This is a genomic window from Bacteroides sp. 519 (assembly GCF_010500955.1).
In the GTDB taxonomy this organism is placed as follows: Bacteria; Bacteroidota; Bacteroidia; order Bacteroidales; family Bacteroidaceae; genus Bacteroides.
Window position 1 is genome coordinate 418556 of the sequence record NZ_QVMJ01000003.1, and the last position, 45709, is coordinate 464264.

The 45709-nt window shown below is 41.4% G+C and carries 21 protein-coding genes and 1 pseudogene (1 of these 22 only partly in view); 11 read left to right on the plus strand and 11 right to left on the minus strand.

All coding sequences use genetic code 11. The annotated features are described in order from the left end of the window. From D0T85_RS04675 to D0T85_RS04685, 3 genes are all read left to right on the plus strand, one after another. Nucleotides 1-316: the end of a phosphotransferase enzyme family protein gene (locus D0T85_RS04675; RefSeq protein ID WP_163210719.1), read on the plus strand. Its footprint begins 767 nt before the window's first position; the window shows 316 of its 1083 coding nt (coding positions 768-1083); its start codon lies off the left edge, out of view; its stop codon occupies nucleotides 314-316. A 101-nt stretch (nucleotides 317-417) separates the two neighbouring features. Next, nucleotides 418-1068, plus strand: coding sequence for a carbohydrate-binding family 9-like protein (locus D0T85_RS04680; RefSeq protein WP_163210785.1), 651 nt, complete (start codon nucleotides 418-420; stop codon nucleotides 1066-1068). A gap of 122 nt (nucleotides 1069-1190) precedes the next feature. Next, complete coding sequence (locus D0T85_RS04685; protein WP_163210721.1) at nucleotides 1191-3104, plus strand: Ig-like domain-containing protein; 1914 nt, start codon at nucleotides 1191-1193, stop codon at nucleotides 3102-3104. Between the two features lie 126 nt (nucleotides 3105-3230). On the opposite strand, the gene D0T85_RS04690 is transcribed toward D0T85_RS04685, so the two are convergent. The 10 genes and pseudogenes from D0T85_RS04690 to D0T85_RS04735 form a co-directional block, all read right to left on the minus strand. Continuing rightward, nucleotides 3231-3635 (minus strand): PaaI family thioesterase, encoded by a 405-nt coding sequence (locus tag D0T85_RS04690; RefSeq protein ID WP_163210723.1) that lies wholly within the window; start codon nucleotides 3633-3635, stop codon nucleotides 3231-3233. Between the two features lie 96 nt (nucleotides 3636-3731). Further along, nucleotides 3732-5210 (minus strand): cysteine--tRNA ligase, encoded by a 1479-nt coding sequence (gene cysS, locus D0T85_RS04695; RefSeq protein WP_163210725.1) that lies wholly within the window; start codon nucleotides 5208-5210, stop codon nucleotides 3732-3734. A gap of 180 nt (nucleotides 5211-5390) precedes the next feature. Then, nucleotides 5391-8288, minus strand: a complete 2898-nt coding sequence (locus tag D0T85_RS04700) for a DEAD/DEAH box helicase (RefSeq protein ID WP_163210727.1) — start codon at nucleotides 8286-8288, stop codon at nucleotides 5391-5393. A 509-nt stretch (nucleotides 8289-8797) separates the two neighbouring features. Next, on the minus strand, nucleotides 8798-10942 hold the full coding sequence (locus D0T85_RS04705; RefSeq protein ID WP_163210729.1) for an alpha-galactosidase: 2145 nt from the start codon (nucleotides 10940-10942) through the stop codon (nucleotides 8798-8800). A gap of 12 nt (nucleotides 10943-10954) precedes the next feature. Next, nucleotides 10955-13848, minus strand: a pseudogene (locus tag D0T85_RS04710) (discoidin domain-containing protein). Between the two features lie 24 nt (nucleotides 13849-13872). After that, nucleotides 13873-16149, minus strand: coding sequence for a glycoside hydrolase family 3 N-terminal domain-containing protein (locus D0T85_RS04715; protein ID WP_163210731.1), 2277 nt, complete (start codon nucleotides 16147-16149; stop codon nucleotides 13873-13875). Between the two features lie 130 nt (nucleotides 16150-16279). After that, nucleotides 16280-17827, minus strand: coding sequence for a RagB/SusD family nutrient uptake outer membrane protein (locus tag D0T85_RS04720; RefSeq protein WP_163210733.1), 1548 nt, complete (start codon nucleotides 17825-17827; stop codon nucleotides 16280-16282). A gap of 59 nt (nucleotides 17828-17886) precedes the next feature. Continuing rightward, nucleotides 17887-20928: a TonB-dependent receptor gene (locus D0T85_RS04725; protein WP_163210735.1), complete on the minus strand. Its 3042-nt coding sequence runs from the start codon at nucleotides 20926-20928 to the stop codon at nucleotides 17887-17889. A 271-nt stretch (nucleotides 20929-21199) separates the two neighbouring features. Next, on the minus strand, nucleotides 21200-23227 hold the full coding sequence (locus tag D0T85_RS04730) for an alpha-galactosidase (protein ID WP_163210737.1): 2028 nt from the start codon (nucleotides 23225-23227) through the stop codon (nucleotides 21200-21202). Between the two features lie 252 nt (nucleotides 23228-23479). Further along, the gene (locus tag D0T85_RS04735) at nucleotides 23480-27484 is read right to left on the minus strand and encodes a two-component regulator propeller domain-containing protein (RefSeq protein WP_163210739.1); all 4005 of its coding nucleotides are present in this window, start codon (nucleotides 27482-27484) and stop codon (nucleotides 23480-23482) included. A gap of 96 nt (nucleotides 27485-27580) precedes the next feature. Here D0T85_RS04735 and D0T85_RS04740 point away from each other — a divergent pair, with 96 nt between their 5' ends. The 3 genes from D0T85_RS04740 (at nucleotide 27581) to D0T85_RS04750 (ending at nucleotide 34108) form a co-directional block, all read left to right on the plus strand. After that, nucleotides 27581-27784 (plus strand): hypothetical protein, encoded by a 204-nt coding sequence (locus D0T85_RS04740; RefSeq protein ID WP_163210741.1) that lies wholly within the window; start codon nucleotides 27581-27583, stop codon nucleotides 27782-27784. Further along, nucleotides 27781-28194 carry a putative toxin-antitoxin system toxin component, PIN family gene (locus D0T85_RS04745; protein WP_163210743.1) on the plus strand — a complete coding sequence of 138 codons (414 nt, stop codon included), beginning with the start codon at nucleotides 27781-27783 and terminating at the stop codon, nucleotides 28192-28194. The genes D0T85_RS04740 and D0T85_RS04745 overlap by 4 nt, the downstream gene beginning before the upstream one ends. Before the next feature lie 112 nt (nucleotides 28195-28306). Beyond that, nucleotides 28307-34108 (plus strand): DUF3320 domain-containing protein, encoded by a 5802-nt coding sequence (locus D0T85_RS04750; protein ID WP_163210745.1) that lies wholly within the window; start codon nucleotides 28307-28309, stop codon nucleotides 34106-34108. A 12-nt stretch (nucleotides 34109-34120) separates the two neighbouring features. Here D0T85_RS04750 and D0T85_RS04755 read toward each other — a convergent pair whose 3' ends face one another. Further along, on the minus strand, nucleotides 34121-34687 hold the full coding sequence (locus D0T85_RS04755; protein WP_163210748.1) for a hypothetical protein: 567 nt from the start codon (nucleotides 34685-34687) through the stop codon (nucleotides 34121-34123). Between the two features lie 1220 nt (nucleotides 34688-35907). On the opposite strand from D0T85_RS04755, the gene D0T85_RS04760 reads away from it, so the two are divergent. From D0T85_RS04760 to D0T85_RS04780, 5 genes are all read left to right on the plus strand, one after another. Further along, nucleotides 35908-38883 (plus strand): TonB-dependent receptor, encoded by a 2976-nt coding sequence (locus D0T85_RS04760; RefSeq protein ID WP_163210750.1) that lies wholly within the window; start codon nucleotides 35908-35910, stop codon nucleotides 38881-38883. A gap of 14 nt (nucleotides 38884-38897) precedes the next feature. Further along, on the plus strand, nucleotides 38898-40430 hold the full coding sequence (locus tag D0T85_RS04765; RefSeq protein ID WP_163210752.1) for a RagB/SusD family nutrient uptake outer membrane protein: 1533 nt from the start codon (nucleotides 38898-38900) through the stop codon (nucleotides 40428-40430). 91 nt (nucleotides 40431-40521) lie between these two features. Beyond that, entirely contained in the window at nucleotides 40522-41997 is a 1476-nt protein-coding gene (locus tag D0T85_RS04770) for a glycoside hydrolase family 30 beta sandwich domain-containing protein (protein ID WP_163210753.1), read from the plus strand. 91 nt (nucleotides 41998-42088) lie between these two features. Continuing rightward, complete coding sequence (locus D0T85_RS04775; RefSeq protein WP_163210755.1) at nucleotides 42089-44092, plus strand: DUF5125 domain-containing protein; 2004 nt, start codon at nucleotides 42089-42091, stop codon at nucleotides 44090-44092. Nucleotides 44093-44335: 243 nt separating this feature from the next. Further along, entirely contained in the window at nucleotides 44336-45538 is a 1203-nt protein-coding gene (locus D0T85_RS04780; protein ID WP_239060643.1) for a glycoside hydrolase family 5 protein, read from the plus strand. The last annotated feature ends 171 nt before the right edge of the window (nucleotides 45539-45709 follow it).

Here is a 45709-nt window from a genome sequence, read left to right on the forward strand (position 1 = left end):
AGGCGACGAAGATGATAAAGACCTTAACCGCGTAACCTTCAACATGGAAATTTTCAAGGCATTTGCCAAAGGTTATCTGGAATCGGCTAAATCATTCCTTACCCCAATCGAAATTGAAAACCTGCCTTACGCAGCCACCCTATTCCCTTATATGCAGACAGTTCGCTTCCTGGCCGATTATCTGAATGGTGATACATATTACAAAACTAAATATCCGGAACATAACCTTGTACGCTCTAAAGCACAATTCAAACTGCTTCAGAGTGCCGAGGAAAATATTCCGGCAATGAGTGAATTTGTAATATCATGCTTGTAACCAATTACAATAAAAGAAGAAGGCTGGAGCAAGGCATCCGGCTTTCTTTATTCGTTTTTATCGGAAGTTTTTTATTAAGTGCATGTAATTCATCAAGTGATATGAAAGAATTAAAAGTAAAAAAGATTAGTGAAACCATAACAGATGCTGCCACTGTGCCAGCGCTGCTCGATAAAGAAAATGTAGCATTCCAAGCTCTTGACGTTGTAAACTGGGAAGCTTATCCTTATAAACCGGATGTAAAATTCCGCATAGCCCACACAGAAAACGCTATTTTGTTGCAATATCGTGTTAAAGAATCTAGCGTACGCGCTAAGTACGGAAACGATAACGGATCTGTATGGACAGACTCTTGTGTTGAGTTCTTCCTGATTCCAGGAAAAGATGATGTATATTATAACCTGGAGTGTAACTGTATTGGTACTGTATTACTGGGTGCAGGCAGCGGCAGAAACGACCGCGAGCATGCCGGTACCGAAGTAATGGAAACCATTCAAAGATGGTCGAGCCTTGGACGCGAACCTTTCGAAGAACGTATTGGAGATACAGAATGGGAAGTGGCTCTTATTATTCCTTACAGTGCATTCTTCAAACATCAGATAACATCACTCGATGGCCGCGACATCCGCGCAAACTTCTACAAATGTGGAGATGAACTGAAAACACCACATTTTGTTTCATGGAATCCTATAGGGGTTGAGAATCCCAATTTCCATTTGCCGGAGTATTTCGGGATGATACATTTTGAATAATGTGCCAATAGGATAATATGCCAATGTGCTAATTACCATGCGGATAATTAATACACTGGCATATTTTCTTATTTTCACATTGGCACATTGGCACATTGACACATTATTACTACTTTTGCACCATGTTAAAATGGAGAAATCATACCGTTAAGCGATTGGTTCGCAACGCTTTTTATATTTCCTCGGTTGCGGGATTAGTATATTCGTGTGCCAGTATTGGCCATCCGGATGGTGGTGCATATGATGAAACACCTCCACGTTTCATTGGTAGTACACCCGTAGCAGGGGCAACCAATAATACCCGTACAAGGATTGTACTTGAATTCGACGAGTACATTAAGCTGGAAAATCCCGGCGAAAAGGTGGTTTTTGCACCGCCCCAGCTTTTGCAACCGGAAATAAAACCCAGCGGAAAACGGATAACGATTAACCTGAAAGACTCGCTAAAGCCCAATACTACCTACACCATAGACTTTGGCGATGCCATTACCGATAACAACGAAGGTAACCCGCTCGGTGATTTCAGCTTTACTTTCTCTACCGGCGAAGCGATCGACACACTCGAAGTAGCCGGTACATTGCTCAATGCATCCAATCTGGAACCAATTAAAGGTATGCTTGTTGGGCTCCATGCCAATCAGGCCGATTCTGCCTTCACTACACTTCCACTCGACCGTATTGGAAGAACCGATAGTCGCGGACGCTTCAGGATTCGTGGTATTGGTGCAGGCTCTTATCGTATATTTGCGTTACAGGATGTTGACCAAAACTATCGTTTCAGTCAGAAGAGTGAAGCCATAGCGTTCTATGATTCAATAGTTATCCCTCACTTCGAAGAACGTCTTCGCCAGGATACTGTATGGAAAGATTCCTTAACTATCGATACCGTTATTGAACGTAACTATTCGCATTACCTACCCGATGATATTTTATTGCGTTCGTTCAAAGAGGCAACAGACTACCAGTACCTAAAAAGAAGCGAACGCCTTGTACCTCATAAATTCACCTTGGTTTTCAATACTAAAGCCGATACACTACCTACAATCCGGGGATTTAACTTTGATGAGAAAGATGCTTTTATTATTGAGAAAACTTTCCGCAATGATAGTATAACGTATTGGCTAAAAGACTCACTGGTTTACAAACTTGATACATTAAAATTCCAACTGGATTATCTGTACACCGACACATTAAACATGTTAGTGGCCAAAACGGATACATTAAAATTGCCTGTAAGAAGACCGAAGAGTTCGAAAAAAGAAGAGGAAGAAGATAGCAAATCACGTTCGAAAAAGAAAAAAGGCAAGGATAATGAAGAAGAAACACCTGCCACAGTATTCCTGAATCTTAATTTACAGGCTCCCTCTTCAATGGATGTATTTGGAAATATTACATTAACTTTCGAAGAACCCACAGCTTATATAGATACCAATGCCATTCACCTGAAACAAAAGGTAGATACCTTGTGGAATGATATTGATTTTATTTTCCAACGAGATTCGGTCGACATTAAAACATATCATGTGTACCGTGAATGGGAACCCGAAACCGAATATGAGTTCTCTATGGACTCCTTAGCTATCGTTGGACTCTATGGATTGCATACCGATAAGAAAAAGAATTCCTTTAAGGTGAAGTCTATGGAAGATTATGGAGCAATTATGTTCAACATTACTGGTGCAGGCCCCAATGCTTTTGTAGAACTTCTCGATACTTCGGACAAAGTAATACGAAAAGTGAAAGTCACTAACAACCAAGCCGACTTCTATTTCCTTCCTGCCGGAAAGTATGCTGCACGCTTAATAGAAGATACAAACGGCAATGGTGTATGGGACACCGGAAACTACGAGCAGAAACTACAGCCCGAAATGGTTTACTATTATTGGCAGGTACTGGAGTTAAAAGTGAGATTTGAACTGGAACAAGATTGGAACTTAACCTCACGCCCATTGGATAAACAAAAACCAGATGAGCTTAAAAAACAAAAGCCTGACGAAGATAAAAAGAAGAAGCAAAACAGAGAGCGCAGGCGTTGAGTTTTGAGTGGTGAGTTTTGAGTAGTGAGTGGTGAGTTATGAGTATTGAGTTAACGATGCCGCATGAAACTCACCACTCATTACTCATAACTCACTACTCAAAACTCATTACTCAAAACTCATTACTCATAACTCAATACTCAAAGCCTGGTCTTTTCTGTAAACAGTGGCTTCGAATGTGGCAATCAGTTCGTTGTTCTGGTTGGTTACATCTACCTGATAATGTCCTGTTTTGCGGCCCATATATCTTTCTTTAGCTTCGGCAAAGAGAGTATCTCCGGGTCCGCTTCCCCGCAAGAAAGTAATATTTGAAGTGGTAGATAATGCTAATGTTCCGTGCGAATTAGCTGCGGCCGCCAGTGCTAAATCGGCAAGAGTAAAGATGGCACCACCTTGCGTAGTGTTTCCTGCGTTTAGGTGGCGAGGTTCAACAATCATCTGGGCTTTGCCATAACCCGGTTTAATGTCGATTAGTTCAATACCCGCTTCGGTGGCAAATCGGTCTAGTTTGAAGAATTCTTTTGCATCCATGATGGTATCCTTATTGAAACGCAGATTAACGCGGATTAACGCAGATAATTAATAAACCAATCTGCGTTAATCCGCGTTAATCTGCGTTTCAAAAAATTATTTAGTAAGTTTCCACTCAAAACCATCCTTGGTATCCTTTATTTCAAAACCAAGAGCAGTAAGTTCATTTCTTATTTTATCGGATGTAGCCCAATCTTTATTCGCTTTGGCCTGCATACGTTGTTCAAGAAGCATATCAACAACCTTTCCGTAAGCCTCTTCACGGTTGTTTGATGATCCGCCACTTTCTGCTTTCATACCAAGGATATCAAATAAAAACAGGTTAAACGTTTCTTTTAAGGTATTCAGATCTTCTGCATTGATCTTATTATTACCCGAGATAATGTTATTGATAATTTTTGCACCTTCAAACAAATGCGATATAACGATTGGAGTATTCAAATCATCGTTCATGGCAGCATAACATTTCTCACGAAGTCCTTTCACATCTACATCCGATTCGGAAGAGGGTGCGATTTTATTCAGATGGTCTACAGCTTCCATCAACCGGGCGAGTCCTTTTTCGGATGCTTGCAATGCCTCGTTGCTAAAATCAACAGTGCTACGGTAATGAGCCATCAGGATAAAGAAACGAATGGTCATAGAACTATAGGCCTGTGTAAGCATCGGATGCGTACCAGTGAAAAATTCGTCCAGTGTAATAAAGTTACCTAGCGACTTACCCATTTTGGTGCCATTCACAGTAATCATGTTATTGTGCATCCAGTAGCGCACCATATCATCACCCTGCGAAGCAACCGATTGTGCAATTTCACATTCGTGGTGAGGGAATATAAGGTCCATACCACCACCATGAATATCGAAATGTTCACCAAGATACTTGCGCCCCATAGCAGTACATTCGCAGTGCCATCCGGGGAAACCGTCTCCCCAGGGAGAAGGCCAGCGCATAATATGCTCGGGCGATGCTTTCTTCCAGAGGGCGAAATCGCTGGGGTTACGTTTCTCGCTCTGCCCATCAAGATCGCGGGTGGTGTTAAGTAAATCGTCTATATTTCTTCCGGAGAGTTTTCCGTAATGATGTTCTTTGTTGTATTTAGGCACATCGAAATAAACCGATCCCTGACTTTCGTAAGCATAACCATGCTTTACTATTTCTTCAACCAGCTTTATCTGCTCAATGATATGTCCCGAAGCATGTGGTTCTATACTTGGCGGCAATACATTTAAAGCATTCATTGCATTGCGATATCTGTTGAGGTAGTATTGTACTACTTCCATTGGTTCTAATTCTTCGAGCCGGGCTTTCTTGGCAATCTTATCTTCGCCTTCGTCGGCATCATGTTCCAGGTGACCTACATCGGTAATATTACGAACATAACGAACCTTGTATCCTATATGTGTGAGGTAACGGAAAACGATATCAAAAGTAATAGCGGGGCGTGCATGTCCTAAATGAGCATCGCCGTATACTGTTGGCCCACAAACATACATTCCCACATTGGGGGCATGCAGGGGTTCAAATACTTCTTTCTTTCTACTTAGCGTGTTGTAAATAGTTAGTTGCTGTTCCATAACATTTTGGTTATTATTGAGTGATCAAAATTTATGTAGGAAGTTTCTGGGAGATGCCTTATAGTTGGCTATTACTCTGTTTATTAGTCCATTATTCACTTCTCGACAAATCTAAAATTGTGGTTTATAATTGTCAAAAGTAGCTATATTTATTTGATTTACAAATAAAAAAAAGAATATCTACAACAACTCCATCCACTCTTTATCCGTAAGTGTATCAAACGGATTAGAATCTACAATGAATGTTTCCGATAATTTCCGTTTACCTTCTTGCAAACGGATAATTTTTTCTTCAATACTGTTTTGGGTAATAAAACGGTATGCAAATACATTCTTATCCTGCCCTATGCGGTGTGCCCGACTGATTGCTTGCATTTCCGAAGCTGGGTTCCACCAAGGATCTATAATAAAAACATAGTCGGCTTGTGTTAGGTTCAGTCCTACCCCTCCGGCTTTCAGCGAAATAAAAAAGGCGCCAATATCATTGTTGTTAATGAATCTGCTGATCTCCTGTTCACGGTTTGAAGTGGCACCAGTTAATATCGCATATTTCCATCCCTGTTTATTAAACGCTTCGGCAATGATTTCCAGATGTTTTACAAACGAAGAAAAAATAAGCACTTTATGGCCCTCACTATGTAAGGTTGCATACATAGTTATAATTTCTTCCAGTTTACCCGACGAACCGGTAAAGTCTTGCTGAACCATTCGGGGATGGGAAGCCAACTGGCGCAGTTGCATTATACCATTCAATACAATGAGGTTGTTGTGATTTACCTTTTCTGTTTGTTGCTGTAGAAGCAGGTTTCTCAAGCCATTCTTCTCTTTCTGGTAAATCTCGTTTTGTTGTTCTGTCATATCGCAATAAATCACCTCCTCTGTTAGCGAAGGTAATTCAGGCGCTACTTCCTGTTTGCTTCGGCGCAGAATAAAAGGAGAGATTAGTTTTTGCAGTTTATTCTCTACCTGTTGGTTATTCTGCTTTATCGGATTGATATATTGCTTGTTATAATCACTTTCCGAGCCAAACAAATCCGGCTGAATGAAATGGAATTGCGACCATAAATCTTTCAATGAGTTTTCGATAGGAGTACCTGTAAGAACCAGTTTGTGATTTCCCCGAAGCCTGATTGCTGCTTTAAATGTTTGCGAATCGCTGTTTTTAATATTCTGGCTCTCGTCCAAAACAATATATTCGAAAGAATACTTTGCCAATTCTTCAATATTGTTGCGCATAATGCCGTAGCTGGTCAGTATCAGATTGGAACGATTAAATAATTGTTCCATAGAAGTTCCTTTCAGCTGATTGGAACCAGTGTATTCATAAACAGTGAGTTTGGTAAACTTGGCTGCCTCCCTCCGCCAGTTATGAATAAGCGAGGTAGGAACTACAATTAAAGATGCATTTAATCTTGATACAAGTTCATTGTTACCAAACAAAGATAGTTGCCCCGGCTCACTGCTTCTAAAGTCCGGAATGTTCTGTCCCGAATAAACATGTTGCAATACAGTCAGGGTTTGTATGGTTTTCCCAAGTCCCATATCATCGGCAAGGCATCCTCCAAGGCGATTTCTGTTTAGGTGGAGCATCCAGTTAAATCCTTCTTCTTGATACCTACGCAATTGGGTTTTCAATTCTTTGGGAGGATTTACCTTTTCCTTTTCCTGATAACCGGTTTTCTTACGCTGATCTTTTTTGAAGATGTTTTGAATCACCCCAACATAAGAACGTTTCAGCTTAATGGCAGAAGTATCTTCTTCGCTTAATTCCAGCATGTCGGTATATTCTCTGAACCATTCTTCCGGAAGAAGAACAATCTTTCCATCGGGCAATGTATATTCTCTGTTACCTTGAAGAATGTTTTTCCTGAAACGGATAAACGGAATGTGGTAATTACCGATTACTACTGTAATATGCAGTTCAAACCAGTCGTTGGTTTCTGTAACACTCTGTTCAATGGTTGCTTCATCCAAACAGTAATTGGCTCCTTTATCTATATTCATTAACCGGATATCATCTCCAAAAAGATTTTTATTATTGCTTATCCACTCAGTAATATCACGGAAGGGTGTTTCCTCGGAGAGTTTATAAAACGAATCATTCAATAACTGTAGCCCATTATTCTTTAGTTTATTGGCTATTATTTCTTCCTTTTGCCGATCTCGGTAGAAGTATCGGATCACCTTTCTGCCATCTTCATCACAGAGAAATGTATATTTAGGTGTAAACTTCTTCCCCGGATAAAAATGTTTATTGCCATAAGCAAAGACCAATTGTAATGTGGCACCATAAATGCTGCTTTCTACACTTATAATGGCTTCGCACTCCCTGTGTTCCTCAATGATAGGCAAGCCTTTAGATTCTACTTCGTGATGACACATTATAGGGTATACAATATTCTCTATATACTTATCTAACTGAGCAACACTTACACTAACAACAGGTTTGTTGGTGAAAGGTAATATACGCGATGCTTGGATATCATGAAAAACATGCATCTCATTCCCTGCAAGTATTATAGCAGGCGAAAATACAATTGTTGTTACCGGTTTTTTATCAAGGAGGGATACCTCTTCCCCACCCCGTTTACAATTCAGTTTGTATCTGAAACATTCTTCATCTGCCTCAAAATAGAAAGAAGACTCTGTTAAGTTGGAAGATATTTTATAGGCACTGTGTGGATAGAGTATTTTGTTTCCGGGACTATTTTGGTAAAGAGGAAGATTGTGGTTTCGAATAAGATCAACCATTTCGGCCAGTTTTTTTTCAATAAAAGGGCGGATGGTTTTCTTTAGTGTTTCTTCTGTTAGTTTTTTCAGAAAAGTATTCACATTCTTTTCGCGCGAATAAACAGTCATCAGGTGCTTCTCGGAATAGCGTGAAGCTATTTCTATAGCTGTTTTAGCAACCTCGTTGAGCTGTTGCTTTAGTTCTGCTGATAAATGAAATGCCTGTTCAAGTAGCTGTACTGTACCATCTGGCATATCCTGAGCTGTATATGGTATTAGTAGCGGACCAAAAACCGGATGCTGAACAAGTACTATAACTATTTTAGTTTGAGGAGATATATCTTTCATCTAAATTTCTTTTAACCTGCAAACTTAACTAAAAACAAGGCAAAATCCTTTATGAAACTGGTGCAATTCGTTATTTTTTTCTACGTTTGTAGATAAATATGTGTATCTGATACTTCAGTGCAGAAGAAAGAAATATAAATGAATATCTTATTGAGTGAGATTTTAAACATCTGATTAGTGAAAAGAGTTTCCAGATGTTAATACGTATTTGCATATATCACCGTTTTTTTGTATCTTCGGCATAGCTAAGATAGCAAATATAATACGGGAATGTTAGTAGTTTGAAATTACTCTCATTCCCGTATTTTGTTTTTGTAAAACTACAGAGTTTTCTTTGGCGAACTACAGAGTTTTCCAAAGAAAGCTACAGAGCTTTCCGAAGAGAACTACAGACTTTTCTGAGGAGAACTACAGAGAAGTATGCTGATAGGGCTGAAAAAACAGTTGCAGTGAATGGTTATAAGAAAACCAAGAGTTAATAATATACAAAAGTTAACAGCCTTTTAGTTCTAATCAGCAACCACCTGAATCACACGACTATTCAATATCTGCGTTGAAAACAGTTCCAGTCCTACACTCATCAAGTATTCGCCGGAATAAACCTTATCGTTTCCATTCAGTGACGAACCTGCACCGGGCATCAGATTTATCTCCTTTACACGGTACTTTTTATCTTTATCCAATCCTTGCAAACGCACCGGAAGTAATTTCTCACCATAGCGTGGATAAATATCAAAAGCAAACACTACTGCGTTTCCGTCTTTAGCAACATACATGGAAGAAGTATGATTACCATCATAAGGAGAAACGAGACGGTAGAGATCACCTTCCAGAACAGCAGGTTTTAACCGGTTGTAGTTATCCACGGCCTGGTGGCAGAACTTCTGTTCATTCTCATTCATTTCTGCTAGTTTGATGTCGAAACCCAACTTACCCATCATGGCAACATCTGTGCGAAACTTTATGCTTGCGTTTTTGTTCCAGGTAGTAACATGTGCACACAAGGTTTTGGCCGGAAATATCTGCGAATAGCCCCACTGAATAAACAAACGTTCAATTGGGTCGGTATTGTCACTAGGCCAGAACTCAGTGAAGTACTTTAATGCCTCATAGTCCGAACGGCCTCCCCCACCCGAGCAAAGCATCATAGGAAGATCTGGGTATTTTTGCTTTATCCGGTCGAGCACTTTGTACAATCCACGAACGTAATCAATATAGAGATGAGACTGTTTACCTTTCAGGTAAGGAGAATAAATATTGGTAATCGGGCTGTTGCAATCCCATTTAAAGAAAGCAATTCCGGGATATTTGGTCATCAGGTTATCTACTACACCAAACACAAAATCCTGCACAGCCGGATTGCTCAAATCGAGCACTAACTGATTACGGAAATAATATTCGTCGCGATTAGACAGATGGATTACCCAGTCTTTATGCTTTTCGTAGAGTTCGCTTTTGGGATTTACCATTTCGGGCTCAATCCAAATGCCAAATTTAATACCTTTCTTCTGGGCTTCACTTACCAGATGTCCAACACCATGTGGAAGTTTATCAGCTGTTTCGTCCCAGTCGCCCAATCCCTGATGGTCACTGCTGCGGGGATATTTATTGGCAAACCAGCCATCATCCAGCAAGAACATATCTACACCTAGTTTTACTGCGTCATCCATTAAGCCAACTAATCGCTCTTCATCAAAGTCGAAATAAGTAGCTTCCCAGTTATTCAGTAAAGTCATTCGGGTTTTATCTCCATCTTTTAGCTGATGGTTACGAGCCCAGTTGTGGAAGTTACGGCTAGCCTGTCCTTTTCCTGTAAGACTGTAGGTAAAGTAAAAATCGGGAGTACGGAAAATTTCATTCGGCTGCAATTGATACTCGGAAGCATACGGATTAATACCGGATAGTATACGCAAATCGTTTTTATTGTCTATCTCGAAAGTGAAATAAAAGTTACCTGTCCATCCCAATGTACCTACCAATATTTCACCTGTATTCTCTGCCGACTTATCATCCAGCGAAAGTTGAAAGAAAGGAGAACAGAACATATTGGCACGGCTGCCCAGCTTAGAGTCCAGTGTTTTCTTTCCAAACTCTAAAGGTAATTCGGTTACATTGGCTTCATGGGCCCAGTCGCCTGCAAACTCCGTGAGGAAGTATTTACCCCGATTAAGGTGCAACATCGACGAAGCATATTTATGCATTGTTACTGCCTTCTTTTCTTTATGGCTTATCTCGGTATAGGTTTTAATGATATTCTCTTTTGTATAGGCCACATAGAATAGCTTTACTGTTACAGGGTATTTATCGTCCTGCAAAGTAATAACGGTTTCTTCTACTCCCGGTGATAACAGTTTGGTGTTATGCGATACGTATTTGAGTAATAAAGACGAGTTGCCGTCGTTGTGCAATATATGGATGGCTGGTTCAAAGTAATCTTCCATGCCGTGGGTAATGTACGCTTCGCCACCTGTTGGTAACAAGGCGATATCGCTATCCATGTTCAGGCGTTTTCCCAAATAGCTTTGGTATAGGCGGCCGTTATCGGCTACTTTGTAGATAAGGGATACCTCGCCGGTATTTATTTTAATAATGGGGTTATTTGCTTGTATTATACAAGTAAATAACAGGAAGAGGAATAAGGGTATTTTTCTCATTTGTTTTTGGTTTTAGTTATAAGGCGTTACCACCAACTTATACGACCCACCATTCAGCAAAGCTTCATCAAAAGAAATAGAAACATTTTTGCTTTCACCTGGCATCAGGGTAAAATAGTCATCATTCACTATAGCAGGCAGAATACGTTCGCCATCGCTGGTGCGCACGGCTTGAACATGTATTGCAAAAGCTACCCCTTTAGCTGTTTTGGGATGAGTAATGGTTGCCTGTATCTCTGCTTTACCTGCATTCTTCACTAGTTTGGATGATACTTTAAGATCGGCTTTGGGCAAAGAATTTAATGCGGTGAAATCTAAACGGTCGTTACCCCGCCAGTAGTTATTCTCTGAAATTACTTTTCCTGTACTGTCTTTCAGTTTCAGGCGGATGAAGTGAACATCAGATAGTTCTTTGCTTGGTTGAGTACCGCTAAGTACATCAAAGCTCCATAACGAATAGCCGAACCACCAACCGCGCTCAATTCCGAACATACGTACATAACGGGCATCTACTTCGGGAAAGGTTATTTCTTCCGGACCGCCAATGCCTTCGTCTGTTTTATACACTTCTTTCCAGTTTTGGGCATCATTAGATATCTGTATCTTATATGCTTTGCCATAAGATGCTTCCCAATCCAAACGTACACCGCCTACAGGTTGAACACTACCCAAATCAACATATACCCATTCATTATCGGCAACAGCGGCTGCCCAACGTGTATCACTCTTGCCATCGGTCACTAACGAGGCATCGCCGTGGGTGGTAGATGATGCATAAGCGGGTTTATTCAAAGATAGGTTTTTGCGTTCTTTATTAAAGTCAATCGCAAAGCAATCTGTTATACTGTTAGAAGGCGAATCCATGCTTACAGTTTTACTGTAAGCCGGAACAATCTTGCCATCAAGATTATAAATAGTTACTTCGGCTTGCAAACCACTCAGGTTTGTTGCAGTTGTATTTGCCACCTTTACAACGTCTGTTACCGGATTCCAAAGAATGTGTACAGGTTCGCAGGCCGATTTAACTCCCCAGTATGCACCGGTAAGATCGTAATAGTAATCATACGTTTGCCATACCATAGAAGGATAAGCCGATTGTCCCATCCAGGTCATTATTCCGGAAGCATCTTCCCACATACGATCCAGCCAACCTTCGTACATTGCTTTGTTGGATTCGATGTTGATGAATTGTGCTTTCCGGCAGAAGTCCTCAGCATTGGTTGGTTCACCGTAGCCTTTAGTTATAGAAGCTGCATACCGATCGGGGGCAGCATTGAATGCGGAAGGACCAAAGTAGTGTAGGTTCCACATATCATCACGGGGCCACCAGTTTTCCTGTGGCATAAACTTCCTGAAACTTTCGAAAGTACTACTGCGGTACCTATCTCGGTACGGAAGCCCCAACCGCGAGCCGGATCACCTTCCAGTCCGTCGGGGTATTTAGTGAAATAATGGCGGGCTTCAAAAGCTCCCCAAGGGCCACTGCCTGTTAGTCCGTCGGCATGTGAGTTTGCCTGAAAGTAACGGTCGCCTCCATCAAAGGTTTTGATATTTTCGGCCATCCAGCCTTCCAGCGGTGGTTGCGGGTTCGATTCGTTATCGCCGCACCATACTGCAATACTTGGGTGGTTGCGCACTCGCTTAATCTTTTCCATCATGTTATTGTTAAATACATTCAGGTCGTATGGAAGGTTGGGGTTAGAGTTAATCCAGAAATCATCCCACACCATAATACCGTACTTGTCGCAGGCTTCGTAAAACTCATCATCGGTAGTTGAACCCAGCCAATTGCGGATCATATTGAGGTTCATTTCTTTATGAAGACGAATTTTAGTATCGTACTCTTGTCCACGGCAACGTAACATATACTCGGACATTCCCCAGTTGGCACCTTTAATAAATACAGGTACTCCGTTAATATGTATGTGGAAGGTATTGCCTTCTTTGTCGTACGTGTACTTTTTGATACCGAACTTTACATCGCGGGTTTCGGATACCTGACCGTTAACTGTTACTTCGAAGGTACAAGTATAAAGGTTAGGGTCACCATAGCCGTTAGGCCACCAAAGCTTGGGAGAATTGATACCCAATTGCGGAAAGAAGCGTTTATCGAACTTTACAAGTTTGGTAGAGTTGCCATCAATATCTACTTCCTGAGTAAATGTAATGTTACCGGGCATAACTGTACCTTTCACTATTGCCTTACCGGATTGAGGTGCATTGTTTTTTACCTCTAACTGCACAGACAGATCGGCACGGGCATGCGAGGGAAGGTCGGTACGTATCCATGGATCAATCATGGTTACCTGTCCGGTATTGGAGAGATACACTTTATCGGTAATACCACTGTTGAGTCCGGGTACATACGGCATCCAGTCCCAGCCTCCACTTGATAGATAATTGGGACTTCCCTGATTGGCTAGAGGCTTTTGTGGTATATGTACTAATACAGTCAGGATGTTCTTTCCCGTTTTTTTAATGATGTTGGTTACATTAAAGCGTCCGCGGTGCATAAATCCGTCCAATGTGCCGAGTGGCTGGTCATTGAGGTAAATATCTGCTTTGCGGTTTACACCATTGAAGTTGAGCCAGATTAATTCTTTGTTGAAGTTATCAGGCACAGCAAACTCTGCCCGATACCAGAAGCTGCGGTCGTATTTACTGCGGTCTACCTGATGAATATTATCACCGAAGTTAGGGTCTTTCTCAAGTCCGGCTACTACGTAAGAGTTAAATACGGTTCCCGGTACAACTGCACTTATCCATGAGGATGTGTCGGACTGAGGAGCAACCTCCCATTTTACTGCCGGGTTATCACTGTGCAGATATACATAATCTGTTTCGGTGGCCGTTGCATAGCCTGTTACAGCTAAGGCAGCAAGAAAAAGTTTAAGTTTTTTGTTCATTGATGAATGTTTAATTTATGCGAATTATTTATTTACCGTAATCGTCTTCTTGAAAGCAATCCGATCCGATGAACTTCCGATTTGTATTTCAAATTCACCCGGTTCCACTACCCTATTCATTCGTGCATCATAAAGGGCTAGTTCGGCTATAGGCACTTCAAGTTGTATTTCAACTTGTTTGCCTGCTTTGATCAATTCCTTTTTAAATGCTTTCAGTTGTTGAACGGGAGTAGCTACCGAACTGATTTTATCTTTCACATAGAGTTGTATAACTTCCTTTCCATCCATGTTACCTGTATTCTCTACTTTAACGGTAGCAATAATCTTGTCATTTTCATGAAATACCGAATCATTAAGTCTACAATCTACATAGTTGTAATTGGTGTAGCTGAGGCCATAACCAAAGTTCCACAAGGCGTAAGGTTTTTCGAAGATGTAGTGTCCTTTAGGGTCTTCTAACGAGCCGCCACTATCGAATTGTTGCTCGCGGTCAGTTGGATAATAGTTGTAGAAGCATGGAGTATTACCGGTGCTCCGTGGAAATGATACATTCAACCGTCCGGAAGGGTTTACTTTCCCGGTAAGAATATCGGCTACAGAGTTTCCTTGTTGTTCGCCTGCATACCATTGTAACAATATGGCATCTGCATTCTCTTTTGCCCACGACAGAACCATTGGTTTACCGGAAATCAAGACAACAATAAGTGGTTTGCCTGTTGCTTTAATGGCTTCTAATAGTTGTTGTTGCTTGCCGGGTAAGTCGAGCGATGAGAGGTCGAAACCTTCGCCTGCTGTTGATTTATTGGGCGAACGGCCAAGATAAGTACTTCGTGTTCCTACGGCAACAATGGCCACATCACTTTTCTTAACCAGATTTACCGCTTCCTCAATACCGCTACTGTCCTGACTCCACCAGTCGCAACCTTCGGCATGAAGTAACGAAGCTTTGTTACCAATAGCATTATGAAGTCCTTGTAACAAGGTAACCCCTTCTTTGGTATCGCTTGTGGTCCACGCATAATCTCCGAAAACTGTTTGATTACTGTTGGGGCCCACTACCGCAATTGTTTTGTATTTAGAGAGATTCAAAGGCAGTATATTGTTTTTATTCTCCAATAAAACGGCACTCTCGTCTGCTATTTCTTTTGCCAGAGCTACCTTTTCTGCATTACGAACCACTTTATCCACCTTCTCAGGTTTGGCATCAGAGGGATTATCGAACAGGCCAAGGGCAAACTTAACTGTTAGTATCCTGCGTACTGCCTGATCAATATATTTAATATCCATCTTTCCGTTTTTCACTTGTTCGGGTAGAAGGCTGTACGACCAACCTACATTTAGATCAACTCCTGCTTCAACCGACATTTGCGCCGCTCCGGCATCTGTGTCTGTGGCATAATGGAATGATTTCAGGCGTTCAACAGAACCCCAATCGGAATATACATATCCGTTAAAGCCCAGTTCTCCCCGCAATATATCGGTCATGTAATAAGATGAGCCCGCAGTTGCCACTCCATCGTAGGCACTGTAGGCACTCATTAAAGCTTGTGGGTTTGTTTCTTTGATAACCCGTCTGAATGGATACAGGTAAAGACTTTGCAATTCTCTTTCTCCACCACTTACATGGGCACAGTTTAATCCGCCAACAGGGGTTCCATGTGCCACAAAGTGCTTGGGCATACAGGCAACGCCTTGTTTGTGATATCCTTTTACGAAATGAATACCCATTTCGGCTATCAGGAAAGGATCTTCACCAAAAGTTTCTTCTACACGTCCCCAACGAAGTTCGCGCGTAATATCCAGTACGGGAGAAAGTACCTGACGTATTCCAATAACGCGGGCTTCTTCTCCGGCAGCCTCCGTCATTCGTTGTATCAGTGCAAGATTGAATGTACTTCCTTGTGCTATAGCATGAGGAAAAAGGGTGCATTCATTTTGCAAAACACCCTGAATACCTTCGGCAGCGGTTATAAGAGGAATACCCAGACGGGTATTATTGAGCATATACTTCTGAAGGTTGTAGTACATTTCGGCACATTCCCGGGCAGTCATTCCCATCTCATGGGTACAGCCGTAGCTATTGCCTTGGAATATCTTTTCTATTTCATCCTTTTTTCCTGCCGGCTTGTTTTCCATTTGATATACCTTCTCTTCAAGCGTCATTCGGCTCAACAGATCGTCTACCCGCTTTTCGATGGGTGCGTTTTTATCTTTGTATAAGGGGATATTGCTTTTTTGAGCAAAAGCCGGGCTAGCGATTAGGGGTAGTCCGGTTATTATTAATAGAGAGAGTGTTTTCATTATGGTAATTGTTTTCCTATTTAGAAGGCCAACGGCCTTTACCCAATAGCGTAGGGCAAAGCCCTGCATAACATATTTGGAAACGTAGGGCTTTGCCCTACGCTATTGCAATGAGGCCGTTGGCCTCTCTTTACTTATTGTACCCCGGATTCTGATCCTCTGCCGATATATCCGGATTCTCTTTTATCTCTGTATCGGGTATCGGGTATCTTACATGATAATCCTGAATAGCATTGGCTTTTTTAACCGATGGGTTACGTTCCTTGGCATACTCAATAAGCTTGCCTGTACGAATAAGGTCTATCCGTCGCCAGCCTTCAAAGCAAAGTTCGCGTACGCGTTCGGTCAGAATATTGGTGCGGAACTCATCTTGCGACATGCTTGTACTCCACTTCATTTCTTCGGGTAGTGTTCCTCCCCATGCACGGGTTCTGATTTTGTCATTAACTTCGTTAACTGCTTCGGATGTGTGGCCTAACTCGTTCAAACATTCGGCATGACAAAGAATTGCATCGGCCAAACGTAGATAAGCAAAATGCTTACCCGATTCCCAAGGCTGACTATCTTCTACATTGGTACGAATATCTTCGAACTTCTTTATGTGTGGCAACAGTTCATCGCCCGATCCGCCTTCCATCGGTTTTGCCGGTTCTCCTTCGTATGTAAAATCGTAACGGATGCTCTCCTCTTTTCGTTGGTCACCCTCTTCCCAAACGCCACCATCTTTTATATCCGAATAAGCATAAGGTGTAGGTACAATCATGTCCCAGCCAGCAAACCAGCAGATTGATCCAAAGCTTCTGAATGCTGCTCCCGAACCAAGGTCATTCATCCAGTGGTTACAGTTGGGCCAGCCTTTACGGAACTGGAACTCAAATATTGACTCGGCACAATTAGGTTGGTCAACATCCCAAAGGTCGGAGAAAGAAGGCATCAATGAGAATTTAGGCATTACTTTCTCAAAGCACTCTCTTGCTTTGTCAAAGTCGCGAAGGCCGGTTTCTACCGGAGCCGACATATACGCTTTTCCCAACATCACCCATCCGGCCCAACAGGTAGCACGCTTTTTGTCGCTTTGTGTTTCGGGCATATTATTAGCAGCCACTTCCAAATCATTGATAATAAACTCCCAAACATCTTTCAGTGGTTGGCGGCCATAACCCAGCTCGTTGGCTCTTGCCATATCAATAATGGGTACTTCGCCCCAAAGCAATGCCAGTTCGTACGTAAATGTACCACGAATAAAGCTGGCCTCACCCAACAGGTTCTTTGCTTTGGCCGGTTCTTCTTCCGTCATGCTTAGGGCATAGATTGCTTTAGCGGCTGCTGTTACTACAGGCCATCTGTTAGACCACTGCTCGGCTAGTTTTTCGTTTCCGGCCATCAAACCGTTATAGCTGTCCATGTATAGGAATGGTGGATTTTCCCAAAGTTGGCGTTCGCCCCCTTTGGTTTCGTCGATACCAAAATTAAACATCAGGCTACCACGTCCTTTTTTTACTTCAATCAGTGAGTTATAAAGCCCGATAACAAGAGGTTCTATGTTTTCGATCTTTGCAAAAACCGCTTCTTCGGTCATTGCTGTTTTTGATTCCTGATCCAGAAAGTCTGAACAAGAAGTACCTGCAATGGAGAAAGCCAGTGCACAGGCAATTGTTTTTATAGTATATCTTTTCATAATAATATTAAGTAAGTGTTCATTAAGTTAAGTTGCCACTTCGTGGCGAATGGATACAATTAGAAACTTAGGTTAATACCAAAAGTGTACATGCGTGTAGGTGGATACCAGTCGCCTGTTTCAGGATCGTAGCCGCCATAGTTGGTAATGCAGAACAAGTTCGATCCAGTAGCATATATCCGTACACGGTCAAGGAATAGCTTATCTGCAACCTTTTTGGGTAAAGTGTAGGCAAGTGTTAATGACGATAAACGAAGGAACGAAGCATTCTGTACACTATAATCCGAATCGCCTACTCCGAAGCGTGGATAACTGTAGCCACCAATCACCTTGGGAATATTGGTGTTTGTGTTTTCTGGTGTCCAGGCATTGAGCAGGTCTTTGCCGGCAATACCTGTACCTACACTACTCATCAGCGTTTCATAGTACGAACTCAGTTTTTTGGCTCCATAAGAGTAATTGAAAACAGCGTTGAATTCAAAACCTTTGTAAGAAAGATCGGTAGAGAAACCTCCATAGAACTTCGGATCGGTAGAGCCTACCACATATTTATCGGCCTCGGTAATCGTTTTGCTACCATCGGCATCTATAACATACAGGTCGCCCGGATTCACATTGCGGCCATTAAAGTTGATTTTGCTTAACCATTCCATATCGGCAAGTTGTGCCACACCACCCGATTTATATGTATAAATGGTATTACGGGATTTGCCAATAAACAAGTTTCCTTCTTTCTCTACATCCTGATTACTGTTTACATTATACAACACATCCGATTCTCCAAACAGTTTGGTTACCTTGTTTCTATCGGCCGAGATGTTTCCGGAGAAGTTCCATTGCAGGTCTTTTGTTTGGATAATAGCAGCGTTTAACGACAGTTCAATACCTTTATTTTCAATTGCTCCGATATTCTCGAAAGCTTCTCTGTAGCCCGATGTTGTAGGTAACGAACGTTTCATTAACAAATCGTCGTTCTTAATATAGAATGCATCGATAGAAGCACGAAGCCGGTTATTCAGGAATGCCATATCAACACCCACATTCAACTGTTTCTGTTTTTCCCAGGTAATATCAATGGTTCCGCGGCGACCGTTAGAGGTATAGGCTACCTGATTGTCTTTGATAGATGGATAATAAAGGCTGCGGTAAGCAAAATTATCAATATTCTGATTCCCTACAATACCGTATCCAACACGTAGTTTGAGGATATCAAACACTTTTTGATCTTGCATAAAGCTTTCGCCGGTAACATTCCACGCAGCCGAGAACGAAGGGAAAATACCCCATTGATGCCCCCGTGCAAATTTAGATGAGCCATCGTAACGTGCTGTTGCTGTAAGGTAATACCTTTGTGCATAGTTGTAGTTAACACGCAACAAGTAAGCAGCAAGTGTTTCGGTAATAAAGTCCGATCCCATACCTAACTGTTCCTTATCCGATCCACTACCAATGTTATGGTACGAGAAATCGTCGGTTGCAAAACCACGGGTATCCAGGTATGTATATGCGCGGCTTGTTTTGCTCATACTGGTACCAACCAATCCGGTTATGCTGTGGTTGTTTATTTGGGTATCGTAACTAATGGTATTGTCCCATTGCCAGTTAGTACGGCCGTCTTTGTTGTGTTTGGCTTCACCACCCATTCCATAACGAGTTGATTCGTAAATAGCTTTCGGAGTGTATTTATATGTTGCCTGCTCCACATAATCAAGCGAGAAGGTTGAACGGATATTCAATCCTTTCAGAGGGTTAATGTTGATGAAGTTTGAAGACAATAAGCGGTTCCTTATACGGTCGTTATCAACCTTCAACGAATTGATAGGATTAAAGAATTCTTCATTTACTTTACTTCCATACGACAATAAAGCCAAATCAGAATCAATTGGTTGCAAGGGGTTACCGTTACGGGCGTTAGAGAATACATAATCATCGACCATAGCATCTTCTGTACGGGTAAAAGATGTATTGGTACCTACTTTAAGCCACGATTTTATTTGATGATCGGCATTGATACGACCTGTATAGCGGGTTTGACTTACATTCTTTACTACTCCTTTCAGATCGAAATATCCAAAACTCAGATAATACGAACCTTTATCGGTTCCATTCGAGAAGCTCACCGAATGACTTTGCTGTATACCAGTGCGGGTTACCTGATCCAACCAGTTATAGTTCTTTCCATTTTTGTACGACTCGCGTTCAAAGTCAACAAATACATCGTTCGATCCGTTTAATACATCTGTTTCAAACTCATTCCAGTTGCTGTTTGGGTTTTGAATCATGTATCCGTTGAAGTAGGCGGTTTGTCGGAGTTCATAAAGTTGTTTCCCGTTAAGTGTTTCGGGTGTATTGGCAAACTCCTGAAAACCTACCCAACCATCGTATGTTATCTTACCTTCTCCTCTTTGTCCTTTCTTAGTGGTTATCAATACAACACCATTCGATCCGCGCGATCCGTATAAGGCTGTTGCCGAAGCATCTTTCATTACCTCAATAGAAGCTACGTCATTGATGTTAAGACTATTAAACCCGGCGTAGTTGTTATCCATAACCAAACCATCTACAACATAAATCGGGTCTGTGCCTGTATTAATGGTATTGATACCACGTATACGGATGGAGGTATCGTCGCCCGGACGGGTTCCGCTTTGCACTAGTACACCGGCTACACGTCCTTGCAATGCTTGTGTTACATTGGTTACAGGGCGTTCGGTAAGTGTTTTTGCATTTACGCTACCTACAGCTCCGGTAAGATCGCTCTTTTTAAAGGAGGCTCCCACCACTACTACTTCTTCCAGAAGCTCCGAATCGGGTTTCATGGTTACGTTAATTACCCGTTGTCCGTTTACCTTTATCTCTTGAGGTATGTAGCCAAGATAGCTGAATACAAGAATTGCATCCGGACTCACCGTAATGGAGTATTGCCCGTTAAGATCGGTTATGGTTCCGTTAGATGTACCTTTCACCTGCACATTACCTCCAATCATCGTTTCGGATGTGGCTGCATCGGTTAGTGTACCTGTTACTGTTATATTCTGGGCGGAGAGGCCGTAACTCCAGAATATAAGCATCATTAAAGTTAAAAGCTTTACTTTTTTCATACTACATTATATTAAAGTTAAAGTGAGTTATTCTATCTAAAGGCCAACGGCCTTTGCTCAATAGTGTAGGGCAAAGCCCTACGTAAACGGATCATCATGTATTGTGACCCCAACGGGGTCAACTCATTTAAACAATTTGCGTTGACCCCGTTGGGGTCACAATACACTACTAATACCTACGTAGGGCTTTGCCCTACGCTATTGTGATGAGGCCGTTGGCCTCTTTGCGTATCAAAATATATCAGAACTCATTGTTCTTTTTTAAAAGCATTTATTCCTCAATTTTCAAAAGCATTACATCCTGCGCCGGCACAACAATATCCATTTGCCGCTTTGCGGATGTTTCCGTACGCCGCCACAACTCTTTTATCTGGTATTTCTGTTCCCCATCAAGCCCCAGGCGTTCCATTACAATAGTTACTTTCTGTTCTTTATCTGTATAATTAAATACTGCGCAATAGCATGTACCATCTTCTTCAATCCGCACAAACTTATTTTCGGACTCTTCGCCGCTACCTTCTACAGGACGGAAAGATTTTCCGTTGGCAATGGAGTTTATAGCTTTGTTGGTAAGGAACTTCTCCGACCGGGCTTTGCCTTCCCCACTCCCTGCGTTGCTGTAATCATCTCCCAGAATATAAAGTCCGGTTATGATGGCCGAAGTAATACGTGCGCGGTTCTCGCCCTCGGTGGCGTCTTTCAAAACAATATGATCGGCATCATTATACGAATAGATGTAATTTTGCCACCAGCCATAAGATAAAGCATTCAAGGTGTATTCGGTATCTTTAATCTTATTCCAGGCATCGCAAGCTATGCGGCGCGAATGTGCATATTGAGCAGGAAACACCGGCGAAATGGACAGGTTAATATACATACCGGCAAAGTATTTGTTAAGTAGTTGCATGCCATAGTTATAAGCTTGCATGCCTGTAGTTATGGCGGGGTTGTACCATTTATCGGCTTCCATGGCGCCATGCGTCATAAAGTCCATCTTAATGTATTCAAATCCCAGGTTACGGAGGTAGATGGACACCCGGCGCATTCTTTCTTCAATGGCCGGATGTGTTGGGTCTATGGAGTATGCTCCGTCCAGTTCCTGTGGTTTGCCGTTGGCATAGAGGTATATATCTTTGTTGTGGTATCCGGGGGCGTCATCTACTTGGCGTTCGGGATCGCGGCTCCAATCGGTAAAAGGTGTCCAGTATGCACCGGGAACCTGCCCGTTGGTGCGACAGGTGTTTACGAAGGTACGCAACTCATCTTCAGTAAAGCTGTTCCAGCCCGAGTCAAGACCTATATAGAGTGTATTATCGGCATTTACAAAATCTTTATTTTGCAGGTGTTCTTTTATGTAATTAGATACCTCAACGGCTTTGGTTCCGGTAAGTCCGAACTGCAATACCCCCCAACTATTCCAGCCGAAAGGTACTGCTTTTGTCCAGACTTTAGGTGGTGCTATCGCAGCATTCACCCGGCCATATTCCTCCATACCGTTACACCAGTTACCGAAAAACCCAATTAATATTTTCGGCGACTTAATACTGATGCCAGTAAGAGTACCATGAGATTTGTTATCGCGTGTTTGTTCGTCGGCAGCACCACCAAAGCATACCAATGAACCGATATTATATCTATCACCTTTACCTATTGTTACGGCGGTTTTCCAGTTATCGTGTTCAACCGAGCCAACCACAAGTCCGCGATGGTCGTTATTGTTGAATACAGCTGTTACTTCATAACTAACCAGTTTATCGAAGTTAAGGGGATTCGAACTGTATCTTATCCACTTATCGTTATCAAAAGGAATAAACAGGGCGCGGTTACTCTTGCTCTTATCCAGTATAACGGGCATCTTATCTATATTAACCGGAGCCATATAGTTAGATGATATTCCACCGGCGCTTTCCAGTGTAAACTCGGTTAGGATATATTCTTTTTGAGGATAGGTATAGATATACTGTGTAAGGGTGGGGAGTTCCTGGTCTGTATAGGTTATCTTCATACAGGTTCCTTTACCGATGGAATCGACCATTTTCTCGATGTTTATTTCATGGTGCAGATAGTCCAGACTTGTTATGGTTTTACCTGATGATTTGTATGAGGCATACATATTATTGCAGATGAGTTTTTCTCCTTTTTTAATATCTATACCTTTTGTTTCGTTGTTATAAAAGATATGCCATTCATCGGTATGCAGTTCTTCGGCTGGCGAACTACATGCGGAAAGGTAAATGGAGATTCCTGCAACTATGAATATGGTTTGCAATAAGGTTTTTGTTCCTGATTTGTTTTTCATGATAGCTTGTTTTTCATCTGTAGAAACTTCGGCGAAGATAGATGGTGGAGAACAATCAGGAGGAAAAGATGCGCTGAATTAAATATAACATTTGAGGAATGTTACCAATAGAGTGAGGGTTTTGTGCAAATGTTATAGGGGATTGTGCAAATGTTACAGGGTGCCAAGTTTATGGCACTGACAACACTGACAATACTTTGTTCTTAAAAAAATAGTAAGTTTCAAAATTTAGATATTATCTTTTTCTATGAATTAATCACACGTTTTAACACCCCTCTTCTCAAACTCTTTAGGCGTCATTCCAAACTGTTTGAGGAATAGTTTGCTGAAATACGAGGGCGAATTAATCCCCACCATCTCACAAATATCGACTATACGGTACTTTCCTTCCTGAATAAGTTCGGCAGCTTTTTTAAGTCGTATCAGTCGGATAAAATCTACCGGAGACAGGTTAAATAAGAGCTTGATTTTGCGTAACAGGTTGGATCGACTCATGCACAATATATCTGCCATACGCTCTACATTGAAGTTTTCGTCGACAATATTCTCATAAATAACGCTTATTACTTTCTCCATAAATTCCTTGTCGGCTTTGTTCATCTGCATATTGTTTACTGGGAAGAAAGGCCGTTTAGAAAAAGCTTCACGTTCTTTTGAACGGTTGTTGAGCAAGGAGAACACCTGCGTTTTGAGATAATTAAAGGAGAATGGTTTCTCTACATAAGCCTCGGCACCTATTTTTAATCCGTTGATTTTACTGTCGAGATCGTTCTTGGCTGTGAGGAAGATAACAGGTATGTGGCTAATATCTATATCGGATTTTATAGCTTTACAAAGTTCCCATCCGTCCATTACGGGCATCATTATATCACTGATTACAAGGTCGATGTGGTTATTATGCAGAATATCCAATGCCTCCTGACCGTTTTGAGCAGACTCAACAGTGAATGATTCTTCCAGTTTTTCGCGGATGAAGGATAGCATGGCTTCGTTATCTTCTACCAGCAACAGGGTATATCCTTTGGTGTTTTCGGTATCTGCTGTAATCTCTTCATCAAGGATTACTGTGTTGGGATTACTTATCCGCTCATGTTGCAGTTGTATGGCTTCTCTATTGAGAGGAATTTCCAGCACAAAAGAGTTACGGGCGTGGTTGGTATCCAGATAGAGTTGCCCTTTATGAAGTATTGCCAGCGATCGGGCCAGAGAAAGCCCAATGCCTACACCGGATGTAGAGGCATCTTTAAGATTCTGATAGAAAGGCTCAAATATCTGTTCACTCTGCCCCGCCGGAATCTTTTCGCCATCGCTGATTACGTGTACAATAAAGGTATCCTGATTCTGCTGCAACTCAACAATAATAGAATGATTTGCGTATTTAAGTGCGTTGTTAAGCAAGTTGCTTAATATTTTAGTTATAGCTTCCCGATCTACAGATGCCTGCACTTCCTCATCGGGTATGTGGATAAGGAGTTCTTTGTTCTTTTGCAGAATGGTGGGTTCGAACCGGGCAATGGTTTCGTTGAGCAAGGTTGTAATATCTACGGTTTCGAACTTCATCTGGAATTTATTGACTCCTATCTTCTGAAAGTCCAGCAGTTGACCAGTAAGATTAAGTAGTCGTTGGGTGTTTTGCCCAATAACTTCAATGTTACGGGTAATCTTCGGGTTGTCTATGTTCATCTCCTGTAGTGTTTCTACAGGGCCGTTTATGAGTGTAAGTGGGGTGCGTACTTCGTGAGCTATCTCGGTAAAGAACTGTACTTTCGATTCGTAGAGTTCCTTTTCTTTTTCTATTTCAAATATCTTCTGCCGTTCTTCCATCTCTCTTTCCTTGCGGCGCCTGTACCACAAGAACCATCCAACAACAATGCACAGGCCCAGTTGGAAGTAAATAATATAAGCCCATGTAGATTGCCACCAGGGCGGTAATATTACAATGGAAAGAGTGCGTCCGGTAAATGTTCCGGCTGCAGTGTTATGGGTAGCCTGCACTTTGAAATTATAATTGCCGGGCGGCAACTTGGCATAGGAGATGTTTTGATTGCTCCCTGCTTTTATCCAGTCGCGGTCTAAAGGCTCCATCATGTAGTAATATTGGTTAGACTCTGCTGTAGAATAATTAAGTAATGCTATATCAAAACTAATGTTAGACTGATTGTGGGTAAGTTCTATATGATCGGTATGGATTATACATTTCTTCAAAGGAGATTTGGGTGTATGAACGGTAATCTCTTCATTGTAAATACTGAACCTGGAGATATAGATGGGCGGAGCCGAATCTACTTTATCCGAAACATTGGGATTAAAGGAAACAAGTCCGTCAATGCCTCCGAAGTAAAATTTACCATCGCTGGCTTTCAATGCGGATTTATAGTTAAACTGATTTCCCAGTAACCCATCGCGAATGGTGAATACACGTATCTGCCCGTTATCGGGGTTAAACTTTACCAAGCCCTTGTTTGTGCCAAACCACAGGTTCTGATAATCATCTTCCAGAATTTTATAGGCTACATCATCGGGCAAACCTTCGTTTACGGAGAAAGTAGTAAAGTCGTCCGTATCGGCATTGTACCGACAGATACCTCCACGGTCGGTAGAGAACCAGATACGCCCGCGGCTATCCTGCATTACGGAACTTACCGAGTTTGAACTGAGGGTTGTATCATCGCCTTCGATACATGGATATTGTTTGAAAGAGTCTTCGGCCGGATTGTATCTCCACACTCCACTGCCCATAGAAGCAAACCAAAGGGTTCCATCCTTTTCTTCAAGCACATCGAAAATCCAGTCGTAGCCTACCTGTTCAAGCTTCTCAAAGTTAAAGGTATTGGGTTGGGCCCGGTAAAGGCCCCATCCGGCGCCAATCCATTTATATCCTTTGTTGTCTATATGAAAGAAATAAACGCTGCCTTCTTCAATGTTGAGTTCTTCGCTTTTGTAATTCCGGATAGAGCTGTCAGCCAGTTTAATAACATCCATTCCCTGCTTAAAGAGTCCGCAATACAACTCATCCTGATAAATGGTCATGGATAAAGTAATAAGATGAGCTTTGCTTCCGGATTTCCCCGAACGGATTTGTTTTACTTCGCCGGTGACGGGATTAAGTTTATTTATTCCATCGTCTTCGGTGCCAATCCAGATATTGCCGTTGGAATCTTCAACCAGCTCGCGCACGCGTTTTGTGCTTAACGAATGCTGTTCGCTACCGGGAACATATTTATCGAATAATAATTGGCGGCGCGGCAGATAGTTAACTCCGCCAAACATGGTACCAATCCAGATTCCTCCTTCCCGGTCTTTGTACATGGTGTAGATAATCTTATCCGAAAGGCTGAAATCGCGCATCAGGTCTTCTTTGAGGTGTGTAGTCTTGTTCTGTTTTTCGTCGAGTATAAAAAGTCCTTCGTGTGTTCCTATCCACAATTCGTTATCAAAGTTCATGATGTTCCTAACAAAAGTATCGTTTGCACCAGGCAGACTAACATCTACCAATGTTTGTGTTTGCGGATGATATTTCTTTATTCCTCCTTCGTGAATGGCAATAGCAATCCAGTCGCCATAATCGGATATATAACTGATGTTCTTTCCCAACAACGACCGCCCGTCTCTGTCTGTGGCATATTGCTCAAAAGCATCAATCTTTTCGTTATACCGAAACAGTCCTACACCCCAGGTTCCTATCCATACTTCTCCATTGGCCCGTACACAGATACAGTTCGGAGCTTCGGACTTAAAGTTCTTTTTATCGGTTACTTCGTAATAGTACAGGGTAGAATCTTTGTAGCGGAATACTCCCTGATCGGGGATAACAACCCATATATTTCCGGAAGAGTCGCTTACAATATCGGCTATCCAGTTGTCCATTGTCATACCATCTTCGGTTTTATGGTCGATGAAGGTAAACAGGTCCGATTGGGGATTGTAAAGGAAAACACCCCGGTCGGTTCCTACCCAGAGGTTTCGATCTGTGTCTTCGAACAGGGCAGCAATGTTATTATTCCCTCTTCCGGATATATGATCGCTGCAATCCATCTGCACAATGGATTTACCGTCGAAACGGTTCAACCCGTTTTTGGTTCCAAACCACATAAAGCCATAACTATCTTGTATTATGGCCTTTACATTACTTTGGGAAAGACCGTTATCGCCCGATATATGAGAGAAATAATAATGGGATTGCCCCTGATCGGCAGCATAAACAGAAGCATAAACAGATGTAAAGAGGAATGATAGGATTGTTAGTATATTTTTCATGGAACAAGCTGTTTTCTTATGATAGACACAAACATACGAAAAAAGTTATGCTCGTTACTTAAGAAAATTGTATATTTGTATAAAAAGAATGTATTTATGGACTCAACACTTGAAAACGTATACCTAAATATCCCAAAGGATGATTTGAAATTTGTTAAAGAACTGGCAAAGAAAATGGGATGGAAGATTGAAACAAAAGACAGTCTTTTGAAGAAATATATAAATTCTCGTCCTAAAAAAGTTGATTTGACAGAGGAGGAAATCATGGCAGAAATAAAGACTGTTAGGTATAAAAAATGAAAATCATAGTTGATACAAACTTATGGATTTCCTTTCTTATTGGTAAGAAACTATCAATAATGAGACAATTATTGTCTGACAAGAAACTCACTATCTATATTTGCGATACATTAATTAACGAATTCAAAGATGTATCTTCTCGCGATAAAATAAAAAAATATGTTTCCGAAAAAGACGTTGCTGATACCTTGCAACTAATGGAAAGCTTTTGCAAGCAAATAGACATACGCAAAAAAGCCAGTTCCCCGATTCGTGATATCAAAGACCTTTATCTCTTATCATTAGCTGATACTATTCCAGCCGATTATATTATTACTGGAGATAAAGATTTATTAGTATTGCAAGAACATAACCAAACGAAGATACTTACTTATCAGGAATTTCTTGAAATAAAAGGTTCTGTTAGATAATACGAACCATTCACTTTCCCTGCACATAAACCGCCCCACATGAGTGTTTTTTAAAAATTATTTTGTAATATTGCGACATCTAAAAGGCTCAATACCAGCGATACCATTTATTATGAGTGACAATACTAATCCAATTGATGTAGGGATCATCTATCTTCCTGTTATCAACTTTGCAATGCAACAGAACAGAGTGTCTGTAATACGAGTGCTTACTATAGAAAATAAGACAGAGGAAGTACTGACCGACATTAAAATAAATCTCACTGTTGAGCCGCAGTTTGCCGAAACAACTCCACATATAATAGAAAACATACCGCCTGGTAACACAGTGCGGGTAGATGGATTCAAGATAAATCTTTCTACTAACTTTTTCATCAGTTTAACCGAACGAATGGCGGGTGCCTTAATGCTGGAAATAACTTCCGGAGAGGATATCCTCTATAAGCAATCCTACCAGATTACAATACTTGCTTTCGATCAATGGGCAGGAAACAGTGTATTGCCCGAAATGTTTTCTTCCTTTATTACTCCCAATCATCCCTCTATTGTACCGATCATAAAAAAAGCGTCTTCTATACTGAAACAGTGGACGGGTAATCCTTCGATGGACGAATACCAAAGCCGTAATCCCGACCGTGTACGCAAACAAATGGCCGCATTGTACAATGCCATTCAGCAAGAGGGTATAGTGTATAGTTCTGTACCTGCCAGCTTTGAAGATTACGGGCAGCGGGTAAGACTAACCGATGTGGTGTTGAGCCAGAAATTAGGAACCTGTCTGGATATGGCTTTGTTGTATGCTTCTTGTTTAGAAGCAGTTGGCATCCATCCACTGATTATATTTACACAAGGACATGCATTTGTAGGAGGATGGCTGGTGCCCGAAACGTTTCCCGATAGCATTACGGATGATGTTTCGTTTCTGACTAAAAGAATAGCCGATGGAATTAATGAAATAACATTGGTAGAAGCCACCTGCATGAACTTGGGTAACGATGCCGACTTCGACCGGGCTGTAAACATGGCCAATAACCAATTGCAAACGGGCGGCTTTCAACAGGCATTGGATGTAAAAAGATCGCGGTTTGCCGGTATCAGGCCACTGCCGCAACGGGTATTGAATGGCGAACACTGGGAAATAAAAGAAGAACCAGCCTCAGTAACCGATAAGGTTCAACCGGCACCAGAGAGTGTTAATCCTTACGATCTTACCCAAATCAGTAAAGATATAACCATCACCAAGCAATTAATGTGGGAGCGGAAACTACTGGACCTCAGCCTACGCAATAACTTATTGAATATACGGATTACCAAAAATACATTGCAACTTATTTCGGCCGATCTCGACAAGTTTGAAGATGCAATGGCCGAAGGCGACGAGTTCCAGATTATGCCCAAACCTACAGACTGGGACAATCCTTTATACGATTATGGATTATACCATTCCATTCAATCGGGCGATCCGGTTCTGGAGCTTGTTAAATCCGAAGTTAGCCAAAAGCGGTTAAGATCTTATCTAACCGAAAACGAACTGAACAAAGCCCTGTTGCATCTTTACCGGTCGTCGCGTCTGTCTATCGAAGAAAACGGAGCCAACACACTTTACCTGGCTTTGGGCTTGCTTAAGTGGTACGAAACTCCAAGTAGCGAACGCCCCAGGTATGCACCTATCTTGTTGCTTCCGGTTGAGATTATCCGCAAATCGGCAGCCAAGGGATATGTTATCCGGTCCAGAGAAGAAGACTCTATCATGAATATCACTTTACTGGAAATGCTCAGACAAAACTTTGGCATTACCATCACCGGATTGGATCCTTTACCGGCCGACGAAAGTGGTATTGATGTAAAGCTCATCTATTCTATAATACGCAACAGCATAAAAGACCAACGTAAATGGGATGTTGAAGAACAGGCCATACTGGGTATATTCTCTTTCAACAAGTTCATTATGTGGAATGATATACACAATAATGTGCACAAGCTGGTAGAGAATAAGATTGTTTCAAGCCTGATAAACGGAAAAATTGAATTCGATTTTGAAGATAATACAGCCAATGCTTCGGTACTGGAAAGGGAATTGCCCCCAACCGAAATAGTACTGCCCATAAGTGCCGACTCTTCGCAATTGGAAGCTGTGTTCGAGGCTGTGAACGACCGAACTTATATCTTGCATGGCCCTCCCGGCACAGGAAAGTCGCAAACCATAACCAACATCATATCCAATGCACTGTACAAAGGAAAAAGGGTGTTGTTTGTAGCCGAGAAGATGGCGGCGCTTTCTGTTGTTCAAAACCGGCTTGCAGCCATCGGGCTGGCCCCATTCTGTCTTGAATTACACTCAAACAAAACAAAGAAATCGGCCATACTGTCGCAATTGAAGAGAACATCCGAGGTGGTAAGGCTGTTACCACCCGAAGACTTCGGGCAGGAAGCCCAACGCATTCACAACCTTCGGTGCGAGATGAATAAGTATGTGGATGCCTTACATAAGAAGTGTTCATTCGACATTTCTCTTTACGATGCTATCAGCAGATATCTATCTATTGATTGTGATATTGAGTTTCATTTTCCCCGGTCTTTGTTCGAAAAACTGACCAAAGAGCATATACAAGAGTGGCAAGATTGCATAGAAACATTGGTAAGTGTTGGAAAAGCATGCGGGCATCCTCATCAGCACCCGCTTACCGGTTTACAAATAACCCATTACTCGGCTACCGGAAAAGAAGAAATATCGCAATGCCTGAAAGAACTGATACAATTACTGGCAGCTATTAAAAGCAAACTCGACCAGGTGACCAACTTGTTTGGAGCAACCAACGAGGGCAGTTATAGTAAGAAACAGGTTGATATCTTATCGAATATCATCCGGAAAATCCTTGAAATACCAGAACTAACACCGGGGGTATTAAACCAACACCAGTTAGATGAAGTGCTTGAGCAATTGCACATAGTTGCTTTGCACGGAAAAGAGCGCGACAAGAAAAAGGAGCAACTTCTTTTGACTAACACCAGCGATATTCTGGATATTAATGCCAAACAACTGTTATCTACATGGAACGAGTGTTCTAACAAATGGTTTATACCCAAATACTTTGGGCAAAAGAATATAAGAAAACAGCTCACTGCATACTCCCTGAACAGCCAACTGAAAAACGAACAAGTCAAAGCATTGCTTCATAATGTTATAGCGTATCAGAACGAGAAAAAGTATGTAGAACCATACTTGGACCAGTTACCCTTGTTTTTTGGTAAATATGGTAGAAGAGAAAACGAAGACTGGAATACAATAGAACAGATTATTGACGAACTGGCCATTCTTGATTCGCTGATACTAAACTGTACACGCAATGTTGCCGGAGCAGCTAAAATGAAAGCCGCATTAGCGCAACACCTGGCCGAAGGTATTGGTTACTTTAAAAGCATACACAGCAATACATTGACAGAGTTTAATGATTTGTTGTTGACCTTCAATTCGGTAAGCCAACGCTTGCAATCGGTTTGCGGAATGGATATTAGTGTTGTATATGGCGATTCGGACCGCTGGATTGAAATATTAAACGGCAAGCTAAACACTTGGGTAGCCAATATAGACGAGCTGAAAGACTGGTACCAGTGGCTACTTATCAGCGAGAAACTACAAAAAACACAACTGGGCTTTGTTGCCGAAGAGTATAAGAATAAAAATATACCAACGGGCACCCTGACAGACAGCTTTAACAAAAGCTTTTATCGTGCCTGTATAGAATACATTGTCTCTGCCGAGCCTGCTCTTGAGTTATTTAAGGGCGAAATGTTTAACGATGTAATCAGCAAATACAAAGAACTGATTTCGAACTTCCAAACCCTTACCCGGCAAGAGTTATATGCTAAACTAGCATCCAATCTTCCCGATTTCACCCGCGAGGCAGCCCAGAATTCGGAAGTGGGCATCCTTCAGCGAAACATAAAGAACAATGGCAGAGGTATGCCGATACGCAGGTTATTCGATCAGATTCCTATTTTACTGTCCAGGATGTGTCCGTGTATGTTGATGAGTCCCATATCTGTAGCTCAATACATTGATACGGATGCCGATAAATTCGACTTGGTAATATTCGACGAAGCATCGCAGATGCCTACCTACGAGGCTATAGGAGCCATATCGCGCGGAAAGAATGTGATTATCGTGGGCGACCCCAAACAAATGCCTCCTACCAGCTTCTTCTCTGTAAACACAGTCGATGAGGATAACATTGAAATGGAAGATCTGGAAAGTATTCTCGATGATTGTCTTGCGCTCTCCATGCCATCGAAACATTTGTTGTGGCATTACAGAAGCAAGCACGAAAGCTTAATCGCATTCAGCAACTCAGAGTATTACGATAACAAATTACTTACGTTTCCATCGCCCGATAACATTGAGTCGAAGGTGCGTTTTGTACCCATACAGGGTTGTTACGATAAAGGGAAAACCCGTCAGAACAAGATGGAAGCACAGGCGGTTGTCGATGAGATAATCCGCCGTTTATCCGACGATGATTTGAGGAAAAGAAGCATCGGGGTAGTAACATTCAGCGCTGTACAGCAAAACCTGATAGAAGATTTACTTTCGGATCTGTTTACCTTAAGGCCCGACTTGGAAACGTTATCGCTGGAGTGTGAAGAGCCTCTGTTTATTAAGAACCTCGAAAACGTGCAGGGCGACGAGCGGGATGTTATATTGTTCTCAGTTGGCTACGGACCCGACCAGGAAGGAAAAGTAAGCATGAACTTTGGACCCTTAAACCGGATAGGGGGCGAACGCCGTTTAAATGTAGCCGTTTCAAGGGCCCGTTACGAAATGATTATTTATTCTACACTCCGTGCAGACCAAATAGACCTTAACAGAACATCGGCTGTAGGTGTAGCAGGGTTGAAACGATTCCTGGAATATGCCGAAAAAGGTGGAAGGCTAACAACCGGACAGCACACTTTAGCAACGGCTTCGGTAGAGAATGATATTGCTAAAAAGTTACGGCAGGAAGGTTACGAAGTTCATACAGCCATTGGATGTTCGGGATACAAAATAGATATTGGTATTGTTGATAAGGAAAACCCATCCAATTATATCCTGGGCATTTTATGTGATGGAGAGAATTACCGGCAAACAAAAACAATGAGAGACAGGGAGATTGTTCAAACCAGCGTTTTAAAGCAATTGGGTTGGAACATTCACCGGGTTTGGACGATGGATTGGTGGGAAAATCCCGGAAAGGTATTAGTTACCATAAAAAGGATGATTGAAAACCCGGAACAGAAAAGTCCCCAAAAGCCCAAACCAGCTGTTGCTGTTGCCAACAATACTCAAGTACACCAAAGCGAAGCCTTACGCAATGATAACATATCCGAGATTATTGCTCCATACATTCGTACCTCTTTACCTCTTGTTGAAGTTTCACCGGAAGAATTCAGAAGCAGTGGAAACTATTCTATAATAAAGAAACAAGTAAAGAAAGTTATAGAAACCGAAGCTCCCATATCTCGCTCATTGGTTTACCGTAGAATATTGGATGCGTGGGGATCACTACGCTCAAGCCCAAAGATGGAAACCCTTTTTAAAGATTTATTCAGCCAACTTCCGTACCACACTACCACCCACGAAGCTGTTGTTTTCTTTTGGAGGGATGAAGAACAAGCAAAGACATATACCCAATGCAGGCCCGACTCCGGCAGAGACATATCTGATTTTCCGCCCGAAGAGATTGCAAACGCAATTAAATATATATTAGAGAACGAAATCAGTTTACCAACAAAAGACCTGATACGAACCACTGCCCATTTCCTTGGATTCGCTAAGGTTGGCTCTAATGTAGATGCTGCCATGTATTGTGGCATCAATGAGGCAATAAAAAGAGGATATGTGAAGGAAGAAGGGGGAAGAGTGTTGGTAAGGTGAAGGAGTTCTTTTTCAAATAAGCATATAAAAAACAGGAAATAACAGAGTTATAATCCATAGCACCTTTTGAGTACTTACTATATGGATATTCATGCAGATACTGAATAATATGAGATACAAAATCAGATAGGATGTTAAAAAAAACGCTGAATATTGTTTCTTAACATAAGAGTAGAGGTCTATATAATGCCAAAAATCTTTTTCATTGGATTTTCCTAATGAAATAAAAGGAATTGTTTTCTTTAACAACAGATTCTTTGGATTAACATACAAGCCAATGCTTTGTTCTTTCTTTTCTATAATATCGCCATAATAAACATGGCAGAATATTCGTTGAACAATGCCAATGTATTCACGTTCAAAACGAATATCGTCTGTTGTTTCAAATGCAATACAAGTACCACCACGTTCAGCATATTTTTGTATGCCTATATTTTCCGACAATAAATTGACTCTGTATTTTACATCAATAGTTTTGTGTATAAGGGTTTTATCCACATTTATAATAATAAAAACATGAATTAGAATAAAAACAATTGGAAGTAATACCAATAGAATTGTATAATAACGATATCTCATGTTTTGCTATAATTATTAGAATAGATTTATTTGCTCAAAGATAAATCTATTTTGTATAATCATTATGCTATTTCTTGTGTTTTATGAATCCCCTATGGGGATTTGTGTTCGTATGTTTTGTTTTTCTATTGATATGAATGCCCGCTGGGCATTAGTTGCAGCCATATTGATATGAATACAAGAGTTCATTGTTAAACAACAAGCATTAGCCGCAGCATTGATGGACTTCCGGTGAAACTCATGAGCCGGTCATTGATATGAATACCCTCTGAGCATTAGTCGCAGCCAATATTGTATGCTGTTGCCCGTAGGGCATTCATATCAATAGAAATAATATTATGACAAAATTCTTAAATCCCCATAGGGGATTCATATTTCGCTTTTCGGGCTAACTCTGGATTATGATGCCGCATGGATTCCCCTCCTTGGTTAAGGAGGGGTGGCCTTTAGGCCGGGGTGGTTGGTGTACATACAAACTATGTTTTATACACAATGCTTTGTAGCCCAACCGCCCGTTGGGCACCCCTCCTTAGCCAAGGAGGGGAATCCATGCGGCATAATCTGTGACCAACAGGGTTTTATTTACCCTATTCAATTCACTCTCTCAGAAGATTTTCGGTGAAAAAAGTGTCACAAGTGCAACACGGCTATAACTTTCTGAAATTTAACCAATTACAGTGTGACACTTCGTGTTTTTAAGAAAAATAAGTACCACCGAAGTGTCACATTTTGCCAATTTCTCACAAAAAAGCAGTAGATTTCTTTGTTCGTCCCTTATGTAATTTTTATATCTACTACAAGGATTTTTGGCTTATCGCATTAAATTTTCTTTTTGTACACCCGGGTGTTCAATGTAAGTACACCCGGGTGTACCATGCGTGTACACCCGGATGTACATGGCGTGTAGACCCGGGTGTTAACAACATGAACACCCGGGTCTACACAAAGTAAAGCAATAAGGATTAGAAACAAAACAAAATAATATCAGTCATTTATTGAATAAGTTATTCCACATGGTTCATATTCAATCCACTTTTTACCACACCACAAATTTTTCCATTCCACTATTAATCAACCTGTTACCACAAACACCTTTCCAAATTAATCCACCAAATTCTTCCACAAAAAATAATAAGACCATAATCCGCCTACTTTTGACACAACGAACAATCTCCGGATTGTAGTAACAGTTTTATTATTAACTTTTAAAAATAGTACGCATGAAAAAGAACAGGAGAAGTACTTTTTCCGGGAGCCGGAAATTTCTCTTTGCTTTATTCGCTCTGTTTCTGTCGTTAAGTGCAACCGCACAAATGGTTACAGTAAAAGGGCAGGTAGCCGATACAGCAGGAGAACCTATTATTGGAGCCAGTATTAAGGAAAATGGCACAACCAATGGAACAATCACTAACTTTGATGGTAACTTTGAACTTCAGGTAAACGAAGGGGCGCTTTTAACCATTTCGTATATCGGTTATACAACCATTGAGGTAAAAGCAACTGCCAACATGGTGGTTACATTGAAAGAAGACACCGAATTACTCGATGAAGTGGTTGTTATTGGTTATGGAAGTGTAAAACGTAAGGATGTAACAACTTCCATTTCATCGGTATCTACTAAGGATTTAGACATTCGCCCGATTGTATCGGCCGGACAAGCTATTCAAGGAAAGGCTGCCGGGGTATCGGTTATTCAACCTAATGGATCACCTGGGGCAGAGTTGTCTATCCGTGTACGTGGTACCACTTCTTTTAACGGTAGTAACGATCCGCTTTATGTGGTTGATGGTGTTCCGGTAGATAATATCGGTTTCCTTTCGGCCAACGATATTGAAAGTATGCAAATCCTGAAAGATGCTTCTTCGGCAGCTATCTATGGAGCACGTGCAGCCAATGGGGTTATTATTATCACTACCAAAGGTGGTGCTAAGAACGAAGCAAAAATCTCGTTCAATGCCCAGTTAACTTTGAGTAGAGTTTCCGAGAAAATTAAACCGTTGAATGCACAACAGTACAAAGATTTGCAGGATGAAATCGGTATGATTTCGTTGCCCGAGAATCTGAAAGACCAAACCGATTGGTTTGATGAAGCCTATTCAACTGGAGTTATGCAAAGCTATCAGGCTTCGGTATCGAACGGAAATGACAAAACTCAATACTTCTTGTCTGGTGGATATCTGGATGAAAAGGGAGTTTTAAACACCGCTTTCTACAAACGGTATAACTTCCGTGCCAATATCGACAGCGAACTACGCAAATGGTTACGCGTTAATGCCAATGTTTCTTACTCGGATTATGTAAACAACGGTGTTCAAACCGGATTAGGTGCAAATCGTGGTGGAGTAGTATTATCGGTAATTAATACACCATCTTATGCTCCGATATGGGACCCCAATAACGAAGGTCAATATTATAACCAGTTCTATGGTATCAATAATATCACCAATCCATTGGAAAACATGGAGAGAGATAAATACAGAAGAAACCGTGAGAACCGCCTCATTGCATCGGGTAGTGCTACAATTACCTTTATGCCCGAACTGACATTTAAGTCTTCTTTCACCCTTGACCGTCGTAATGCGTTGAGCACAACCTTCCTCGATCCGATTTCTACAGCTTGGGGACGTGAAAACTATGGTACAGCATCGGATAACCGTAACCAAAATACAGTTATTACTTTCGATAATGTATTGAATTTCAATAAAAACTTCAATAAGCATGGGCTTGATGTTATGTTGGGTACTTCGTGGACAGATTCGGACTATCGCAACAGTTGGATTAACGGATCACATTTCCGCGATTCCATCATACAAACATTGAACGCTGCCAATAAAATTTCATGGGATGGAACCGGCACAAGTATTTCGCAATGGGGAATCAACTCGTACATGGGCCGCGTATCGTACAACTTTGCTAGCAAGTATCTTGTTACAGCCAACATGCGTATGGACGGATCATCGAAATTACACCCCGACCACAGATGGGGAACTTTCCCTTCGTTCTCTGCTGCATGGCGTATGTCGTCCGAAGCATTTATGAGCAATCTGGAATGGTTAGATGATTTGAAAATACGCGGTGGATGGGGACAAACCGGTAACCAATCGGGTATTGGCGACTACTCTTATTTGTTGCTTTATAATATCTCCCGTCAGGAATGGTGGAAAGAAGGACAACAAAATGCACTTCCTAACATCTCGCAGGCAAACCTGCGTACCAAAGATTTAACTTGGGAAACAACTACTCAAACTAACTTTGGTATCGACTTTACTGCATTCAATAACCGCCTGACCATTACAGCCGATTATTACTACAAGAAAACAACAGACATGTTGATGTATGTAAGCTTACCTGCCGGACAAGGAGCCTCGTCGATTACCCGTAACGAAGGAGAAATGGTAAATAAAGGGTTTGAATTTGCGGTGAATTCGAAGAATATTCAAGGAGTGTTTAATTGGAGCACCGATTTCAATATCTCTTTCAACAGAAACAAACTAACCAAACTGGAATTGCAGAAAATATATACTGCTGCCAAAACCAGCGATTTTACAAACGAAAATGTGGTTCGTAACGAGCCGGGTCGTCCGTTAGGTGGATTCTATGGATACATCAGCGATGGAGTAAACCCCGAAACCGGCGAACTAATATATCGCGACATCAATAAAGATGGTAAGATATCGGCTTCCGACCGTACGTATATCGGCGACCCGAATCCGGACTTCATCTATGGTCTTACAAATACATTCTCGTGGAAGAACCTGAACCTTACTGTATTTATTCAGGGATCTTATGGAAACGACATCTTCAATGCTTCGAGAATTGAAACAGAAGGAATGTACGATGGTAAGAATCAATCGACACGTGTATTGAACCGTTGGAAGATTCCCGGACAGATTACCAATGTACCTAAAGCCGGATTCGACCTGAAGAACTCGACCTACTTTATCGAAGATGGTAGCTACCTGCGCGTAAAAGACATCTCATTGTCGTACAACCTTCAGCTTCCTTTCCTGAAAAAAGCAGGAATAAGCCGTTTGCAACCTTACTTCACTGCTACAAACCTGCTTACATGGACAAAGTATAAAGGTATGGACCCCGAAGTTAACCAATGGGGCAATAGTGGTGCTGTACAGGGAATTGACTGGGGAACCTATCCACACAGCAAATCGTTTGTGTTTGGTGTTAATGTAGAATTCTAAAACAACCTATTATCATGAAAATAAAATATTTACTGGGAGGTCTGGCTTTTGCTACAGTGTTTGCCTTTATTCCGGCAGCATGTTCGCTGGATTATGAACCGGAAGCACAATACTCGGAAATAACCGAGGGACAAGAAGAGGGCGATAAGGAAGAAGACACATCGGAGTTTAAAAACAAGGCCGCAATAGATGGCCAGATGCAACAGATTTATAAGCTGATGAGAGATCGCCAGGAACATTGGTATGTAGATGTACTGCTGATTGCAGAGGCTCATGCCGATAACGCTTACGCCGGAACAACCGGTGCCGAAGTGGTTCCTTTCGAAAACAACTCCATTGAGGGATCAAACTCAGTACTCGATCGCGACTGGTCGCGCTACCTGTCGGATGTAGGTCAGGCCAACAAAATCATCTACAATGTAGATAACGTAAAAGATGGTTCTTTTACAACTACCGAACGCGAACAGTATAAAGCACAGGCCAAAATATTCCGGGCAATGGTTTACTTTGACATGGTGCGTTTGTGGGGCCGGGTTCCTTTGATTACCGGTTTAGCCGATGATATAACTTCCGAAAACGTTGGCGAAATATATCCGCAATACTTTCCCGAACAACACGAAGAAGAAGAGGTGTATGCACTTATTGAACAGGATTTGTTAGAATCACTGCAATATGCACCCGACAATAATTCGGGCGATAAAACACTGTTTACTAAATCGGTAGCTCATACATTGCTAACAAAAGTATATGCCGAAAAAACGCTGAGAGATTACAACAAAGTAATTGAGTATGCTGATAAAGTAACAGCTGCCGGCTTTGATTTGGTCGATTTCAACGATTTATTCGGAATGAACGAAGCCAATACCGATACGAAAGTAAGAAATACAAAAGAATCAATTCTCGAAGCACAGTTCTTTACCGGTAACGGTAACTGGTGTACATGGATGTTTGGACGCGACCTGGCAAACTGGGAAAGCAACTTTACCTGGGCCAAGTGGGTAACACCTTCGCGCGATTTAATTAACCTGTACAACGAAGAAGGCGATAAAATCCGCTCCGCAGAATCGATTGTTTATTACGATTGTACATGGAGCAACTATTATCCGGGAAGCGAATATCCGTTTATGTACAAATGCCGTTCGGCTTATAGCAGCATTATCAAATACAGATATGCCGATGTGCTTCTTCTAAAGGCCGAAGCTTTAATCATGAAAGCCAGCCCCGATTTGGAAGCTGCTGCAAACATTATTGATAAAATACGTAATCGTGCCGGACTTGGTAAACTATCTGCTTCGGTTCGCAGTAACAAAGATTCTATGCTGAATGCTCTTTTAAAAGAACGCCGCATGGAGCTTGCTTTCGAAGGCCAACGTTGGTTCGACCTCTGCCGTTTGGATAAAGTAGAAGAAGTAATGAACGCAGTTTATGCTAAAGACTCCGGAAGAAAAACTCAGGTATATCCTTTCGATGAAAACTCTTATAAGTTAGCTATTCCGCAAGGAGCCATCGACCAGAATCCAAATCTTACTCAAAACCCAGGATATTAATAAATTAAAAATTGAAAGTTGAAAGTTATGAATGAATTGACTGCATAGTAAACTCAAAACTCATAACTCAAAACTCAAAACTTTAAATATTATGAACTTAAGAAATATATTATACGGCTTTGGCGCATGGGCAATTTTGTTTACTGCTTGTGGAAACGATAACCCAAGCGAAACGCCTGGTCTTGAAGTAGCAGGGGATGTAACTATCTTGCTTACTACAAATACCCGCTCTCATGATCTTGAATGGAAAGCTATAGATTTCAGTAAGAAGAACAACATGTCGCCAACTACGATCAGTCTTGATCCTACAGTGAAATACCAAACTATGGATGGATTTGGTACTGCTGTAACCGGTTCGAGTTGCTACAATCTTCTGAAGATGAATAAAGAAGACCGCACGAAGTTCCTTACCGAAACATTCTCCGACAAGGATGGAATGGGCCATAGTTATATTCGTATCTCTATTGGCTGTTCAGACTTCTCGCTCGATGAATACACTTGTTGTGATAAAGAAGGGTTGGAAAACTTCGCCTTACAAAGTGAAGAAAAAGAATATGTAATACCCATTCTGAAAGAAATCCTTGCTATCAATCCCAACATCAAGATTATGGGTTCGCCATGGACATGTCCACGTTGGATGAAGGTGAATAACTTAACTGATATGCAACCGTTTGATAGCTGGACAGATGGTCAACTTAATCCGAAGTATTATGCCGATTATGGTACTTATTTCGTGAAGTGGATTCAGGCAATGAAGGCCGAAGGAATCAACATTTATTCGGTAACTCCACAAAACGAACCGTTGAACAGGGGAAATTCGGCTTCTTTATTCATGGGATGGAAAGAAGAACTGGCTTTCATTAAAGAAGGTCTGGGACCTAAAATGAAAGAAGCAGGTCTTACCACAAAGATTTATGCTTTCGACCACAACTACAATTACGATAACATGGCTGATCAAAAAGGCTACCCGGTGAATATTTACGAAGATGCCGAAGCAGCCTCTTACCTGGCTGGTGCCGCTTATCATAATTATGGTGGTAACCGCGAAGAGCTGAATGTGGTTCACAATCAGGCTCCCGATAAAGAACTCGTTTTCACCGAAACATCAATTGGTACTTGGAACGATGGTCGTAACCTCAGCACCCGTTTAATGGAAGATATGCGCGAAGTTGCTTTAGGAACCGTTAATAACTGGTGTAAAGGTGCTATTGTATGGAACCTGATGCTCGACAGCAATCGTGGTCCTAACCGCGACGGTGGATGCCAAACTTGCTACGGTGCTGTAGATATTGACAAGAGTTATAAAGGCATTACCCGCAACTCGCACTATTACATCATCAGCCACATGTCGGCTGTAGTTAAACCGGGTGCAACCCGCATCGGAACTACCGGATATACCGAAAGCGGTATAATGTATGCTGCATTCGAAAACACCGATGGAACCTACGCTTTTGTTCTATTGAACGAATCGGCAGAGACTAAGAAAATAGCACTAAACGATGGCAATCATCATTTTGCTTACGATGTACCGGGCAAATCGGTAATATCTTATCGTTGGAAGAAATAATAACAAGTTTTGAGTAATGAGTTTTGAGTAATGAGTGCCCTGCGGCATCGTTAACTCAAAACTCACTACTCACTACTCAAAACTCTATAATATGAAATCAATAAAATATTTATTTTTAGCACTGGCAGGAGTATTTGCTATAAGCTCCTGTAACGACGATGATTTTGTTGCAGGTAATCCGGTTATGGATCCTAAAACCGAATTCTCGACTGCGATGTTTGGCGATAGTTTGCAGTTTACTGTAAATGCATCGGATAACGATGTACCTCTTTCGACCCTGAAAGCACAGCTTTTCTATGGCGAAGAAAAAGTATCGGAAACAGTGATACGCACCAAAACGAATGATGAATATAGTGGCAAAATATTTGTGCCTTTTTATGCAAATATCCCCAATGCAACGGCTACATTAAAGTTGGTACTGCAAAATATTAACTTTACAATTACCGAGAAAGAGTATGATTTGCCGTTGAGCCGTCCGGATTACGAATATCTAACACTGGTAAGCGATGAAACCGATGAAGATGGCAATGCCATAGAATATAGAATGGAACGTCAGGCTTTGTACGAATATGCAGTAACAGCACGGTTTCCGCAGAAAGTAAAAGGGCATATTAAAACTCCTGTTCCAACAGCCCAAGCCAATGAAATAGTATTTGGATGGCAAGGAGGCGAAATTAAAGAAGGTACTACAAGTGCAATAACCTTCTCTAATTCAAGCGCAGGAAAATATACCATTGCTTTTAATACATTTAGCTACAACGCCAGTCCGTTTGTTAAGCTACTTATTGAAGGAAAAGAAATGGAAATGGTAGATGATAATAACTATCGGATAGATTTGGCCCTTACCACTGGTCAGGAAATAGAGATAACAGGTATTCCGGATATGGATGAATGGTGGATTGATGCCGATTACTTCTCCATGCAGGATAATGGAAAACTGAAATTCCTTCCAATGGGTGGTAATTACCGGATAACTGCAAACTTCACTCACAAATACTTCATTGTTGAAGTATTGAGCGGCGGAGCTCTTGCTACTTTACAGGAAGATGGAACAGGTGCTATCTGGATTAAAGGGAATGGTATTGGAAAACCTTCATTAAGCAATGTTGTAGGGTGGAATGAATTTGTATCCTTATGCATGGCTCCAATTGAAAAAGGCAAATATCAAATAACAGTAGTAGGCGGAAAAACAATAAACACAAGTGATATAGACTTTAAATTCTTCCATCAGAATGGCTGGGGAGGTGAATTTAAACATGATGCAATATCAACCACAAGTAATTTAGTCTTTGTTGGAAATGGAGAGAATGGAGGTGACAGTGGTAATATAAAAATCACAGAGGGCAATTCGCTCGATGCAATGGGTATTTATACCATCACTGTAGATGTTACAGCTGGAAATGACAAAGCTGTTCTTACTATTAAAAAGGAAGGCGAAGAGGAAATAGAAGAAGTCAAAATTAAGTTTGATGGTGAAGAAATGCAAATGGTTGACCTGGACAATTACAAAATTGAAAAGGAATTTACCCAAGGACAGGAGATCAGTGTATCTGGTATAACAGGATTTTCCGGTTGGTGGATTGATCCGGACTATTTTACTATGAATAATGGTAAGCTCACTTTCTTACCCATCAGTGGAAAATACCGGGTTACAGCTAATCTTGCTCTGAAATATTTTGTGGTAGAAGCTATGAACGGCGATGATCTAGCTACATTAAATACTGATGGAGCTGGTGCTGTTTGGGTAATTGGTTATGATATAGGTAAACCATCATTGGCAAACCAAATTGGCTGGAATGATAAGAAAGGACTTTGTATGGCACCTATCGGAAATAAGAAATATCAAATTACCGTTGAAGCCGGAACAAATGTAAATCTGGATAAGATTGAATTTAAGTTCTTCCATCAACAAGGTTGGGGTGGTGAATTTACTGGGAATGAATTAACAACAAACAGTGATTTTGTAATTGTTAAGAGTGATGGTAATCTGGCATTGGAAGAAGGAAAAACGTTGGTAGATGGTGAATTGTATGTTTTCACTCTTGATGTAAGTGCAGGTAATGACAAAGCAGTACTTACTGTAACTCAAAAATAACCGATAAAATGAAGAGTATATAAGCAATCAGGTTGATTAGTGTGGTGTTTTCAATAGGTATTGTTAGTTTTTAAACCATTGTTTGTATACTCTCTTTTTTAAATTCCTTTTGACGTATTTATGATGTAGTGAGCCCTGTAAATATCTACTCTTTTATAGTGATATTTACAGGGTTTAATAAAATTAGATAGAAACATGAAACACATTTACTCTTTTTGCCTGGCATGCTTTTCGTTCCTGGTAATGGCATGTACAACAAACAAAGTTGAAACTACACCTCAACCTGGTGGGTTTATTACAATCAGCGGACCGGATTTAATTAAGCCGGACGGAACCAAACTGTTTATCAAAGGAACCAACTTTGGTAACTGGCTTAATCCGGAAGGATACATGTTTAAGTTCAACAAGGCTAACTCTGCCCGTTTTATAAACGAGATGTTCTGCCAAATGGTAGGACCGGATTTTACTGCAGAATTCTGGAAAGCATTTAAAGACAACTATATCACTAAAGAAGATGTAGCTTTTATTAAACGTACCGGTAGTAATACAGTTCGTTTACCGTTTCACTATAAATCATTTACCGATGAGGATTACATGGGACTTACCGTTAATCAGGATGGTTTTGCCCGGGTAGACTCTGTAGTAAAATGGTGTCGTGAAGAGGGGCTTTACCTGATTCTTGATATGCACGATGCACCCGGCGGACAAACCGGAGATAACATTGACGACAGTTATGGCTATCCATGGTTATTCGAAAGCGAAGCCAGCCAAAAACTTTATTGCGACATCTGGCGTAAGATTGCCGATTATTATAAGAATGAGCCTATAATTCTGGGTTATGAACTTTTCAATGAACCCATTGCTCCTTACTTCGAGAATATGGAAGAGTTGAACAACAAACTCGAAGGTATATACAAGCTGGGAGTTGCGGCTATTCGCGAAGTTGATAACAACCACATTATTCTACTGGGTGGTTCTCAATGGAATGGTAACTTTAAGCCATTTAAAGACTCTACTTTCGATGATAAGATTATGTACACTTGTCACCGTTACGGAGGCGCACCTACCAAAGAGGCTATTATGAACTTTATATCGTTCCGTGATAGTGTAAACCTTCCGATCTATATGGGCGAAATAGGACACAACACCCCCGAGTGGCAAGCAGAATTCTGCAAAACAATGGAAGATAACAACATTGGATGGACTTTCTGGCCATACAAGAAAGCTGATGGCTCATGCTTTGTTGGAGTAACCCCTCCCGAAAACTGGAATGTGATTGTTGAATTCTCGGAAGCACCACGCGCAACTTACGGAGAAATACGCGATGCGCGCCCCAATCAGGAGGTTGCACGCAAAGCAATGCTCGATTTCATCGAAGCTTCTAAGCTTAAAAATTGTGTAATTCAGGAGGAATATATTAAGTCGTTGGGATTAGTCCCTAATTAAAGTACTTTCTTATATCTCCCTCCTTCAGAGGGCAGGGCTGTTAAGTTGAAACATGGAGGCCAACGGCCTCTATACAATCGAGTAGACTGCCCTGCCGGTGTCGCCCGGCAGGGAGAGCCTCTCACACCACTGTACGTACGGGTCACGTATACAGCGGTTCGTTAAGATATG

Bases quoted from the DNA above. Each gene is read 5' to 3' on its own strand.
- D0T85_RS04680 (WP_163210785.1), top strand. From the start codon at position 418: ATGAAAGAATTAAAAGTAAAAAAGATTAGTGAAACCATAACAGATGCT.
- D0T85_RS04685 (WP_163210721.1), top strand. From the start codon at position 1,191: ATGTTAAAATGGAGAAATCATACCGTTAAGCGATTGGTTCGCAACGCT.
- D0T85_RS04690 (WP_163210723.1), bottom strand. From the start codon at position 3,635: ATGGATGCAAAAGAATTCTTCAAACTAGACCGATTTGCCACCGAAGCG.
- cysS (WP_163210725.1), bottom strand. From the start codon at position 5,210: ATGGAACAGCAACTAACTATTTACAACACGCTAAGTAGAAAGAAAGAA.
- D0T85_RS04700 (WP_163210727.1), bottom strand. From the start codon at position 8,288: ATGAAAGATATATCTCCTCAAACTAAAATAGTTATAGTACTTGTTCAG.
- D0T85_RS04705 (WP_163210729.1), bottom strand. From the start codon at position 10,942: ATGAGAAAAATACCCTTATTCCTCTTCCTGTTATTTACTTGTATAATA.
- D0T85_RS04715 (WP_163210731.1), bottom strand. From the start codon at position 16,149: ATGAAAACACTCTCTCTATTAATAATAACCGGACTACCCCTAATCGCT.
- D0T85_RS04720 (WP_163210733.1), bottom strand. From the start codon at position 17,827: ATGAAAAGATATACTATAAAAACAATTGCCTGTGCACTGGCTTTCTCC.
- D0T85_RS04725 (WP_163210735.1), bottom strand. From the start codon at position 20,928: ATGAAAAAAGTAAAGCTTTTAACTTTAATGATGCTTATATTCTGGAGT.
- D0T85_RS04730 (WP_163210737.1), bottom strand. From the start codon at position 23,227: ATGAAAAACAAATCAGGAACAAAAACCTTATTGCAAACCATATTCATA.
- D0T85_RS04735 (WP_163210739.1), bottom strand. From the start codon at position 27,484: ATGAAAAATATACTAACAATCCTATCATTCCTCTTTACATCTGTTTAT.
- D0T85_RS04740 (WP_163210741.1), top strand. From the start codon at position 27,581: ATGGACTCAACACTTGAAAACGTATACCTAAATATCCCAAAGGATGAT.
- D0T85_RS04745 (WP_163210743.1), top strand. From the start codon at position 27,781: ATGAAAATCATAGTTGATACAAACTTATGGATTTCCTTTCTTATTGGT.
- D0T85_RS04750 (WP_163210745.1), top strand. From the start codon at position 28,307: ATGAGTGACAATACTAATCCAATTGATGTAGGGATCATCTATCTTCCT.
- D0T85_RS04755 (WP_163210748.1), bottom strand. From the start codon at position 34,687: ATGAGATATCGTTATTATACAATTCTATTGGTATTACTTCCAATTGTT.
- D0T85_RS04760 (WP_163210750.1), top strand. From the start codon at position 35,908: ATGAAAAAGAACAGGAGAAGTACTTTTTCCGGGAGCCGGAAATTTCTC.
- D0T85_RS04765 (WP_163210752.1), top strand. From the start codon at position 38,898: ATGAAAATAAAATATTTACTGGGAGGTCTGGCTTTTGCTACAGTGTTT.
- D0T85_RS04770 (WP_163210753.1), top strand. From the start codon at position 40,522: ATGAACTTAAGAAATATATTATACGGCTTTGGCGCATGGGCAATTTTG.
- D0T85_RS04775 (WP_163210755.1), top strand. From the start codon at position 42,089: ATGAAATCAATAAAATATTTATTTTTAGCACTGGCAGGAGTATTTGCT.
- D0T85_RS04780 (WP_239060643.1), top strand. From the start codon at position 44,336: ATGGCATGTACAACAAACAAAGTTGAAACTACACCTCAACCTGGTGGG.